Source organism: Candidatus Omnitrophota bacterium (assembly GCA_028712255.1).
GTDB lineage: Bacteria > Omnitrophota > Gorgyraeia > Gygaellales > Profunditerraquicolaceae > UBA6249.
In genome coordinates this window covers 1-44,696 of record JAQTQJ010000013.1, presented here as the reverse complement: position 1 = coordinate 44,696, position 44,696 = coordinate 1, and the positions used below count along the sequence as shown (strand labels likewise).

The window sequence follows — 44,696 nt, the reverse complement described above, 5'->3', positions numbered from 1 at the left end:
ACGTTAATAATTAGTTTTGACCAGATTAGGCTTTTTATGTCGCGCGACATTTTAGTTTCGAAGCCTATTTTGTTAAATATTTCACGAATTGAGCGTATTTCAACCGGTGTTTTTCCGTTAATTGTACCGATTATAGTTTCTCCGCGGCCGCAATGGCGAATTTTACCGATATCAATTAGAGTTGCTCCTTCACTAGTGATTCCTGCGATTACCCTTTCCTCTCCGACTATTTCGGAAATAATTTCGATATTCCCTATTCCATTTTGTAAAGTTAAAATTTTAGTATTTTGGTTCAGGAGAGGCTTGATCTGTTCGGTAGCCTGCTTTGTATTGAATGATTTTACGCAGATAATTATTAGGTCAGCTTGACCGATATTTTCTATGTTAGTTGTAGTTCTAACTTTAGCCTGCCAGGAGCCTGATGAATTTTCCAAAATAATCCCTGTTTCATTTATTTTTGCAGCAGTTTCTTTATTTTTATCTAAAAGCCAAACATCTTCTTTTGTTTTTGTCAAAAATGCTGCAATTAAGCATCCTATTGCACCTGGCCCGACAATAACAATTTTCATATGATCCTCTTTCCTTTATCCTACTGCTAATTCCAATTTGTTAATCAACTTCTGAGATTTTAGTTCTTTACCAAGGTGAAAATTTAAAAATGAATTCAAAATCAAGTCAAGTTCCTTCTTTATCTGAGGATTGATTCCTAGATTAAGGCTGGTGGTAAAACTATTTTTCTCAATATGTAAAACAGTGGCAATTGTGCCACGGAATATCGCACGAGCAGTAGGATCTTTTGTTATACAGGATGGGCAAAGCAGGCCTCCGAGTGAGAGGCTGAATTTAGATTGGCCCATTATTCTATCCATACAGGAAACACAGGAGTCAAAATGAGGTTTAAATCCTGAAAGATTAAGCATTTTAATTTTAAAGATAGTTGCGATTTTTTCAGGATTATAATTTGTCTCAAGTTCTTTGAGACTGGCTAGTGCTAAATTGAAAATTTCCTCATTTTTATCCTCAGGCTGCATTACGGAATTAATCAGCTCCATCATAAAACCCGCAGTAGTTGTCCTTTCTATATTTTTTCTTACCCCGGTGAAATTTTCTATTTTATCTGCCTGACTAACCAGGTGTAGATTAGAGTGAGTTTTTCTGTAGAAGATAATCTCGTTTAATGAAAAAAGTTCTAAGTTTGAGGCGAATTTTTCCGGTTCTGTGCGGATTCCTTTTAGTATTCCGTTAATTTTTCCAAATTCTTTTGTATAAAGATCAACAATTATGGATGTTTCTCGTAAGTCACGTTTACTTAAGACCAAGCCGCAGGCTTTATCTATCGACATATTTACTTTCCTTCTTTCGCATAATTTTTATTTGGCTTTTAGTGTGGTCATCAAATCCAAGTATGTGGAGTATCCCATGGGCGACATAAAGTAATAGTTCATAATCGCAGGTAGTGTTAAAATTATGTGCTTGTTTTATTGCTTTGTCTGTAGAAATCATGATATCAGCTAGGATTACTTTTTTTCTGTCCCCTAGATTAAAGGCCAAAACGTCGGTTGTGGTGTTATTTTTAAGAAATTTTGCGTTAAATTTTTTTATACGCGCATTATTTACAAAACAAATATTTATCCAGCCTGATTCTTTTACTTTTTCCCCTTCAACGATTTTACGGATCAATTTTTTTATCTTTGAGGCATGGATAGGTAGTTTATTTTGGAGATTTTTTATGGTTATTTTCACCCCGCACCTTCTTTCTTATTTAAATTATAAGACCCTACGCCTTCAATATTTTAATAATTAGAAGGTGTAAGGTTCATCCTAGGTTTCTTGGGGATAATTAACTCGGCTGTGATATATGCCGCTTAATATTTTACTAAAAACACCAGATATTTTTTCAATATCTTTAAGGGTGAGTTCACATTCATCAAGTTGCCCGTCTATAAATTTATTATTTATTATTTTGTGTACCATTTCTTCAATTTTGTCCGGAGTAGGGTTTTTTAATGAGCGTGTAGCTGCTTCCACTGAGTCTGCCAGTAGTACGATTGCTGTTTCGCGGGTTGTGGGTTTTGGGCCAGGGTAGCGAAAACCCTCTTCGGTTATTTCTTGGTCCTCTTCTTTACCTTCTAGGGCTTTTCGATAAAAGTAATAAACTAGGCTATTACCATGATGTTGTTGAATAAAATCCCATAGTATCGGGCTTAAACGATATTTTTTAGCAAGCTCCAACCCTTCTTTTACATGGTTCATGATGATTAATTTGCTCATGGTTGGTGAAAGAGTGTCATGAGCGTTTTTTCTTATATCCTGATTCTCGATAAAATATTCCGGTTTATTCAGTTTTCCGATATCATGATAATATGCGCCTATTCTGGCTAGTAGGCCGTTGGCTCCTATAGCAGAACAAGCAGTATCTGAAAGATTGCCTACGATTAGGCTGTGGTGGTAAGTACCAGGCGCCTGAAGAGTCATGCGTTGTAAAATTGGCTGGTTAGAGTCTGCTAGCTCTAGAAGGCTGATATTAGTTACTGTGCGCAATAAATATTCAAATAACGGTAGGATACCCAGGGTGATTACCCCACAAATTAAGCCGTTAAGTAGGATTATTAGGTACCTTTGGGATTGATTGATCCAGAGGTATTCAAGAAGGACTAAACTGATTAATTGTGCGATCCCTGCGATAAATCCAGCTTGGATTACTTTTGTACGTTTGCGCGCTCCATTTACCAATAGTATAGCGCAGGAGGAGGAGGTTATGAAGATGAGCCAAGCTTTAAATGGTTCTGGGCTCAAAATTGCCAGCGACAGAGATGTTCCTAATGATAAAAAATAAGCTACCCCAAGATTATTAAAAAGAAGAACGCTAAGCATCGGGACAATTGTGATCGGGACAAAATAAATCGATATTCCATTTTTGAGTAAAGTATAACCGGCAAAAAATGAGATCAGGTATAGAAAACTTAAATTTGCCAGGCCCGCATTTTTAGTCACAGAAAGTTTTTTGTAAAAACATATATAAAGGATGATTAAAAAAAATGGTATAGCTGGATTTATATGGATAATATAACTAAAAAAGAATATAAATATGCCTATTCCCGCCAGGTTAATGTTGTTTTTATTGAATAATTTCTTCATGGTAAAAAATTACTTATTAAAAATCATATAAAGTTATTGTGGAGCGATTTTTTTGTATGCTTCAATAATTCTTTGTACTAGTGAGTGCCTGACTACGTCAGAACCGCTAAAGTAGATAAATTTGATTCCGTTAATTTCTTTAAGTATATCTTGGGCCTGGAACAGCCCAACGGGCTTGCCTTGGGGCAGGTCACTTTGAGTCATGTCTCCGGTAATCACCGCTTTGGAATCGAAACCTAAGCGGGTTAAAAACATCTTCATCTGTTCGGCAGTACAATTTTGGGCTTCGTCTAGAATGATAAAGGCGTCATTTAATGTCCTGCCTCTCATATAGGCAAGTGGGGCAACTTCAATTATTCCGGTTTCGATATATTTTTCGATACGTGCAGGATCCATCATATCATATAAGGCGTCATAAAGTGGCCGCAGGTATGGCGAGATTTTAGCTTGCATATCTCCAGGGAGAAATCCCAATGATTCTCCTGCTTCTATTGCTGGCCGGGTCAAAATTATCCGGCGCACCTGTTGTTTTTTTAACTCTTCAACTGCACAAGCCATAGCAAGGTAAGTTTTTCCTGTTCCTGCTGGCCCGATACCAAAGACGATGTCATTTTGTTGGATTGCCTCAACGTATTCTCTTTGTCCAGTAGTTTTTGGCCCAATCTGTTTGCCTGCGCAGGAGCGGGTAATCCCTGTGTCTAATTGTTTTATCTGTGAAGTTTTTGAGCCATTTTTCAGATTGGAGATTAAATAAGCCAAATCATTTTGGCTTATCTCCTCATTTCCTGCACGAAGCCCCGCAATTAAAAATTCCAATAATTCGCTTACTTTTTTGACCTTCGCTGCGCTACCGCTTAATTTTAAGTGTTCCCCGCGTAGGATAAGCTTAACTTTAAATTCATCTTCTATGCTTTTAATATTGGCATCATGGGCCCCAATAAGGTCTTGAGCTTCTTTTTGGGATTGCAGTCTTATTATTTTATCCATTAAGGGCTATTTAAGATTTTCTTTTGGTTCTGTAGTTTTTTCAGTTTTAATTTTTAACTCGTCAGTAGAAGGAATCTTTAGGGTTTGACCGGGGTAGAGTTTATCCGGCCCGCGTAGAACGTCTTTGTTTGCCTCGTAAATCTTGGTCCATTTTTTAGTTGTTCCGTAGAATTTTTTAGAAATCTTTTGCAATGTGTCATTTTTACCTACGGTATATTGTTCAAAGTTCTCATTTGTGCCTTCAGTTTGTGTTTCTTGTTCTTGGACAAGTACAGGTTCTTCTGTGCTAGCAGCTGCCAGTGGGGTAGCTGCTGGGCAGCTTTGATTAGTTTTCTTAGCCAAGCCCAGTTCTATCTCGAAGACTCTAGTGGTGCGGGTAGTTGCTCTTTCTTTGGGTTCGGGAGCTTGTCCCATAACATAGCCCCGGTTACCTGATGACGAAGACAAATCCTGATCAACTCTGTCGCGGGTTAAATTGTATGTCCTGGCGATGCATCCGGATAAAGCCAAGGTTGATGTTAATACGCAAATTCCTGCAAGTTTAAACCTTTTCATTTTACATCCCTCCTTTTTTAATAATCAAACTTAATTCTTTTAATTGTTTATCCTCAACATCTGATGGTGCATTAGTTAATGGGCAAAATGCAGCTGAAGTTTTAGGAAAGGTAATAACTTCGCGAATACTTGATTCTGCAGAAAGTATGGATAATAATCTATCTAATCCAAAAGCAACCCCTCCATGCGGAGGAGCACCGAACTGAAAGGCTTCCAGGAGAAAACCAAAACGCGCCAGTGCTTCCTCTTTTTTGATTCCGATAATATCGAAAATTTTTTCTTGGAGTTCCTGACGGTGGATTCTTATTGAGCCTGAGCCCAGTTCCATTCCATTTAAAACCAAATCATATGAACGAGATTTGATACGTTCGGCGGCGCACGCCTCAGTATCAATCTTGAGCGCAGTCGAAGGATTGATTTTATTCAGGAGTTTATCCAGGAGACCCAAATCTTGTGTGTTTGGCGCGGTAAAAGGATGATGCTCGCTAACCCACCGTTTTTCTTCCGCGTTGAATTTAAAGAGCGGGAAATCCACAACCCAACAGAAAGCAAACTCAGTTTTTGTCTCAGCCCGCAGGTCAGGTTTATCCGATTTATATTTTGAGGCAGCCTCTTCGTAGCTTATGCGTGCAAAAGGCGTCGGGATATCGGTATTCTTTAATTCCTTAAAAATTAATTTCATTAATCCTTCGGTTAAAGTAAAAATATCCTCCTCATTTATAAATGACATTTCAATATCCAACTGGGTAAATTCCGGTTGGCGGTCGGCGCGCAGGTCTTCGTCTCGGAAACATTTGGCAATCTGATAATATTTTTCGATTCCGGCAACCATAAGTATCTGTTTGAATAATTGTGGGGATTGAGGCAAAGCATAAAATTGTCCGGGATTTAATCTTGAGGGGACCAAGTAATCACGGGCGCCCTCAGGGGTGGATTTGGTAAGTATCGGTGTTTCGCATTCAATAAAATCTTTATCCGCTAAATAGCTGCGGATAACTTTATAAAGGTTGCTGCGCATAAGCAGATTATTAAAAACTTTATTTCTTCTTAAATCAAGATAACGGTATTTAAGGCGGATTTCTTCGGTTATCTCAATATCATCCTGGATTTCAAATGGCGGGGTAAGGCTTGGATTTAATATCTCCATCTCTTTAGCCAAAATTTCTATTTGGCCGGTTGCCAATTTTGGATTAATTGTTCCGTCAGGACGTTTATTTACTAAGCCCGTTAATTTAATTACAAATTCGCTTCTTAACTCCTGTGCTATTTTATAAGCCTCCCCTGATTCTTTAGGGATAAAAACTACTTGAGTAAGGCCATAGCGGTCGCGGATATCGATAAAGATTAATTTACCATGGTCGCGCCTGTTAGCTACCCACCCGCAAAGTGTAATCTGTTTTCCGGTGTCTTCAGCAGTTAGTTGGCCGCAGGTATGTGTTCTTAGCATTTTAATTCCTTAGTTAGGTCTTCGATTTTTACTTCTTTTTGGGTACTTTTTGACATATCCTTAAGGGTGATAGTATTGTTTTTTAATTCATCGTCTCCTAAAATTAAAACTAAATTTGCTCCTGAATCATTGGCAGTCCGTAGGGCACCTTTTAAGGATTTATTAAGGTAATCCGTATCACATGCAATATCGGATTTACGTAATTGATCCAGTATTTTTATGCCGGCATTTTTTGCAGCTTCTCCTAGCGTAATCAGGTATACTAATTTTTTTTGCGAAGTTTCTTTTAAGGCTCCTTTTGCCAGAAGTAACCTTTCAACACCGAAAGCAAAACCGATTCCCCCAAGTTCAGGGCCACCTAATTCATGAACTAAATTATTGTAACGGCCTCCTGCGCCAATAGCATCTTGGCTACCTAAATCATTGTGCGTGATTTCAAATACTGTGCGGTTGTAGTAATCCAAGCCCCGAACAAGCTGATCCTGGATTTGAAATGGTATGCCTAAAATGTCCAGGCCTTTTTTTACTTCGTTAAAATGCGATAAGCAATCCGGACAAAGATGTGATTGGTTGAGAAAAAGAGTTTTTACAATTTTTTGACAGCTTTGGTTTTTACAGTCCAATATCCTTAACACATTATTTTTTAACCTTTGTTGGCAATCAGCGCAGAGATCCTTTGATTTTTTCTGCAGATCTTCCTTTAGCTTTAAGCTTAAGGTTTGTTTGTCTTTTGAACAGCCCAGGCTATTGATTTTAATTATATAACCTGAGATGCCAAAATCCTTAAGTAGGCAAACGGCTAAAGCAATTGTTTCAACATCAAGCCCTGCATCTTGTGAACCGATTGCTTCGCAGCCAATATGATGGAATTGGCGTAATCTTCCTTTTTGCGGACGTTCAAGGCGAAACATTGGCCCGATATAATATAATTTTAAAAAACCAGATGTTTTATCTAAGTTATTTTCCAGATAGCTGCGTATGATTGAAGCGGTGCCTTCAGGACGCAAGGCATAGACATCTTCTTGGTTATGCATATGGCCCTTCCTAAAAGGTGTAGTAGAGGAAGGCCTATCCTTGTGGATAAGGAACATTTGTTTTTGAACGATTTCAGCGGTTGTACCAAGAGTACGGTTGAAAAGGGAAGCTTCTTCGATTATCGGGGTTCGGATTTCTTGATAGTTATAAAGTGAGAATATTTTACGTGCTTCTGTTTCGATTCTCTGCCAAGAAAATGCTTCCTCAGGCAGGATGTCTTTAGTACCCGGGATTCTTTTAAACATTAGTTATTTTTTGTTTTTAAAAAAGGTTTACTTAATTTTCTGTTTCATTTCCAAGCCAGCTTTGAAGATGACTACTTTTCTGGGCGGGACAGGAATGACCTGGTTGGTTCGTGGATTTCTGCCTGTACGGCTCCTTCTCTGTTTAACTTTAAAAACACCAAAATTGCGCAATTCAATCTTTTCACCCCTAACTAAGGCATCGATAATGCAATCAAAGGTCTTTTGCACCACTTCTTTAACATCTATTTGTTTTAAATTACTATCATCGGATACTTTTAAGACAATATCTTTTTTCGTCATCTTAATTCCTCCTTGTCCTTAGGGACAATTCCAGCACAATTACAATAAGACTTGTTCTATTATAAGCACAGAATGTTATTGCTAAGTATAATAACAGCAAAAAGTTAGGGTGTCAAGGAAAAATTGTAAATCTGGGGGACGGTTCTATTTTCCTTCGTTTTTGAGATGGTTGGAAAAATAGAACCGTCCCCCAGATTCTATAAAGCTAGATTACTAGTGATAAACGTTCCTCACCTAATAATTCATCTAAATCCTGAATAAGTTTTTCACTAGGGCTAACATAGAGTCCTTCTCCTACAACCAGATGAACACGGGATTTTGCAGGCGTATCAAGGCGTAAATATACGGGAGTGTTCCCTCGGTAACCGGTAAGTAAGGTTTTTAAGGATTCAAAAATGTTCTCTCTTATGCCAGATAGATTAATATTCATTGCGGTAATCAATTTATAAATTTCTTCAAATGGCAGCATATCTTCGACGATTATTTTTGGGGTTTCTTCCTTAAGATCTAGTACGCCACGGATATGCACGATACTGTTTGCTTGAATATAAGAATTTATTTTATTAAAGGTGCGAGGAAAAACCAGCGCTTCGACTGAACCTTCCAGGTCTTCTAGTTTTAATATCGCCATTTTTTCTTGTTTTGCACGGGTAACTGTGTGTTTTATCTTAACGATTAGCCCAACCATTTTAATTATATCTTGGTCTTTATGTTCATGTAAACTAGAGGTTGAGCAGGAAACGAAACGTTTGAGTGCTTTGGCATAACGTGCAAGGGGATGGCCGCTTACATAGAAACCCAGCATATCTTTTTCAAAAGCAAGCAATTGTGGTTCGGGCCACTCATTTACATCAGGTAAACTATTTGCAGTCTTTTTAAACCCAGTTTCTTCCATAGCTTGGTCAAAGAATGAAAGTTGGCCGCTTGATTTTTCTTTTTGAACCTTTTGTGCTCCCTCTAGTGTTACATCTAGGTTAGCTAGCATACCGGCTCGGGATTTACCGAAATAATCCAGTGCTCCGCATTTAATAAGGCTTTCTAAGACCTTACGGTTTGCCAATCTTAAATCGAGTCGATGGCAAAGATCATCCAGTGTTTTAAATTTTTCGTCTCCTCTGGCTTTTACAATAGAAACAGAGGCGCCGTGGCCAACATTTTTTATAGCTGAAAAACCAAAGCGTATGGTTTTTTTATCATCTACCTTAAAGAGTATGTCACTTTCATTTATATCCGGAGGCAATACTTTTAAACCCATACGGATTGATTCATTTACATATTCGACGATTTTATCAGTATTATCACGTTCTGAAGTGAGTAAAGCACTCATAAATTCCACGGGATAATTTGCTTTTAAATAGGCGGTGCGGTATGAGATTAATGCGTAGGCTGTGCTGTGGCTCTTGTTGAAACCATAACCCGAAAAGTATTCTATTAGATCGAATATCTTACTGGCAGTGCTCTCTTTAATTGAGTTTTTGATACAGCCATTAAGAAAATTTTTCCGCTCCTTTTCCATAACTTCTGGAATTTTCTTTCCCATTGCTTTTCGTAAAATATCTGCTTGGGCCAGTGAAAATCCCGCAAGGGAAGAGGCAATTTGCATGATTTGTTCCTGATAAACCATAATCCCATAGGTTTCTTTGAGGATAGGTTCTAGTTTTGGATGTTCATATTTGATAGGTGTTAATCCATGTTTGCGTTTCATGAAGTCGTCAAGCATCCCTGACCCAATCGGACCGGGGCGGTAAAGTGCAAGAAGGGCGATTAAATCCTCGAAGCGTTCAGGTATAAGTTTTTTAAGTAAATCGCGCATACCAGAACTTTCAACTTGGAATATCCCAATAGTGTGGCTTGAGGCTAATAATCTGTAGGTATTTTGATCATCAAGAGATAATTTTTCAATATCGATTTCGATACCATAATTTTTTTTAATAAGTTTTAAAGTTTCATCTATGACGGTGAGGGTTCGAAGGCCAAGAAAGTCAACCTTAAGCAGCCCAATTTTTTCTAGGATTCCCATACTGTAACCAGTAGTGATTTGATCATCGCTAGTTTTAAATATAGGCATATAATTGTTTAAAGGTTTGTCAGCAATAATTACTCCTGCAGCATGAACTGAGGCATGACGGTTTAATCCTTCAAGGGATAAAGCAGTATCAACAAGTTTAGTTATTTGAGAATCATTTTTATAAAGGTTATTTAGCTCAGGTGTGCTCTCAAGTGCTTTTTTAAGTGTCATATCAAGTTCTGCCGGGATTAATTTTGCGATACGATCCACATCGGCATAAGTAATTCCCATAACCCGTCCAACATCTCTGATTACGGCGCGGGCCTGCATGGTTCCAAAGGTAATAATTTGTGCTACATTTTCCTGTCCATATTTACTGGTTACATAGTCGATAACTTCTTGCCTGCGTTCATAGCAGAAATCAATATCGATATCCGGCAGGCCTAAACGCTCTGGATTAAGGAAACGTTCAAAAAGTAGGCCGTATTTTAACGGGTTAAGATCTGTAATGCCCAAAAGAAAACTTACCAGGCTTCCAGCAGCGGACCCTCTTCCGGGGCCTACCGGGATCCCTTGACTTTTTGCATGATGGATAAAATCCCAAACAATCAGGAAATAACTGATAAAACCCATATTACGGATAATTCTTAATTCATGATCAAGGCGTTTTTGTACTTCAGGGGAATTTTCTAAGTTTTTATTCGCTAAGCCGTTTTGGCAAAGCTCAAGAAGGAACTCTTCCTTATCTTTTCCCTGTGGTGGAGTATATTTGGGTAGGTGCATTTTTCCAAAATCTAACTCTAGATTGCAACGTTTGGCGATTTCCACAGTATTACTTAAAGCTTGGGGGAAGTCTTTAAATAATTTTTTCATTTCCTCGGGAGAAGTAAAATAAAATTCTTCTGTTTGAAAACGCATATGTTTAGGGTCATCAAGCGTAGTTTGAGTTTGGATGCACAGCAATGCTTCGTGTGCTTGGGCTTTGTTTTTAGTTGGATAGTGTACGTCGTTGGTAGCAACTAATGGGATTCCTAATTCTTTAGAGATTTTGAGCAATCCTTGGTTTGCTATTTGCTGTTCGGGTATGGAGTTACCCTGTATTTCCAGATAGAAATTTCCTTTTCCAAAAATATTTTGGTAAGTATCAGCGGTTTTTAAAGCGTCGTTGAAACGTTTTTGTAAGATAAGCGAAGCAATTTCTCCTTTAAGGCAGGCGCTTGAGGCGATTAATCCCTGAGAGTGTAAGGAAAGAACTTCTTTATCGATACGCGGACGGTAATAAAATCCTTCTAGGTAGCCGATTGATACCAATTTCATTAGGTTGTGGTAGCCTTCTTCATTGCGGGCCAGGAGTATTAGATGGTTGGCAGCATCTTCTATGCCGCCCCCTTTATCCAGCCTACTTTTAGGGGCCACATATACTTCGCAGCCAATAATTGGTTTAATTCCGGCTTTTTGTGCTTCAATATAGAATTCAATTGCGCCGAACATATTTCCGTGGTCAGTAATGGCAAGGGAATCCATTTTGAAACTTTTAGCAATGGTTAATATCTCAGGTATGCGGCAGGCTCCGTCGAGAAGGCTGTATTGCGTATGTAAATGGAGGTGAATAAATTCGGAATGAGACATAATGAAAGCTGTAAGTTGTAAGTTTTAAGCTATAAGCTTATGGCTTACCGCTTAGAGCTTAATCATATTAGTGTTACGGATTTAGGGCTTAATAAATTACTCCCACTCAATAGTTGCCGGAGGTTTTGAACTGATATCGTAAACAACCCGATTGATACCTTTTACTTCGTTGATGATTCGATTGGAGATTCTTTCCATAACTTCATAAGGAAGTTTTACCCAGTCAGCTGTCATGCCATCAAAGCTAGAAACACATCTTAAGGCTGCGACATTCTCATAAGTGCGCTCATCGCCCATTATACCTACGCTCTTAATTGGCAGTAGCACTGCAAATGATTGCCATATTTGTTCATAAAGGCCGGCTTTTGATATTTCTTCGATTACACGTTTATCCGCTTCACGTAAAAGATTAAGCCTCTCTGTGGTTATATCTCCAATAATCCTGACTGCAAGGCCTGGCCCGGGAAAAGGCTGCCGTTGTATGATATTTTCCGGTAATCCAAGCTGCCTTCCAATTTCGCGGGCCTCATCTTTAAATATTTCTCTGAGCGGTTCAATGAGCTTAAGCTTCATCTGGGTAGGCAGGCCTCCTACATTATGATGGCTTTTTATCCTTCTGCTTGGGCCGCCGGTTGGCGAAATGGATTCGATAACATCCGGATAAAGTGTGCCTTGGCCTAAAAATTTGGCGCCTTTTGTTTTTTTTGCCTCTTCTTCAAAGACTTTGATAAACTCATCTCCGATAATTTTTCTTTTTTCTTCAGGGTCGGTTATGCCTTTTAGGCGTTCAAGGAATCTTTTACTTCTATCTACATAGCTCAAATTGAGGTGGTACATGTCTTTAAAAACACTTCTTACCTGTTCTGCTTCGCCTTTCCTTAGCAGACCGTTATCAATAAAGATACAGCGTAAATTTTTATTTATAGCTTTATGAATCAATAAAGCAGCCACGGAAGAATCTACTCCTCCGCTTAAGCCCAAAACTACTTTATCTTTGCCTACATTCTTTTTGATATTCTCGATAGATTCTTTGATAAATGACTGCATAGTCCAACGTCCGGAAGCACCGCAAATTTTAAATAAAAAATTACTCAACATTTGGCTGCCCTTTTCGGTGTGGGTTACTTCAGGATGAAATTGGACGGCGTATATTTTTCTTTTTTGATTTGAAATGGCAGCAATCGGAGTGTTTGTGGTGTGTGCGATAGTGTGAAAACCGACAGGCATCTTCGTTACATAATCTCCGTGGCTTGCCCAGCAGCTAAAATTTCCGGGCAAGTGGTTAAAAATATCTCGGTTATCATCTATGAATAATTCTGTTTTTCCATATTCGCGCTCACGAGTATGTTTAACTTTTCCACCTAATAACTCGCAGATTACCTGCATTCCATAACAAATACCAAGAATTGGTATACCCAATTTAAAGATGCCCATATCCGGGTAAGGGGATTTTTTATTGACTACAGAAGCCGGGCCTCCGGAAAGGATTAGGCCTTTAGGAGCCAATGCGGCGATTTCTTTTGCAGGTGTATTATAAGGGATAATTTTTGAAAAAACTTTATTTTCTCTAATTCGCCGAGCTATTAATTGAGTGTATTGAGAACCGAAATCCAATATTAATATCGTTTGTTTGGTCATTTTCCCATCCCTACTCTTTGGCCAACTTGAAAGATTTTCCCTTCGGTTTGGATCGATGGAGCAATAATAATTTCCACATCGTGCATATCTTTTAAGTTGGAAGCTCCTAGTGAGCCCATAGAAGTTTTTAAAGCCCCAAGTAAATTCTGCGATCCGTCATCTACTTTTGCCGGGCCAAGTAAGATTTCTTTTAATGAGCCGGTTGTGCCAACTTGAATGCGGGTTCCTCGAGGCAGGTTGACATGTGAAGTTGCCATGCCCCAGTGGAATCCACGTCCCGGAGCCTCATGAGCACGGGCAAAACTTGAGCCAATCATTACTGCATCTGCTCCGCAGGCAAAGGCTTTGCAAATATCTCCACCCCTATTCATTCCTCCGTCAGTAATAATGGAGACATATTTCCCTGTTCGTTTATAATAAAAATCACGAGCGCCTGCGGCGTCTACTGTAGCCGTAACCTGGGGTACTCCGATTCCTAATACGCCTCGTGTTGTACATGCTGCTCCCGGGCCAACTCCAATTAGTAAGCCGCTGGCGCCGGTTTCCATTAGATCTAAGGTTGTTTCGTAGGTAACACAATTTCCCAGGATTACAGGAATTTTTATAGATTTACAGAACTTTACTAAATCCAGGGTTTTGTATTGGGTAGAGATATGTTTAATGGTAGTGACTGTAGATTGAATGACAAAAATATCAGCTCCTGCACTAACAGCTAACTTTGAGAATTTTTCTGCGTTGGCCGGAATACAGCTTACAACTGCGATAGCTTTTGCTTTTTTGATTTCGGCAACTCGTTTTGTGATTAGTTTTTCTTTGATGGGTGTGGTATATACTGTTTGGATTAACTCAGTGGCTTTTTGCGGTGTAGCTTTTGAAATTTCTTCCAATACTTCATCCGGATTCTCGTAGCGCGTTTGAATTCCGTCAAGGTTTAATACGGCAATTCCGCCTAAGCGGGACATTTCGATGGCAAACCTTACATTAACCACTCCGTCCATGGCAGCAGCTAGGATAGGTATTTTGAATTTTTTTCCATTAAATTCAAAACTTGTATCAACCTCATTGGGATTTACGGTTTGCGCTCCGGGTACTAGGGCAACCTCATCAAAACCGTAGCATCTTCTTGCGCGCCTATTTATACCTATCCATTCAGCCATCTTAAATTCTCCTTATTATACTATTAACCTGTTGTTTTGTAATAAGTTATGAATATTTCGCCTCATCTTGGGAATTACAGAAAGGATTATAAATTTTATAATATTTAGGAGTGTTTGTCAACAGATATTTTGGGAAAAAAAGACCCTGTTTCCTGGCTAATCGGGAAACAGGGTCTTTTTGATTTGCGTATTTCTTAGGGTTTAATACATTCCTCCACCCATACCACCCATGCCGCCACCCATACCACCTGGCATTGGAGGCATCTTCTCATCTTTATCCGGCTTGTCCGCAATTAGAGTTTCAGTTGTAAGCAATAAAGCGGCAATACTGGAAGCATTCTGTAAAGCAGAGCGGGTTACTTTTGTAGGATCAATGACTCCAGCTTCGATCATATCTACATAAGCATCCTGGCTGACATCATAACCGATGTTAGTTTTCTCTTGTTTAATTCTTTGAACGACCACAGAACCTTCAAGGCCAGCATTTTGAGCTATCTGTCTTAAAGGCTCTTCAATGGCGCGTTTTACAATGTTAGCGCCAATTTTTTCATCACCTTCCAGCTTTAATTTGTCTAAAGCTGCAATTGTGCGGATAAGCGCGACCCCGCCGCCAGGAACAATTCCTTCCTGTGTAGCTGCGCGGGTTGCGTGTAATGCATCTTCTACGCGTGCCTTTTTCTCTTTCATTTCAGTTTCCGTGGCAGCTCCGACGTTAATTACTGCAACTCCACCGGCTAATTTTGCCAGGCGTTCTTGCAGTTTTTCTTTATCATAATCCGAATCAGTATCTTCAATTTGTTTCTTTAACTGGTTGATTCTAGCGTTAATCGCAGTATTTTTACCTGCGCCTTCAACAATTGTAGTGTTTTCTTTATCAATTTTTACCTTTTTGGCACGTCCTAAATCTTCAACATCAATATTTTCAAGTTTAATGCCCAGATCTTCGGTTATTGCTTTGCCGCCGGTTAAAATAGCGATATCTTCAAGCATAGCTTTACGCCTATCACCATAACCTGGGGCTTTTACTGCACAGGCAACAAAGGTACCGCGGATTTTATTAACTACTAGAGTTGCCAGGGCTTCTCCATCAACCTCTTCGGCAATAATCAATAGTGGTTTACCAACGCGGGCAATTTTTTCCAATAAAGGTAAAATGTCTTTAATGGAAGAGATTTTTTTCTCATAAATAAGGATATAAGCATCTTCTAATAATACTTCCATTCTTTCAGCATCAGTTACAAAATATGGAGAAAGATATCCTTGGTCAAACTGCATACCCTCTACAACGTCTAGCGTAGTAGCGGTAGATTTTGCCTCTTCAACCGTGATTACTCCATCTTTTCCTACTTTATCCATTGCTTCAGCAATTAACTCGCCAATATTGGTATCTGAGTTTGCAGCAATGCTGGCTACCTGGGCAATTTCTTTTTTATCTTTGATGGGGGTAGAAAGTTTACCTAATTCTTCTACTATTTTTACTACTGCTTTTTCAATACCGCGTTTTAACTCCATGGGGTTTGATCCTGCAGTGACATTCTTTAAGCCTTCGCGGTAAATTGATTCAGCTAAAACGGTAGCCGTAGTTGTACCATCTCCGGCAATATCAGAAGTTTTTTCCGCCACTTCTTTTACCATTTGAGCGCCCATGTTTTCAAAGGGATCCTCTAGATCAATTTCTTTTGCTACGGTTACCCCGTCTTTAGTTATAGTCGGAGAACCAAATTTTTTATCAATTACGACATTTCTTCCTTTTGGCCCTAGTGTTACTTTTACAGCAGCGGCCAGCTGTTCTACACCGCTTAAAATCTTGCGGCGTGCATCATCGCTATACAGTAATTGCTTTGCCATAAATCCTCCTTGCCCACAAGGGCATACCCGCGCAATACATTATAAGCGCGGGGTCATATTATTTGATAATTGCTAAGATATCTTCTTCACGCAAAATGAGCAGTTCTTCGCCATCTTTGGTGGTAATTTCATTACCGGAATATTTTCCGTAGAGCACCTTATCTCCTGCTTTTACTTCAGGAGCGTGGATTGAGCCATTCTCCAGTATTTTGCCTCTTCCTACCGCTATAACCTTGGCTTCTTGTGGTTTCTCTTTGGCAGTGTCAGGTAAAAGAATTCCACCTTTGCTTTTATTTTCTGCTTCCAAAGGCTTAACGACGATGCGATCACCCAATGGTTTAATTTCCATTTTGTCACCTCCCTATAATTTGGATTTTGTTAATCTAAAACTAGCACTCTTTTTCCCAGAGTGCTAATTATAGATAAAAAAAAATTCTTGTCAAGAGTTTTTTCTTAAAGAGTACGTTTTTTTATCTGATCAGGCGCAGCATTCTCTATGTTAACAATTTTAGTATCAGTATTGGTTAATTCAAGTTTATTTTGTTTATATTCAAAATTTAAATTGTAGGAAGTGGTAACCGTGTAAAAATATGGGCTTGCGTCACTAATATCAGGAGAATGGTTTTTCTCAACGTAAAGCTCCTCCTTTATGCTCAGAGTTGCTTTAAATGGAGAGGTAATAGAATCGGATTTAACTACATCATTTTTAATTACACTGTATTTATACCCTCTTAAATAATATTCATAGTGGCTTGGCGAAATGGGAAAGTATAATGCTAACTTTTCCCAATTTTGCTCAAGGCGGGTCCCCAGAAGTTTTGCCTTGTTTTCTTTTGCCTGAGCAATCCATTCTTCTGTTACCCGGTTCAAATCAATGTTAATTTTTTTTGCTGTTTCATCCTGTTCCTTTTGTTTGAATACTTCATAATTTTTAAGTGCTTGCTCGAAAGTAACTCCTGGATCATTTTTAGCAGTTTCTTTGGGATTATTTTCTCCAGAGGAAAGGCCATAGTTAAAAATAAGAATTGAAACAATTAAACAAATAATTGTAGATTTAAATTGTTTTTTCATAAATAAAGTTAATCCCTTTTAAGGTTAAGTCGGTATCAACTTTTAAATTTATCCCGGAATATTTTTTTATTAAATCAATATTGCCACCTGTACCAATAACCAGTGCATTTTTACCTATGCATTGCTTGATTTTATTTGTCAGCTCTTTGACTGAGCCTGCTGTGCCAAAAACAATACCGTTTAATATGCTGTTTTTCGTATCGCATCCCATAAAGATCATTGGAGTATTTAATGAAACAGGCGGAAGTAACGCTGTTTTTTCACTTAGGGCTTCAAGAGATATTTTCATTCCTGGAATAATCAAACCTCCTAGGTATTTTTTATTTTTATCGATAACGTCAAAGGTAATTGCGGTTCCGGAATCTATTACAATTAGTGGTACTTTGTAAAGGCAAGAGCCGGCATAAGCATTTACCAGGCGGTCCTGGCCTAACTGGTTTGGTTTATGGTAAGGGTTATTTATGGGAACAACCAGATCATTACCTAATATATATGGTTTTTTACCAGTTTCAATCATTAAGTCACGTTGAAGAATCCGGGTGAGTTTAGGTACAACGCTACATATGAGCGTAGCGGATAGTTTTGGTTTTATTCTTAGTTTTCTTAGTAGTTTTGATTTTGAATATTCTTTTGTGGGGATATCAAATTGTTTCTGAAGTTTCTTACCTTTAAATATTCCAAACGTTATATTAGTATTACCGATATCAACTGCCAGTAACATTACGTAACTCCTTGATTTTATCTCTTAAGAGGGCAGCTTTTTCAAATTGCAGGTTGCGCGCTGCTCGTTCCATTTCATATTCTAACTCAGTTATATATTTATGCAACTGGTATTGTTCTGTCGGTTCACCAGTTAAAACTCGTACAAATTCAGAAGCAACTTCCAAATCTTCTATTCCCTCTTTAATTGATCTTTGAATAGAACGAGGAGTAATTTTATTCTTTTGGTTGTATTTTAGCTGGATTTTTCTCCTACGAGTGCTTTCTTCGATCGCTTTTTTCATCGAACCGGTAATCGTATCGGCATACATAATTACTGTGCCGTCAATATTGCGTGCGGCTCGCCCTCCCACTTGTATTAGGCTTGTACTTGAGCGTAAAAATCCTTCTTTGTCAGCATCTAGTATAGCCACTAATGAAACCTCTGGTAAATCCAACCCCTCACGAAGCAGGTTAATTCCTACCAGGCAGTCAAATTTTTTCTGGCGTAGTTCCCTTAATATTACTGATCGTTGAATTGTTTGTATTTCAGAGTGAAGGTATTTGACTTTTATGCCGTTTTCGGCAAGGAAATTAGCAAGGTCTTCTGCCATTCTTTTGGTAAGAGTGGTAATTAGTGTCCTTTGGTTATTTTTAGCGCGGATTTTTACCTGTTGGATTAAATCCTGAATTTGTCCTTTGGAGGGTTTGACGATAATTTCAGGATCGATTAATCCGGTAGGCCGGATAATTTGTTCAATAACTTTATTCTGGCTTAGATTTAGTTCATATTTATCCGGCGTGGCTGAAACGAAGATAAACTGCTTTATCAGCTGATTAAACTCATTAAATTTGAGCGGCCGATTATCCAGGCATGAAGGAAGCCTGAAACCGTAGTTTACTAAGGTTTCTTTTCTGGCCCTATCACCTGCATACATTCCCCCTATCTGAGGAATAGTCGCATGTGATTCATCAATTATGGTTAAAAAATTACCTTGGAAGTAATCAATCATTGAATATGGCCGAAAGCCTAATGGTAGCCCGTTTAGATGGCGTGAATAATTTTCTATGCCATGGCAATATCCGATTTCTTTGAGCATATCCAGGTCATAATTTGTGCGTGATTCCAAGCGTTGGGCTTGAATTAATTTGTTTTTTTCCTTTAATTTTTTTAATTCAACAACCAATTCCTCTTTTATAGATTTTATTGCCGTATCTATTTTATCTTTTGAGGCAATGAAATGTTTGGCCGGATAAATAGCGATTTTATCAACTATACTTATTGTTTTTGCAGATACCGGATGGATTATTGAAATTCTACTTATAAGGTCGCCTGTTAATTCTATGCGCAGTGCTTGTTCGCTGTAGGAAGGGAAGACCTCGATTACATCCCCACGTACTCTGATCTTACCGCGAATGAATTCGTAATCATTGCGCACATATTGAATCTGAATGAGTTTGGAGATTAGCTCATCGCGATTAAGGCTCTCTCCGGTTCTTAGGATTACAAGCATATCTTGGTAATCGGCAGGTGAACCTAGATTATAAATACATGAGACACTGGCTACCACAATTACATCCCGACGGCTCATTAAGGATGTAGTTGTTGAAAGCCTTAAACGGTCCAATCTCTCGTTAATCGATGAATCTTTCTCTATATAAGTGTCAGTAGAAGGAATATATGCTTCTGGTTGGTAATAATCGTAGTAGCTTACAAAATATTCCACCGCATTGTGAGGAAAAAACTCTTTGAATTCTGAATAAAGTTGGGCAGCTAATGTTTTATTGTGCGAAATTATAAGCGTAGGCAGGTTTGTTTTGGCTATAACGTTGGCCAGGGTAAAGGTTTTACCGCTTCCGGTGACTCCCAGTAAAGTAGAATAACGTTTACTGCTAAGGATTTCATGGGTAAGTTCTTTTATAGCTTTGGGTTGGTCACCACATGGTTTAAAACGGGAAACTAATTTGAATTTTTCCATGGGCTTAAATGGATATTTAAATAACCTCTAAGCTGATATCTACGGATTCTATTGAATCAGTTAATTCTCCTATTGAGATTATCTCAACTTCCGTTGCAGCGTATTTTTTTATATTGCTAAGGCAGATGCCCCCACTTATTTCAAGAAGGGTTGGTTGTTTTTTAAATCTGGTATTATTCCTAATTTTTACTGCTTTTTTAATATCTTTGATACTCATATTATCAAGCATAATAACATTGGGTTTAAGGCTTAAGGCATGCCTAAATTCTTCTAGGCTTTGGGCTTCAATTTCAATTTTACAGTTAGAAGGAATATTTGTTAGTTTAGAGTATCCTCCAAGAATCTTTAAGTGGTTATCTTTAATTAAAATCATCTCATCCAGGCTTATTCTGTGGTTATATCCGCCTCCGATTTTAACTGCATATTTCTGTAATTCCCTTAAGCCCGCTATGGTTTTGCGGGTGTCGGTGATCTTGGTTTTAAAAGGTGCAATTTTTCTGACAAATTTTCTTGTTTTTGTAGCTATACCAGAAAGTAAAGATAATAAATTTAGAGCTGTTCTTTCGGCCCCAAGGATACTATGAGCATTTCCTGATATAACGGCGATGATATCTTTTGCGTGCACATCCTTGCCTTCTTTAATCTTTTCATCAAATTTAACTTTTGGATCAGCGGTCTTGAAAACCTCTTTGGCGGCCATGATACCGCAGAGAAGAAAATCTTCTTTAGCGACAATAGAAGCTTTTATTTTTTTATTTTTTGGGATAGTAAACTTAGTAGTAATATCTCCGAAGCCAGTATCTTCAATTAAGGCGCGCCTAATTATTTCCTTAAGCCTGATAGGGTTAATTTTAGGTTTATTTTCGGATAAAAAATATTTAGCGTAAGCCATCTATAATTACCTTTAGTTTAGCAATCTGAGTTTGCATATCAGACAATTTGATTTTCTCAGCCTCGATAATTTCTTTGGGTGCGCGTTCGATAAAATTCTTATTTGAAAGCATAGCTTTTTTATTTTTTATTTCCGATTCCAGTTTTTCGATTTTCGATTGATTTTTCTTAATTTGCTGGGCAACATCGGTTATTCCGCTAAGCGCCATAACTATGTGCATGTCTTTTAACACGACAACATATTCGTTGCTTTGCGTGGTGAAACTTTGAGTTATGCTTAAGGAATCGATTTTAGCCAAATTCTTTATGTAATCAAAAAGCGGCTCTATTGATTTTTGCGTAAGTTTATTTGCAAGACTTAATTTGATATTCACGCGGCTTTGTAAGTTAATTTCTAATTCAGCGCGCATGTTTCTTATGGCATTAATAATATCAAAAGCCTCCTGCATCTGTTTTTCATCTTTTTTGTTAATCAAGCCTTTCTGTAAATGCGGCCAACTTTGTTGCATAATTGAATTCTCTGCACCCGGAAGGCGTTGCCAGATCTCTTCGGTTATAAAAGGCATAAAAGGGTGAAGTATTCTTAATGTCTTCTCTAAGACTTTATACATGACTATTTGGGTTTCTTTTTGAGCTATTTGTGGTTTGATTAACTCCAGGTACCAGTCACAGAATTCATGCCAAAAAAATGAATATAGGGTATTGGCAGCTTCATTAAACTTATAGTTATCTAATTCTTTGGTTACTTTATCTAAAGTTGAATAAAACCTGCTTAATATCCAACGGTTGACAATAACCAGTTGTTCTTTTTTAAAAAAAACGCATAAATCTACATCCACTTCTTCAGGTTTAAGGTTTGTAAGGACAAGGCGTGAAGCGTTCCAAATCTTATTGGCAAAGTTTCTGCCTTGTTCAAATCTTTCTTTGGATAGATACACGTCTTGGCCTTGGGAGGTTATCGAGATAAGGCTAAAACGCAAGGCATCCGTACCATATTCAGCGATAATTTCCAAGGGATCAATGATATTACCCAAAGACTTGGACATTTTTTTACCTTCGATATCGCGCACTGTGCCGTGTATGTAAACATCTTTAAAGGGGAGCTGTTTTCTAAATTCAAATCCTGCCATGATCATACGCGCAACCCAAAAAAAGATGATTTCTGGAGCAGTAACTAAGGACGAGGTGGGGTAAAAATATTTTAAATCCGCGTTTTCCTTGGGCCAGTAGAATGTAGCAAAGGGCCATAGCCAACTTGAGAACCAGGTGTCTAAGACATCCTCCTCTTGAACTAACTCAGTAGATTTACATGTGGGGCATTGTAGAGGTTTTACCGCAGATACAATGATGCCATATTTTGGATTTTTGGCTTGGCAATTTTTACAGTAATAAACCGGAATTCGGTGTCCCCACCAGATCTGCCGGGAGATGCACCAGTCTTGGATATTCTCCATCCAGTTTAGATAGACTTTAGTCCAACGCTCGGGATGAAATTTTATTTTTCCTTTTTTTACCGCCTCAATTGCAGGTTTTGCCAGTGGTTTCATTTTTACAAACCATTGTTTGGATAAATATGGCTCAACAATTGTGTGACAGCGGTAACAATGCCCTGCAGAAAGCGTATGTGGATTAATTTTTTCAAGTAACCCCAATATTTTTAAATCTTCCAATATTGCTTCTCTGGCTTTAAACCGGTCAAAGCCGGAATATTTCCCGGTTGATTCATTCATCCTGGCATCCGGATGCATAACATTAATAAATTCCAAGCTATGTTTTTTGCCTAAAACATAATCATTAGGATCATGAGCTGGGGTGATTTTTACTGCTCCTGTTCCAAACTCCATATCTACGCTATCATCGGTAATAATTTTAATTTCTCTTTTTGTTAACGGTAGGATTAAAATTTTTCCTATGTATTTATTATAGCGTTTATCTTTTGGGTTTACGGCTACAGCTGTATCTCCAAGCATAGTTTCTGGCCGGGTTGTGGCAACGGTAATAAAAATTGATGGGTTTTCTTTTAGCGGATATTTGAGGTAATAAAGGTTTCCCTGTAATTCCGTATGCATTGCTTCTTCATCGCTTAATGCTGTTTGGCATCTTGGGCACCAGTTGATAATGTAATTGCCTTGGTAAATTAATTTTTTCTCATAGAGCCTGACAAATACTTCGGCCACAGCCTTTGAATAATCCTGATCCATAGTAAAGCGCAGGCGATTCCAATCACATGAGCAACCAAGTTTTTTCAGTTGATGAATTATGGTTGAGCCGTATTGTTCTTTCCAGTTCCAGACTCTTTCAATAAATTTTTCCCTGCCTAAATCCTGGCGTTTTAGTCCTTCTTTTGCCAAGGCTTTCTCTACTACGTTTTGAGTAGCGATTCCGGCATGGTCGGTTCCCGGCATCCATAAAGCCTCAAAACCCTGCATTCTCTTATAGCGAATTAAAATATCCTGGATACTGTTGTTTAAGGCATGGCCCATGTGCAGGATGCCGGTAATATTGGGCGGAGGGATAACTATGCAGTAAGGCGGCTTATTCGGAGAAACCTTGGCAGAAAAAAGATTATTCTCTTCCCAGATTTTGTACCATTTATCCTCGGTTTCTTTAGGATTATAGCGGCTAGGTAGTTCATTCATGTATTGTGGGGTATTTTTAAGTTAGGGATTATTTTGAGCCGGGTTAGCAGCTATCTTTTCTATATCTTTTTTGTAACCTAGCCTGTAGCCAATTATTAACAGTAGAATAAGAATAATCGCTAGGCTTATGCCAATAATTTTGAAATTCTTTAGTTTTTTATTTAACATTGTCTTTTAATAGTTTGTACTCAATACTATCTACCAGGGCCTGCCAGCTGGCTTCAATTATGTTTTCATGTACACCGATTGTATTCCAGACATCATCTGTGTCCTGCGATTGAATTAAAACGCGTACAGGGGTAGCAGTGCCGGCTTTTTCATCCAGAACACGCACTTTAAAATCAGATAGATGCATTTTGGCAAGGGTAGGGTAAAAATCTTTAAGCGCTTTACGCAGGGCATTGTCCAATGCGTTTATTGGGCCGTCGCCTTCTGCGGCGGTATGTTCCTTAACCCCGTTTACTTTTAATTTAATGATTGCTTCCGATGTAATCTTCTTATCCTGGATTTTTTCAACCACTACCCTAAAACCTTCAAGCTCAAAGAAATTATCAAATTTCTTTAACGCCCTCTGCATTAATACTTGAAAAGATGCTTCAGCAGCTTCGAATTGAAAACCTTTATGCTCTAAGGTTTGCACTAATTCCAGGATTTTTTTAGTTTGCTTATCCCCTTTGCTTAAATCATAGTTTAAATCCTTAGCTCTTAATAAAATACCGGTTTTGCCTCCTAATTCCGAGACTAAAATTCTGCGCCGATTTCCTACTAAAGACGGGTCGATATGCTCATAAGTTTTTGGATTTTTCATTATCGCGTTAATATGCATCCCGCCCTTATGCGCAAAAGCAGAATCTCCTACAAAAGGCTGTTCATTTTTCAGACGCATGTTACTGATTTCACTGACAAAATGTGAGAGATGTGTTAGTTGTTTTAATTGAGTATCAGGTATGCAATTAATATCTAATTTAGTTTTTAAATTTGCGATGATTGGGATTAAATCGGCATTGCCGCATCTCTCTCCATACCCGTTAATCGTGCCCTGAACAATATTTGCCCCGGCTTCGATAGCCGCCAGGGAATTAGCAATCGCAACTCCTGCGTCATTATGGCAGTGGATTCCTAAGTCAACTTTAATCTTGTGTTTAATTTCTTTTATCGTAGCCGTAATTTGGCTTGGTAGTGAACCGCCATTAGTATCGCAAAGACAGATGGTGCTTGCTTTTGCGTCTTGAGCAGCAATTAAAGTTTTTAAAGCGTAATTTTGGTTAGCTTTGTAGGCGTCAAAAAAATGCTCTGCATCATAAAATACAATAAAACCCTTTTTAACCAGGAAGCTGACAGTATCTTTAATCATTTTCAGATTTTCATCAAGGGTAGTTTTTAAAACTTCAGTTACATGGAAATCCCAGGTTTTGCCTACAATAGTAATTACTTGCGCCCCTGATTTTAAAAGCGCGGCAATATTGGTATCTTGCGAAGTTTTAATATTTGGCCTGCGGGTCATGCTAAAAGCGGCAATTTTTGAGTTTTTAAGCTTGGCTTTACTTATTTTTTCAAAGAATTCCCTGTCTTTGGGGTTAGAGCCTGGCCAGCCGCCTTCAATAAAATGAATACCAAATTTATCCAGTTCTTCGGCAATACGTATTTTATCCATTACTGAATAAGATATTCCTTCTGCCTGAGAACCATCACGCAATGTGGTATCGTATAATTTTATTTTTTTCATAATTACCCCTTATTTGTTTAGGCCAAATTCTTCATGTAATTTTTTTACCGCAATCTCTGCATTTTTCTTCTTGATGATACAGGATATACTGATATCGGAGGTAGAGATCATTTCGATATTAATTTTATTATCTGCTAAAACACCAAACATTTTGGCTGCAACGCCATGGTGCGATTTCATTCCTACACCTACGATAGAAACGCGGGCAATGTCTTCGTCAAGCAAAACTTCTCCTGCGCCAATTTTTTTTGCTACGGCTTTAGTAATGCGGCCGGCTTTACTAGAATCGATTTTTGCAATAGTAAAAGATATATCTGTTTGACGTGTATGGCTTACGTTTTGCACGATCATGTCAACGCTGACTCCGGCAGTTGCCAGATCTTTGAATAATTTGACCGCTACCCCCGGTTTATCAGGAACCTCGCAAAGAGTGATTTTTGCATCATTTTTATTTAAAGTTATGCCGCTAACTACTACATCTTCCATATTTTTTACCTCCTTAATAATCATCGTTCCGCTGTTATTGCTAAATGATGAACGCACATGCAATGGTACATCGAATTTTTTTGCTACTTCAATAGAACGGGCTTGCATTACCTGGGCGCCTAATGAGGCCATCTCAAGCATTTCATCATAAGTAATCTCTTTGATTTTTTTTGCATGAGGCTCAATTCGTGGGTCTGTGGTATAGATACCCTCTACATCCGTATAGATTTCACAGGAATCTGCTCCGAGTTCTTTGGCAAGGGCAACTGCAGTTAAGTCTGATCCGCCGCGGCCTAAAGTAGTAATATCCTGGTTTAGAGTCACTCCCTGAAAGCCCGCTACGATAACAATGTTTCCTTTTTTTAGTTCTTCTTTAATTTTATCGCCGTTTATTTTTTGGATTCTGGCTCGTGTATGACTGGTATCGGTAATAATACCGACCTGAGAACCGGTGAATGAGATTGCTTGAGATTTTAGTTTGTGGATAGCCATGGCTAAGAGAGCAACAGAAATTTGTTCTCCGGTTGACAATAGCATGTCCATTTCTCTCTCTGAGGGCTTAGGGTTAATTTTATCTGCCAGTTCAATTAATTCATCGGTAGTGTCACCTAAGGCTGAAACCACAACTACTAGCTGGTATCCTTTTTTACTGTAGTCAACTACTCTTTGAGCGACTTTTTGAATACGCTCGACATTAGCTACAGATGAACCGCCGTATTTTTGCACAACTAAACCTTTATGCATTGTTTACTCTCCTTGCCCACCAGGGCACACCCGCGCAATACCTTATAAGCGCGGGGTGCTGGAAATAAGATGTTCCATAAGTTGAAATCCATGTTCAAAATAAAGCTGGGATTTCTGCGCTTCCTTTTCACTGTAATTAAGAAAATTTCCTGCGGGAATATCCTTACCGTAGATTTCAAATGGGATTGCATCTGGGGTATGTGTCTTAAGAGAAACCGGAGTGGCATGGTCCGGCAAAACCATGATCCGGAAATCATTTTTATTTTTACAATACTCCAGGAGCGATCCTACTATTATTTGATCAAATCTCTCTATTGCCGTAAGTTTTTCCCTTAAGTCTCCATTATGTCCTGCTTCATCCGGAGCTTCTACATGGACAAAAACAAAGTTATTTTTCTCTAAAGAGGCAACTGCAGCATCAGCTTTCCCTTGGTAGTTGGTATCATAATAACCAGTGGCACCCGGGACATCGATGACTTCGAGCCCTAATATACGCCCTAATCCTTTGATTAAATCTACAGCTGAAATTACGCTTCCCGACAGGCCGAATTTATCAATGAATTTAGGTATAGCCGGTTTCTTACCTTGGCCCCATAACCAGATCATATTTGCCGGGTTCTCTTTTAAATCCAGTCGTACGTGATTGATCTCGTGCTCTTCCAGTATCTGCCGGGAATCCTGCATAAGTTTAATAATTAGCTGTGCATTATCTCCTTTAGGGAAGTTTCTGTTTATGCTTTGTCCTGCGATATCATGTGGAGGCAGGCATTTTAAATCTTGTAGTTTTAAATCGGAACCGCGTTTAACTAAAAGTAAATGCCGATAGCTTATCCCGTTAAAAAAGCGTATTTTGTTAGTACCTAATTTTTGATCGAGAATCTTAATTAGTTTTTCAGCTTCTGTCGATTTAATGTGTCCGGCGCTGTAATCAAGTAAGGTGTCACCGGATGCTGTAATCAAGTTACAGCGGAAAGCAACGTCATCATCTTCTAACTCAATACCCAAATTTGCTGCTTCCAGCGGGCCTCTTCCGGAATAATATTTTTGCGGGTCATATCCTAGAATAGAAAGATTGGCAACATCGGAAGCCGGAGTCATTTTTTCTGGGATAGTTTTAGCAAGCCCCAGTATGCCGTGTTTGGCGATAAAATCCATATTTGGTGTGCGTGCGGCTTCTAAAGGCGTGCGCATACCTAGTTCCTCTATGGGGTAATCTGCCATGCCATCAGCAACTAGCACGATGTATTTTGTCATAGGTTGTCCTATTTTAAAAAATTATTTATGTTTCTCTTTCGCTTTAAAATATTCACCGGCTGTTTTGTAACCGAGTGTTCCTCTAATGAGATTTCCTGGAAAGTTTTTTGCTATAATATTATAAATTTTTGCGATTCGATTATAGCGTGGCCTTTCAATTGCGATATTATTTTCTACATTTGATAGCTTATTCGTAAGGCTAAGAAAAGTTTGATCCGTTTTTAGGTCAGGATAATTTTTAGATGCTAAAAGTAACTTTGCTAATCCACGGTCAATATCAGGTAGTGATCTGATTTTTTCTTCCGCAGAAGTAGCTTTTTCCCATTGCAAGCGCGCATGGTTAATATCTTCAAAAGTAGCCTTTTCTTGTAGCGCGTAACCTTTTACGTTATTTGTCAAGTTAAGGATAATCTCATTTCTCCTCTGTAGCTGGTTCTCTAATTTTGTCCAGTTAGCAGCAACTGCACTATGCATTAAAACAATTGCTAAATAGATAGTGATAAATAATACAACTATAGTTATTGTTACAGTTGCGAAATTAATAGGTATTTTTTTCATTATTGGCTCCCTTTCTTCTAAGGTTGGCGTTGATTCTTAACTAGTAATTTATTCTTTATCAAGTTGGATAAATAAATTGCCATCTTTGTTTTAGTTAAGAAAGGGCCATAATTATCCTGTTTGTCTAAAATGTAAGCTTGGTAACCACTATTTTTGTCAGAATTTGCCACTACCAGGTTTAAATTTGCCTGCTCCTGCAAGATTCTGCCCTTTTCTATTAATTTATTTTTATTTGTATTTGGTTCAAATTTAAAGCCTACCGTAAATAATTGTGGTTGATAAATTTTTAAGTTGTTGATCAGTTTTTCTGTTGGAACTAAATTTAGCTTCCAACTTTTACGAAGCGAGCTGACTTTGCATTGGATTATTTTTTTAGTCCGATAATCTGAAACCGCCGCAGTATGAATAACCGCCGTAAATTTTCCATTCCTTAGCTCTCTATCCATGAGCTGTGCCAATTCAGAAAAATATTTGAATCTTATTACTCTTATGCCGGTTTGACAACCGTAAAAATTTCCTGGGCCCAATAGCAATGTAACTTTAACGCCAAGCTTTTTTAATTTCTCAGCCAAAATAAATCCAGTTTGGCCGGAGGCAATATTACTGATTACTCTGGTTTTGTCTATAGCAACCCATGTTGGTCCGGCTGTGATAAGAATTTTTTTATTAGTAACCAATTTCTTTAATTATAGCTTTTAAATCTGCACGCATAAGCTTAGGAGGTCTAACTGTTTTAATTGCCCTTTCAGGGTCTTTTAGGCCATGTCCTGTTAGAATACAGGCAATACGAATTTTTTGATGCTTAGCTAAGCTGTGTTTAAAATAACCATTTTTTATTAATTTGAAAAGCCCGGCAATTGAAGCGGCAGAAGCCGGTTCAGCAAATACTCCTTCTTTCTCAGCCAATATTTTATAGGCCGCAACTATTTGTTTATCTGAAACCATGTCAATTAATCCGCCGGATTCATCACGGGCTTGCTCTGCATTTTTCCAGCTTGCAGGGTTTCCAATACGGATTGCTGTAGCCAAAGTCTGCGGATTCTTAATCGGTTTTCTTTTGACAATGGGCGCAGCTCCTGCTGCTTGAAAACCTAGCATAACTGGCAGTTTTTTACTTAAGCCTTGATCTTTGTATTCTTTATATCCTTTCCAATAAGCGGTAATATTGCCTGCATTGCCTACTGGTATGATTTGGAAATCTGGAGCATCACCAAGATAGTCGCATATTTCAAAACTGGCAGTTTTTTGCCCTTGGATGCGGTATGGATTTAAGGAATTTACTAATACTATTGGGTATTGTTTAGTAATTTCCCTGGCCAGATCTAATGCCGCATCAAAATTTCCTTTAATTGCTAAAACTTTTGCCCCATGAATTAACGCTTGGCTGAGTTTGCCCAATGCGATTGCGCCGCTTGGGATGAGAACAATGCATTTTATCCCGGCACAAGCGGCATAGGCAGCTGCAGAGGCGGATGTATTCCCAGTAGAAGCGCACATAACCGCAGTAGCATTTTCTTCACAGGCCTTTGAGATAGCCAAAGTCATTCCGCGGTCTTTAAATGATCCTGTAGGGTTGGAACCTTCATATTTTAAGTAGACTTCTACATGATCTCCTACTAGCTTACTTAGATATTTAGCATAAATTAATGGAGTACTGCCTTCGTTTAAGGTTATTACCGGGGTTTTGTTGCTTACCGGTAAAAACTTTTTGTACTTTTGGATTATCCCTCTATAATTTTGCCTGCTCATTTATACACCTTCAATCCTTATTGCAACGGATTTTTCTTTGATATCTGCCAATCGATCAATCATTTTAAGTGCACTACGCAGATTTTTTTCTTTTACTTCATGAGTTACCATAACCACCGGCACAACTTGAGTCCTTAATTTTTCTTTTTGGGTCACTGAAGCAATACTGATACCAAATTTTGCCAGGATGCCCGATATCTTAGCCAAAACTCCCGGCTTATCTATTGCAGTAATGCGGATATAGTATTTATTTTCAAATTCATCTATTTTACGCAAGTTTTTAATTGAAATATCCTGGATTGAATTCAAAGTTGGCCTAAATAAGCCTGCTTTAATATCTTGGGTAAGATCCACGATATCGGAAACTACCGCTGAGGCTGCCGGGAATTGTCCTGCACCGGGGCCATAGAACATAAGATCTCCTGCCAAATCGCTTGAAACATAAATGGCATTGAAAACTCCATTAACGGATGAGAGTAAATGTTTAGCGGGTAAAAATGTTGGATGTACTCTAACTTCTAATTCATCGGCTTCTTTTTTAGCGATGGCCAGCAATTTTATTTCATATCCTAAATCTTTAGCGTAGGCAATATCAGCGGAAGATATTTGAGAAATACCCTCGATAAAGATGTCTTTTATTTTTACGATCCGGCCATAAGCCAGATAAGTAAGTAAAACCAGTTTATGCGCTGAATCAATTCCTTCAATATCCAGCGTAGGGTCTTTTTCGGCAAAACCTTTTGTTTTAGCCTGGTTAATTGCATTGGTAAAAGAACAGCCTTCTTTAGACATCTGAGTGAGTACATAGTTAGATGTGCCATTTACAATGCCAAAAATACAATTGAATTTATTAACCACAAGCCCCTCTTTTATTGATTTTATGATGGGTATACCTGCTCCTACAGAAGCTTCAAAGTAGATATTTTTGCCTCGTTCTGCGGCCTCGCTGAATAGTTCAAAACCATGCTCAGCAAGTAAAGCCTTATTTGCGGTAACTACATGTTTACCTTTTTTTAAAGCAGCTAAAATAAATTCTCTAGCTGGATTAATTCCTCCCATTAATTCAACGATAATATCGATTTGCGGGTCGTCAATTACCTCAAAGGCATTATGGGTAAATAGTTTTTTATCGACCACAACATCCCTTTTTGTTGAGATATCTTTGTCACATATTTTTTTGATTATTATTTCAATTCCTATTTTTTGAGCTAACAGGTTTTTTCTCTGCTGCAGGATTTTTACCACACCAGAGCCAATATTACCGAAACCGATTATACCAATATTGATTTTTCTCATGTTTTTAACCTTTTTTTAGATAATAATTAACAGTTTCTCCAATTATGGAACGGTGTTTTTCATCTACCGCCATAAAAGCAAGACGTGTATCGTAAATTATATTTTTAGTAATTTCTCTTGATTCAAGAACTTTAGCGATAATCATAATCGGATTAGGATCAAAAGGCAGACGGATCTCAAGTGCCAAATTTGTCCCTATAGAAAACTGACAGTTGGTGGTCAGAAGCATTCCGCCAAGGCTCAAGTTTTTAGTCTGGGATATGTCAGTATTAGAGTTATTCGGAATAACCCTGTAAGACACAATAAACCTGCCGTCTGCGCGCGGATATTTTCTTCTTTCTGTTCCATCATATTTTTTTACCATATTCCCTCCACTTATTTATGTCGGGGCGACAGGATTTGTCCGCCACAAATCTTGGCGGATCCGCCTCCGGCGGAAACCTACACCCTTTTAATTCAATTATCGGGGCGACAGGACTTGAACCTGTGACCTCTTGAACCCCATTCAAGCGGGCGCCACTAATACTTTGGCGCCCGTCCGCCAACGCCTTAGTGGCGGACGCTCTATTTTTTAAGTCGGGGGAGAGAGATTTGAACTCTCGACCTCTTGAACCCCATTCAAGCGCGCTAGCCAAACTGCGCTATCCCCCGTTCTTATTTATTCTTCTTTGCTCTTTCTTGTCATTAAATCTTTTACCGCTTGCCGAGGAGATTTATTCTTGTAAAGTAAACGGTATACTTCTGTTGTTATCGGCATCTCTGTTTTATATTTTTTACTTAAAGCATAAGCGGATTTAGCTGTTGGTACTCCTTCGGCAACCATCTGCATATGCTGGCGAATTTCTTTCAAGCTTTTGCCTTTTCCAATCAGTTCACCAACCATGCGGTTACGGCTTTGTTTACTTATACAAGTTGTAACTAAGTCTCCTAAGCCGCTTATCCCGCTAAAAGTTTCTAATTTTGCCCCCATTGCCTTGCCTAATCTGGAAATCTCAGCAAGTCCACGAGTAAGAATTGCTGCTTTAGTATTGGTGCCAAATCCCAAACCATCAGAAACACCACAGGCAATGGCAATTACATTTTTTAAGCTACCTCCAAGCTCTACACCGATAACATCGGAATTTGTATAAACACGAAATTTCTCTGTATTAAAAACAGCTTGAATGGTTTTGCGTATTTCTTTATTGATAGAAGCAGCTACTGCGGTAGTAGGAATTCCTTTTGCTACCTCCTGGGCAATAGTAGGCCCGCTCAATACAGCCAATTTTACCGGGCCAAGTTCTGCATGGATGACCTCTGAAATTCTCTCAGAGGATTTAATTTCAATACCTTTGGTAACACTTAAAAAAATAGTATTTTTGGAGAAGCCACCCCTAATTCTTTTTAATACCGACCTGGTGTATTGTGAAGGAATCGCAAGCACAACAATTTCTTTATCAGTAATAGCTGATTTTATATTACTGGTTATTTTAATCTCTTCCGGTATTTTTATCCCGGGTAAAAATTTTGGATTAAATCTGGTTTTGGCCATTTGTAAAGTGTAATTCTCAAAGGCTCCCCAGAGAGTAACAAGATATCCTTTATTAGCAAGTAGAATTGCTAAAGTACTGCCCCATCCTCCATCTCCTAATATACCAATACGCATTTTATTCATTGCCTAGTTTAAATCCTTAATTTTATTAGTCCTTAGTTTTGCTAAATCCCAGACATAATCATAGAGGTGTAGCCCCTTGCTTACGGCAATGATTTCTCCGTCTTCTACTCCAATTTCCTCAGCCATATATTGTTTTACCAGTTGCAAGCCTCCCAAGTTAGAAGGAAATCCTCCCCAGAGATCCCAGGAACGAAAATAAAGTATGAAATGCAATTTGTTGTAACGCACTCGCGTATCGATTAATCTTAAGCAGGGAGGGTCAATTAATTTAATATCCGAAGGCATACCAATTTCCATAACTGCTTGATTTGTGCCAAATCCTTTCTCTTTGTACATTTTGATTACTTCTTCTATCTGATTGACGTTTAAAGGCAATTCACGGATTAATTCTCTGCCCTCTCGGCTGTCTATAATTTTAACTTTTGGGTCAACAAGCCTTTCTCCGTAAGTATAATCTTCAGTTTCGGTCTTTGCCCCGGTAAGCAAATAGCTTAGGTACCCTTGGATATAATCCATATCTGTTGGCGCAGGAATGCTCATGCCTTCGGGGATTATTGGTATTATCTGATGAGACGGCTTACGTACTCTTATTGAAATAAAATCGAATTCCAAGCGTTTTTGTCCTTCATAGCTTCCGCGGGTTATCGTATAGACGTGGCCTTTGTCTAATATTGTTGATAAGCATTGAAACCAAGCGTCGTCTAGGTCAAAGGCATCTATAAAAACCGGTTTTAAGAATTCTTCAGTCACAGGCACATCCTTTTTCTTTTGCTTTTTTTACAAGGTGTTTAAAAGTGGTAATTATTTGCGCTACAGGCATATTTTTCCCAATATATCCGGAACAGCCGAATTCTTTGGTTTTAGCAATTAAATCTTCATCGAATCCAAAGCCAGTGATCATAACCACAGGCAATTTTTTATGAACTTCTCTTATGTTTCTCAGCACTTCTATCCCGCTTATTCCTGGTAACTTAATATCTAACAATACTACATCAAAAGTACCATTTTTTAGAATCTTTAAAGCCTCTTCGCCGCTACCACAACTAACAGTTTGACAATCTTCTTTTCTGAATAGATCGCTAAATAAATCTCTTACCGGAATTTCGTCATCTACAACCAGAATTTTATAGAGCATGGCACCCTCCTTTTTAAATAAAAGGCAATTTTATGGTAAAAGTTGATCCATGGTTAACTTGGCTGGTTAATTCTATAGAACCATTATGGTTTTTAATAATATTATGGCAAATTGATAAACCCAATCCTATACCTTCATTCTTTGTCGAAAAAAATGGCATAAAGATATTTTTAAGCTGGTGAGCGGGAATACCGACTCCTGTGTCGGTTATTTGAATTTGGGCATAAAGATTATCAAGGTTGCTCGTAATAATTTTAATTACTCCTCCGTTAGGCATAGATTGATAAGCGTTAGTAAGGATATTAAGGAATACCTCTTGTAGCTGATGCTGATCTCCTTTTATTTTGGGCATATCCTTTTGAAAATATTTTTCTATTTCAATTTTAGCGCTGGGCAGCTTGTTGTAATGAATCAAGGGCAATACCCCTTCAATAACTTCGTTTATGTCAATTGGTTCCTGCATGGGAGTTGATTTACGAGAAAACTTTAAGATTCTATCAACAAGCTTGCGGATGCGGTCAGTTTGGTTTGCGATTAAAGCAAGATTATCCTTAACTTTTGGAGAAAGCTGCTCATCTTTTAACATTTCTAATCTACCTGAAATGACAAAAAGTGGATTATTGATCTCATGTGCCATACCGGCAGAAAGCTGCCCTAGAGCCGCTATTTTTTCTGATTGAAAGATTTGGTATTCTAATTTTCTTCTCTCAGTTATATCTTTAGCAATAAATACATAACCTGAAAGTTTTCCTTTAGTATCCAAGAATTGGTTTACGGTTAATATAACCGGGATGGTTTCTTTATTTTTAGTGAGTAACTCCGTCTCTGTTTCAAATTTACCAAACGATCTTACTTGTTTAAGAATAGATTCCAAACTAATAGTTTCACTGGCAGTATTGTGTAGTATACTGGCATGTTTAAAAATAATATCTTTTTTATTCCAGCCAAGCATTGTTTCAGAGCCCATTCCGAAATAAGTGATAAAACCATTCAGATTAATTACATATAAGGCATATTCTTTTATGCCGGAAAAAATATTTTTTAAAGAATCATCGATATTTTTTAGCGATGATTCCCTTTCTTTTGTTTCTGTAATGTCTTGACCAAATAGTGATAGCGCTTCAACTTGATTAGCTTGGTTTAGTATTGGGCTGATACTCCATGAAATAAGCCGTTGGTTGATATGGCAGGTAAAATCTTTTGTTCTTTTATAGGTTACGCAGTCATCCATTACAGCTTTAAACATATTTACTTTTATAGTTTCATGCTTATTTTTGAACAATATTTCAAGCCAGTTTTTTCCAACAATATTAATTTCTTTAAGCCCAAGAACCTCCTGAGTTTTTTTATTACAGAAAAGAATATTTCCTTTATAATCAAAATAAAGCACCATTACTGCGGCATTTTCGATTAATTTAGGGAGGATATCTTTTATCTCGGTGCCCATATTGATTTTTAGTATTTAAGCGGGAGAGGGGAATCGAACCCCCATATATAGCTTGGAAGGCTATTGTTCTACCACTGAACTACTCCCGCGTCGCTCGCTGTAACATATTAGAGGGCTCGCTCCCCATAGGGGCTTCGCCTCTCTGTCACTCCGAAGCGTTGTATGTTGCAAAAAAGTAAAATATCAAATGGGCAGGAGAGGATTCGAACCTCTGAAGCACAGGTGCAGCAGATTTACAGTCTGCCCCCTTTGGCCACTTGGGTACCTGCCCGTTTATTCTTTCCTTATTTCAATAATAAGCCGGCGAGAGGAATTGAACCCCCGACCCGCTACCAAAGGGGCTCTGCCCCTATGGCGCTCCTCACATTCGTTCGTCGCTGTTACCCCGAAGACGTGGGGAAAATTTTTCCCCACACCCCTTTCGGGTCGTGTATTTTCAATATTAAGCCGGCGAGAGGAATTGAACCCCCGACCCGCTGTTTACAAAACAGCCGCTCTGCCAACTGAGCTACGCCGGCACTAGCTAGATTTTTTAATCGCATCCGGAATCCGGTTAATAATATCCGAAGCGATCAATCCCATTTGCGTTTTATCTTTTGCCGCTATATCACCGGCTAAACCGTGAATATATGCCGCATATTTTGCTGCCCTAAAAGTATTCAATCCCTGGGCTAAAAAAGCCCCAACAATACCGCTAAGCACATCTCCGCTTCCTGCGGTTGCCATGCCGGGATTTCCTGTTTTATTTATATAAAGGTGCTTATTGCCATCAGTTACAACACTGCTATGCCCTTTAAGGATAATTATACTATTATAATGTTTTGCGCACTTATTAGCAATCAATTTCCTATTTTTTTTAATCAAATTAACATTGATTGAGAAAAGCTTGGACATCTCCATTTGATGCGGAGTTAAAATAATCTCTCCTTTATGCGCTTTAAGTATTCCCAAGTGGTTATTCAAGGCATTAAGCGCATCGGCATCAATAACCATGGAAAAGCGTGTTTTTTTAATAATTTTCTTTATTAGCGCATAAGTTGATTTATTTTTTCCCAATCCCGGGCCAATTATCAATACATCGGCATTTTTAAGGAAATGATCAATTTTAGCAAAAGCTGCCAGGCTCAATGTGCCTTCCTTAGTCTCCGGTAATGGTAGAATCATTACTTCTTTTGGTTTTTTGCTAATTAAGGCCGGGCAAAGGCCTTTAGGCGTGCCCAAAGTTACCAGACCCGCTCCCGCGCGCAGGGCAGATTCAGCGCAAAGTAAAGCGGCCCCGGAAAATCTGATTGAGCCGGCCAAAATTAAAATATGCCCGTAATCTCCCTTATGAGTTTTAACTTTTCTTCGCAACAATTGCGTTGGCAACCGCATAGGTTTTAACATGTGAAATTGAAATCTGGACATTGATATTTTTTCCGGAGCCATTAAGAAATAAACAGATAGGCTTTCCTTCTTGGTCATTATGAATTTGAATATCCTGCCAGGAGAGTTTTTTATCGCCAGCTGCTTTAAAGATTGCCTCTTTGGCAGCGAATCTTCCGGCTAAGTGTTGATAAAAAGAAGTTTTAGTTTTAGCATTTTTTATTTCGCTTTCCGTAAAAACACGCAGTAAAAAATCGTCTCCCCATTTTTGGACTGCCTGTTTGATTCTGCGTACTTCGGTGATATCTACTCCTGTGCCGATAATCATTATTCTGTCAGCTCCTTCATCTCTTTAACTGCTTTGAATAGGCCAATGTAGAGGGCCTTGCAGATAATGGAGTATCCGATATTGAGCTCTTCTATTCCTTTTATTCTGGCAACATCTTTAGAATTTGAATAATCCAAGCCATGGCCGGCATTAATTACTAGTTCTTTTGATTTTGCGTAGTTAACAGCGATTTTTAATTGATTAAGAAATCTTTCTTTTTCTTTATTATTTTTTGCGTCTGCATACCGGCCGGTATGCAGCTCGATGATTCCGGCTCCGATTTTTTTAGAAGCATCTATTTGTTTTTTATCCGGATCAATAAATAAGCTTACTCGGATACCAGAACTTTCCAATTTCTTTAAAGTCAAAAAGATATTTTTTGAGTTAGCGATTACATCTAAACCACCCTCAGTAGTCAGTTCTTTTCTTTTTTCAGGGACAAGCGTTGCTTGATAGGGTTTAATCTTACAGGCAATTTTAACAATATCCCGAGCAATAGACATCTCAAGATTGAGCTTAGTTTTGATATTTTCCCGTAATAGTTCAATATCTTTATTTTGAATATGCCTGCGGTCTTCCCTTAAGTGCGCCACTATGCTGTCAGCTCCTGCTTTTTCACATAAATAAGCCGCATATACAGGATCAGGAATAATTCCTCCCCGGGCCTGACGTAAAGTCGCTATATGGTCAATATTTACCCCTAGTTTAGGCATGATCGGATTATGTTTTATCCCCTTTAACATAAAACCAAACAATGATTGCCAGCAGTAGAGAAATAAGCTTTAGCCAAGGGTGGGTGGTAAAAAAACAAATGATACGGAAAAAGACACCTGTTTTATTCATTTTTATTTTTCTGAAAGTATCTCCTTAATTTTTAATTCAAGTTCTGCACCGCCTAGATCTCGATAAAATTTCTTGCGATAAATTACAGATATATCGCGCCTTTCTTCGGAGACTACGATTAGTAATGCATCAGTCTCTTCGCTTAAGCCTAATGCTGCGCGGTGGCGTGTCCCAAAAATCCGGCTTATTTCTTGATTTGTAGTCAACGGGAAAATGCAGCCTGCGGAGGCAATCCGAGCACGTTGGATAATTAAGCCTCCATCATGAAGAGGATTGTTGGGGGTAAATATTGCTTCTATTAAATCTGCACAGATGCGGCTATCTATAATTTCACCACTCTGGATATAGCTTGTCAGGCTATCATTTTTTTCTATGGCAATTAAAGCCCCAAGCTTGTTTTGCGCAAGATTTTCACAAGATAAGGAAACTTGCTTAACGATAAAATTTAAATCCTCTTCTTTTAAGTTGTACTTAAAAATTCGCCCTTTACCCAGAGTAGCCAACCCTCGTCTTATCTCTGGTTGGAAAATGATTAATATCGCTATGACGGATATCCCAAAAAGCTCTCTAAATAACCTATCTAGGACAATAAATTCAAATTTCTGAAAAATAAAGAAGGCAAGCAAAAGTATAATTATGCCGCGTAAGGCTTGTATGGCGCGTGTACCCACGAAAAAAAGCAATATGTGGTAAATAAACAGCCATAGGATAATAACTTCAGTTACCGGTTTCCAGTATAATAATAAAATATTTATCAGCATTTTTTTATTGCATCCACCATTTTTAAAGAATGTTTTGTTTCTTTTACATTATGTACCCGTATTATATTTGCTCCATTTTGCGCAGCCATTACGCAAGTGGCCAGGGTACCACTGGATCTATCTTTTATTTTAGCATCTAAAATTTTACCAATAAATGATTTTTGGGATGTGCCAATAAGGATAGGCTTGCCTAACGTCTTAAATTCTCCCAACCTTTTTATGATTTCAAGATTATGTTCGCATTTTTTTCCGAATCCAATCCCTGGATCAATAATAATTTTTTCAGGTTTTATTCCTGCGTTTTGGGCTGCATCGATGGCATTTTTTAAATAGAGGGCTATGTCGTCAATTAGAGAATGATATGTGGTTAATTTCTGCATATTTAGGGGTACTCCTTGCATATGCATAATAACTACAGCAGCCCTATATCGGGCAACTACTTTAATCATACGCTTATCCCTTAGTCCGCAGACATCATTAATTATTTGCGCACCTAAATCTAAACAAGCTTGGGCTACTTGGGGCCTGGTGGTATCGATAGAGATTGGTTTGTTGATTTTTTTAGCCAGTAGTTTTACTACGGGTTTAAGCCGTATAAGCTCTTCTTTGATGCTGATATTTTTTACCCCCGACCGGCTAGATTGACCTCCTAAATCAATAATATCGGCTCCTTCTGATACCATTTTTTGTGCTTTTATAAGAGCTAAAGTAGGGTAATTTTTTGTATTTAGGTTATACAAACCATCACCGCTGAATGAATCTGGAGTTATGTTAATGATGCCCATAATATGGGTCTTTTTGCTTAAGTTCAAAGTAGATGTTTTTAAAGGTAAAATAAACCTATCTTTAAAATAATTTTTTATATTTTCATTAAGTTCTTCACTGAGCTTATGTAGGCCAAACGGTTGGGATTTTATCTTTTGCGAAAGTAATTTAAATTGGGCAAAAGATCCAAACATAAGAACACCTGTCTTTTTTATTTTTCCGGTTAATGCGCCTCTGGTAATTGCCGCTTCGGCACCTAAGGAAAGCATTTCTTGCTTGAGAATGTTGGCGCAAATACTGTTTACGGTATTTAAGCGGATTAAAAAAGTTTGCGCTTTAGGCAACATGATTTTGATCCCGTATGGATCGACACCAATATCACCCATTATTTTTTCAATTTCATCTTTGGAACTAAAAGTAAAAATACGCATTTTCTTTTTTAAACCAGGTCGCTTTTTTCAATCCCCAATATTTTTTTTACTTCCTCTCCGCTTAAAACTTCTTTTTCCAGCAATGAGTTTGAAAGGAGCCTAAGTTTTTCCAGGTTATTTTTTAAAATATCAACTGCTTTGTCGTAGGCATTATCGATTATCTTTTTGACTTCTTCATCGATAATGTGGGCAGTTTGATCGCTATAATTTCTTTCTTCCATAATATCGCGGCCTAAAAATACAAGCCCTTCTCTTTTTCCTAAAGTTAAATTTCCCAGTCTCTCAGACATGCCGAATTGGGTAACCATGCGCCTGGCCATATTTGTAGCTACCTCCAAATCATTCTGTGCCCCTGTAGTTACGCCGCTTAAATTTAACTCTTCTGAAGCCCGGCCTCCAAGCATCATTGTAATTTCTGCGATTAACTCAGTTTTGGTCCAATAATGCCTGTCTTCTAATGGCGGAGTAAAAGTATATCCGCCGGCAAGGCCCCGTGGGATAATCGAAACTTTTTTCAAAGGATTGACTTCGGGTAATAATAAAGAAAGTAGGGCGTGTCCAGATTCATGTAAAGAGGTGATTTCCTTCTCTTTCTTAGACATGATATGGCTTTTCTTTTCCGGGCCCATCAGCACTCTTTCTACTGATTTATCCAAATCAACCTCTTCCACTGCCTCCTTGTTATTACGCGCAGCCATAAGCGCTGCTTCATTACAGAGATTAGCTAAATCAGCTCCGGAAAATCCCGGAGTCTGGCTGGCTACGGATTTTAGGTTAACTGATGGAGCAAGTTTTATTTTACGGGTATGCACTTTGAGTATTTCTTCACGGCCTTTAATATCCGGAAGGTTTACGATAATTGTGCGGTCAAATCTTCCCGGCCGCATAAGCGCAGGGTCTAAGGTATCAGGACGATTAGTTGCTGCTATCAGAATCAGTCCTTGCTGGCTGTCAAAACCATCCATTTCAACCAACAATTGATTGAGTGTTTGTTCGCGTTCATCATTACCTCCCCCAATTCCGGAAAAACGCAGACGCCCTACAGCATCAATTTCATCGATAAAGATTATTGCTCCTTTTCCTGAAACGACTCCGGCTTTACGCCCCTGGTCGAATAAATCTCTTACTCGGCTAGCACCTACTCCGACAAACATCTCTACGAAATCAGATCCGGATATACTAAAAAAAGGTACATTTGCTTCTCCGGCAACTGCCCGCGCAATTAAGGTTTTTCCGCATCCAGGAGGCCCGACTAAAAGTACGCCTTTTGGAATCTTACCACCCAGTTTTTGGAATTTTTTAGGGTCTTTAAGGAATTCGATTACTTCTTTTAACTCTTCTTTTGCTTCATCGACACCGGCTACATCATCAAAGGTAGCTTTTTCATTTTTACTTTGAATTTTAGATTTTACTTTGCCAAAGGTCATAATTCTACTACCCAGTTGTTCTCCTCGGGCAGCCATCATCCACCAGAAAAAAATAAGTAGCAGGATGGGGCCAAGATTAAAAAGTAATGTAATCCAAAAGGTTCGCGCAGGTTTTATTTCAAAATTCTTTAAATTTACACGCATCAGGTTAAGCATTTCAGGGTCATTTTCCGGGATATTTACGAAAAACTTTGAACTGTCTGTGTACTCTCCCTGCAGGATAGTTTCAGTTTTAGCAACCTGTTTTATACGTTCAGGATTATTTTTTAATATTTGATAAAACTGGCTATAAGAAATTTCCTTGGGAACCCCGGTTATGGGGATATTGTTGAAGGCATTCATTAAGAAAATAAGCATTAAAAAAAGTAGTAACCAGCCAAAAGGAAAACGTTTAATTTTATTATTTTTATTGGATTTATTTTTATTTTGGGAAGGCATTTTATTTCTCCGTTTATAATTGTTTTTAAGATTATTTATTATAGCCGTTTAAAGACGTAATATCAAGTATTTTATGGATTTAGCGTTTGTAGAGGCGCAAGCAATTATATGTTTTTTGAACTGAGATTCCTTTAGGCAGGTCGACAATAGAGCCTGTCGGGCGGTTAAAGAGCAAATCTTCAATTTCCTTAATGTGTGTAAAGCTTATTCTACGCGTATCTCCTTGGAGGCAGGTTATTGCCTGCCTTATTTTAAGGCGTAAAATCGCAGGATGTAGCTGTATAATTTTTTTTAGATTAAGACTTGAATTATTCCCTCGTAAACTGCGTTTAGCAGCCTGGTCAAGATATTCGTAGTCGCAAGAGGAACTCTGAGCTAAATTAGAGAGAACTTCCACAATATTTGGATTAAATTTATTCTTAAGGAAAGGGATAAGTTTGTGCCGGATTTTATTACGAAAAAATAAATCCTCTTTATTGGTTTGGTCAAGGCGCGCTTTTATTCCCTCTCTTTTTAAATATTTATTAATCTGGCTACGGGAAGTTTCCAAAAGCGGCCGGATAAAAATTATACCCTTGATCTTGCGTTTAACCGATATCCCGGATAATCCGGATAAACCCGTGCCTCGTAACATGCGCATAAGCACCGTTTCTGCCTGATCATCAAGGTTGTGGCCTAAAGCTATCTTGTCCGCCTTGATTTTTTTGGCGGTTTTAATAAGGAAATCCAGTCTGGCCTCCCTGCATATCTCTTCTAGAGACCCCTTTTTTTGAACAAGTTTCTGGCCTAACTTCTTAATGTTTACCGGGATATTTAATCTTTTGCATAAGTTTTCTACGAAAAGCGCATCAGTACCGGAATTTTTTCGTAAACCGTGGTCTATATGCGCCACTTGAAGAACCAACTCCATTTTAGGTTTTAAGTTAACCAATTGCAAAAGTAGAGTTAATGAATCCGGGCCTCCAGACACACCAACCAGTATTTTTTCACCTTTTTTAATTAGGGTGTATTTTTTAACTGTTTCGCTAAATTTTTTCATTAAACTATCTTAACATAGAAATTAAACTCTACAATAAAGAAAGTGAAGTTATTGTTAATGTAGGGACGCATAATCTTGCGTCTCTACAGGAAAATGAAGAAAAAGTTGACTTTATTTTATCCTAAGTGTAAATTATTCTTAATGGCCCGCAGAAGAATCGTCACACATAAAGAAAGAAAGATTGTTTTAAACAACTTTCTTTCTCTTACTACTCTTCAAGGCATCAGCTATATCCTTCCCTTAGTCGTTATTCCTTATCTTATCAGGATGATTGGGATGGAAAAAATCGGCCTGATTGCTTTTGCTCAAAGTTTCGTCCAGTATTTCATGATTTTGACCGATTATGGTTTTAGCCTTTCTGCGACTAAAACGATCTCTCTTATTGGAGAGCATAAACAAAAGATAAACGAGGTATTTTCTTCGGTAATGACGGTAAAGTTTCTATTTACGACAATAAGCTTGGTGGTTCTTTGTGTTATTTTATATTTTGTGCCCAAATTTAGAAATGATTGGTTGATTTATATTTTAAGTTTCGGCACAGTAATTGGTAGTACCTTGTTTCCCTTATGGTTTTTCCAAGGTAAAGAAAAAATGATTTATATTACTGTGGTAAATGTAATCAGCGCTATAGCCTATGCCGTATCTATTTTTATCTTTGTAAAAAAACCCGCGGATTATCAACTTGTGCCACTATTAACTTCCGTATCTTCTATAGTTAGCGGTATACTTGGCCTCTATATTGCTTTTAGGAAATTTCAGATTAGATTTATCATCCATAAATATGATACTATTAGGCAAGAGTTAAAAACAGGATGGGATATTTTTATTTCTATTCTTTCCGTCAATGCTTATACCACCAGTAGGATTTTTGTGGTAGGCCTCTTGACTAATAACGTGATTACCGGTTATTATTCTATTGCTGAAAGGATTGCCAACATCATTCAGACATTCCCCATGGATTCATTTACCCGCGCGGTATTTCCCAGAATCAGCAATGTTTTTGCCAAAAATAAGCAGCGGGCAATAACTATAATGTATAGAATTCAAGATGGTATAACTTTAGGGTTTGTGGTTAGTCTACCAATTGTCTATATTCTTTCTCCTTTAATCATTAAGATTACCTGCGGATTAGTTTATCCAGAAGTAGTGCTAGCTTTAAGATTACTGCTTGCTGGGGTATTCTTTGTTGGTGCTAATAACTTTAAAGTACAGTTTCTACTTGTTTGCGGAAAGCAGGATTTATATGCCAGGATTCATGTTCGGGCTGCAATCTTAGCATTGCCGCTCCTGTTTCTCCTAGTAAATCAATTTTCTTACATAGGGGCAGCGCTGGCTACGGTATTAACTGAAGCAGGCGTTTTTATCGTTACATCCCTAATCGTTGATAAACTAGCCAAAAGAATCTCAGGAAAATAACTATTTGTTTATCTGATTATCAAAAACAAAGGGGACGGTTCTCTTTTTCAAGATAACCGTCCCCTTTGTTTCAATGACACATCCATCGGAACACTTCCGAATGCTGAACTGTTACAGATAATTTAAAAGCGGTATCAAATAATTTTATTACCAATACACAAGATTTCTTCAATATTACCATCGTTATTAATGATGGCTTTATTTGTCCATAGGACTCTTACGCGTTCACCATTGCTGCGGGTATTTTCATTCTTATTGGTGGAATAGCGCTCAGGATTTTTTACAATATCATCGATCATTTCGACTAAATTATTTCCAGATACATCCTTTTCAGAAACAATGCTACCAATTACACTCTTACCCAATATATCTTCTTGATGAAAACCAAAAAATCTTTGCCCGAATGGATTAAGAAAAGTAATATTGCCTTTGATATCCATCAGTAAGATGATGCTGTTTGCATTATCAACTATCTGCTTATATCTGTCTGGATTACCCATTTTAAACAAAATTGGTGGCGGAGAGTGGATTTAAACCACCGACCAAGCGGGTATGAGCCGCGTGCTCT

40 protein-coding genes and 5 tRNA genes are annotated in these 44,696 nt (G+C 38.2%); 1 reads left to right on the top strand and 44 read right to left on the bottom strand.

Annotated elements, in window-relative coordinates; translation table 11 throughout:
• The 43 genes from PHC29_06765 to tilS all read right to left on the bottom strand — a co-directional run.
• The coding region (locus PHC29_06765) for a 2-dehydropantoate 2-reductase (GenBank protein MDD5109186.1) at positions 1-569 on the bottom strand (569 nt) is incomplete at its 3' end.
• A 15-nt stretch (positions 570-584) separates the two neighbouring features.
• Positions 585-1,343 carry a DNA repair protein RecO gene (gene recO, locus PHC29_06760; GenBank protein ID MDD5109185.1) on the bottom strand — a complete coding sequence of 253 codons (759 nt, stop codon included), beginning with the start codon at positions 1,341-1,343 and terminating at the stop codon, positions 585-587.
• Entirely contained in the window at positions 1,330-1,743 is a 414-nt protein-coding gene (gene ybeY / locus PHC29_06755; protein MDD5109184.1) for an rRNA maturation RNase YbeY, read from the bottom strand. Before ybeY ends, recO begins: the two co-directional genes overlap by 14 nt.
• Positions 1,744-1,821: 78 nt before the next feature.
• Positions 1,822-3,138, bottom strand: coding sequence for an HDIG domain-containing protein (locus PHC29_06750; protein MDD5109183.1), 1,317 nt, complete (start codon positions 3,136-3,138; stop codon positions 1,822-1,824).
• A gap of 33 nt (positions 3,139-3,171) precedes the next feature.
• A complete protein-coding gene (locus PHC29_06745) occupies positions 3,172-4,125 on the bottom strand; it encodes a PhoH family protein (protein MDD5109182.1) in 954 nt (317 codons plus the stop codon).
• Between the two features lie 6 nt (positions 4,126-4,131).
• Complete coding sequence (locus PHC29_06740) at positions 4,132-4,680, bottom strand: LysM peptidoglycan-binding domain-containing protein (GenBank protein MDD5109181.1); 549 nt, start codon at positions 4,678-4,680, stop codon at positions 4,132-4,134.
• A 1-nt stretch (position 4,681) separates the two neighbouring features.
• Complete coding sequence (gene aspS / locus PHC29_06735) at positions 4,682-6,127, bottom strand: aspartate--tRNA ligase (protein MDD5109180.1); 1,446 nt, start codon at positions 6,125-6,127, stop codon at positions 4,682-4,684.
• On the bottom strand, positions 6,121-7,407 hold the full coding sequence (gene hisS / locus PHC29_06730) for a histidine--tRNA ligase (protein MDD5109179.1): 1,287 nt from the start codon (positions 7,405-7,407) through the stop codon (positions 6,121-6,123). The genes aspS and hisS overlap by 7 nt, the downstream gene beginning before the upstream one ends.
• Before the next feature lie 27 nt (positions 7,408-7,434).
• Complete coding sequence (locus PHC29_06725; protein ID MDD5109178.1) at positions 7,435-7,707, bottom strand: integration host factor subunit beta; 273 nt, start codon at positions 7,705-7,707, stop codon at positions 7,435-7,437.
• 205 nt (positions 7,708-7,912) lie between these two features.
• Complete coding sequence (locus PHC29_06720; protein ID MDD5109177.1) at positions 7,913-11,344, bottom strand: DNA polymerase III subunit alpha; 3,432 nt, start codon at positions 11,342-11,344, stop codon at positions 7,913-7,915.
• 96 nt (positions 11,345-11,440) lie between these two features.
• A complete protein-coding gene (gene guaA, locus PHC29_06715) occupies positions 11,441-12,982 on the bottom strand; it encodes a glutamine-hydrolyzing GMP synthase (protein ID MDD5109176.1) in 1,542 nt (513 codons plus the stop codon).
• Entirely contained in the window at positions 12,979-14,139 is a 1,161-nt protein-coding gene (locus PHC29_06710; GenBank protein ID MDD5109175.1) for a GuaB3 family IMP dehydrogenase-related protein, read from the bottom strand. Before PHC29_06710 ends, guaA begins: the two co-directional genes overlap by 4 nt.
• A 201-nt stretch (positions 14,140-14,340) precedes the next feature.
• Entirely contained in the window at positions 14,341-15,987 is a 1,647-nt protein-coding gene (groL, locus tag PHC29_06705; protein ID MDD5109174.1) for a chaperonin GroEL, read from the bottom strand.
• Between the two features lie 58 nt (positions 15,988-16,045).
• On the bottom strand, positions 16,046-16,336 hold the full coding sequence (groES, locus tag PHC29_06700; protein ID MDD5109173.1) for a co-chaperone GroES: 291 nt from the start codon (positions 16,334-16,336) through the stop codon (positions 16,046-16,048).
• A 104-nt stretch (positions 16,337-16,440) separates the two neighbouring features.
• Positions 16,441-17,058 (bottom strand): hypothetical protein, encoded by a 618-nt coding sequence (locus PHC29_06695; GenBank protein MDD5109172.1) that lies wholly within the window; start codon positions 17,056-17,058, stop codon positions 16,441-16,443.
• Positions 17,042-17,779: a type III pantothenate kinase gene (locus PHC29_06690; GenBank protein MDD5109171.1), complete on the bottom strand. Its 738-nt coding sequence runs from the start codon at positions 17,777-17,779 to the stop codon at positions 17,042-17,044. The genes PHC29_06695 and PHC29_06690 overlap by 17 nt, the downstream gene beginning before the upstream one ends.
• Positions 17,763-19,736, bottom strand: a complete 1,974-nt coding sequence (uvrB, locus tag PHC29_06685) for an excinuclease ABC subunit UvrB (GenBank protein ID MDD5109170.1) — start codon at positions 19,734-19,736, stop codon at positions 17,763-17,765. The genes PHC29_06690 and uvrB overlap by 17 nt, the downstream gene beginning before the upstream one ends.
• 16 nt (positions 19,737-19,752) lie before the next feature.
• Positions 19,753-20,628 carry a carboxylating nicotinate-nucleotide diphosphorylase gene (gene nadC / locus PHC29_06680; GenBank protein ID MDD5109169.1) on the bottom strand — a complete coding sequence of 292 codons (876 nt, stop codon included), beginning with the start codon at positions 20,626-20,628 and terminating at the stop codon, positions 19,753-19,755.
• Positions 20,615-23,266: a valine--tRNA ligase gene (locus PHC29_06675; protein MDD5109168.1), complete on the bottom strand. Its 2,652-nt coding sequence runs from the start codon at positions 23,264-23,266 to the stop codon at positions 20,615-20,617. The genes nadC and PHC29_06675 overlap by 14 nt, the downstream gene beginning before the upstream one ends.
• Before the next feature lie 157 nt (positions 23,267-23,423).
• Complete coding sequence (gene cimA / locus PHC29_06670; GenBank protein ID MDD5109167.1) at positions 23,424-24,992, bottom strand: citramalate synthase; 1,569 nt, start codon at positions 24,990-24,992, stop codon at positions 23,424-23,426.
• Between the two features lie 9 nt (positions 24,993-25,001).
• On the bottom strand, positions 25,002-26,222 hold the full coding sequence (locus PHC29_06665) for an aspartate kinase (protein MDD5109166.1): 1,221 nt from the start codon (positions 26,220-26,222) through the stop codon (positions 25,002-25,004).
• 42 nt (positions 26,223-26,264) lie between these two features.
• A complete protein-coding gene (locus PHC29_06660; protein MDD5109165.1) occupies positions 26,265-27,476 on the bottom strand; it encodes a cofactor-independent phosphoglycerate mutase in 1,212 nt (403 codons plus the stop codon).
• Between the two features lie 21 nt (positions 27,477-27,497).
• Positions 27,498-28,034, bottom strand: coding sequence for a LemA family protein (locus PHC29_06655; protein ID MDD5109164.1), 537 nt, complete (start codon positions 28,032-28,034; stop codon positions 27,498-27,500).
• A gap of 17 nt (positions 28,035-28,051) precedes the next feature.
• Entirely contained in the window at positions 28,052-28,711 is a 660-nt protein-coding gene (locus tag PHC29_06650) for a phosphopantothenoylcysteine decarboxylase (GenBank protein ID MDD5109163.1), read from the bottom strand.
• Positions 28,701-29,783, bottom strand: a complete 1,083-nt coding sequence (gene thrC / locus PHC29_06645) for a threonine synthase (GenBank protein MDD5109162.1) — start codon at positions 29,781-29,783, stop codon at positions 28,701-28,703. Before thrC ends, PHC29_06650 begins: the two co-directional genes overlap by 11 nt.
• Positions 29,784-31,079 (bottom strand): homoserine dehydrogenase, encoded by a 1,296-nt coding sequence (locus PHC29_06640; GenBank protein ID MDD5109161.1) that lies wholly within the window; start codon positions 31,077-31,079, stop codon positions 29,784-29,786. It lies immediately after the preceding gene.
• 4 nt (positions 31,080-31,083) lie between these two features.
• On the bottom strand, positions 31,084-31,443 hold the full coding sequence (locus tag PHC29_06635; GenBank protein MDD5109160.1) for a PilZ domain-containing protein: 360 nt from the start codon (positions 31,441-31,443) through the stop codon (positions 31,084-31,086).
• A gap of 99 nt (positions 31,444-31,542) precedes the next feature.
• A tRNA-OTHER gene (locus tag PHC29_06630) sits at positions 31,543-31,616 on the bottom strand.
• A gap of 39 nt (positions 31,617-31,655) precedes the next feature.
• Positions 31,656-31,730: transfer RNA gene (locus tag PHC29_06625), tRNA-Pro, on the bottom strand.
• A gap of 7 nt (positions 31,731-31,737) precedes the next feature.
• The gene (locus tag PHC29_06620; GenBank protein MDD5109159.1) at positions 31,738-32,733 is read right to left on the bottom strand and encodes an NAD(P)-dependent glycerol-3-phosphate dehydrogenase; all 996 of its coding nucleotides are present in this window, start codon (positions 32,731-32,733) and stop codon (positions 31,738-31,740) included.
• A gap of 3 nt (positions 32,734-32,736) precedes the next feature.
• Positions 32,737-33,483: a thymidylate synthase gene (locus tag PHC29_06615; protein ID MDD5109158.1), complete on the bottom strand. Its 747-nt coding sequence runs from the start codon at positions 33,481-33,483 to the stop codon at positions 32,737-32,739.
• Positions 33,476-33,868, bottom strand: a complete 393-nt coding sequence (locus tag PHC29_06610; protein ID MDD5109157.1) for a response regulator — start codon at positions 33,866-33,868, stop codon at positions 33,476-33,478. The genes PHC29_06615 and PHC29_06610 overlap by 8 nt, the downstream gene beginning before the upstream one ends.
• 13 nt (positions 33,869-33,881) lie before the next feature.
• Complete coding sequence (locus tag PHC29_06605) at positions 33,882-35,315, bottom strand: PAS domain S-box protein (GenBank protein ID MDD5109156.1); 1,434 nt, start codon at positions 35,313-35,315, stop codon at positions 33,882-33,884.
• An 18-nt stretch (positions 35,316-35,333) separates the two neighbouring features.
• Positions 35,334-35,404 (bottom strand) — tRNA-Gly (locus tag PHC29_06600).
• Between the two features lie 99 nt (positions 35,405-35,503).
• Positions 35,504-35,586: transfer RNA gene (locus tag PHC29_06595), tRNA-Tyr, on the bottom strand.
• Positions 35,587-35,760: 174 nt separating this feature from the next.
• Positions 35,761-35,833, bottom strand: a tRNA-Thr gene (locus PHC29_06590).
• 1 nt (position 35,834) lies between these two features.
• Positions 35,835-36,668, bottom strand: a complete 834-nt coding sequence (locus PHC29_06585) for an NAD(P)H-hydrate dehydratase (protein MDD5109155.1) — start codon at positions 36,666-36,668, stop codon at positions 35,835-35,837.
• Positions 36,652-37,008 carry a holo-ACP synthase gene (gene acpS, locus PHC29_06580; protein MDD5109154.1) on the bottom strand — a complete coding sequence of 119 codons (357 nt, stop codon included), beginning with the start codon at positions 37,006-37,008 and terminating at the stop codon, positions 36,652-36,654. The genes PHC29_06585 and acpS overlap by 17 nt, the downstream gene beginning before the upstream one ends.
• Positions 37,008-37,721, bottom strand: coding sequence for a pyridoxine 5'-phosphate synthase (locus PHC29_06575; protein ID MDD5109153.1), 714 nt, complete (start codon positions 37,719-37,721; stop codon positions 37,008-37,010). The genes acpS and PHC29_06575 overlap by 1 nt, the downstream gene beginning before the upstream one ends.
• A gap of 132 nt (positions 37,722-37,853) precedes the next feature.
• Positions 37,854-38,612, bottom strand: a complete 759-nt coding sequence (gene cdaA, locus PHC29_06570; GenBank protein ID MDD5109152.1) for a diadenylate cyclase CdaA — start codon at positions 38,610-38,612, stop codon at positions 37,854-37,856.
• Complete coding sequence (gene folP, locus PHC29_06565) at positions 38,606-39,808, bottom strand: dihydropteroate synthase (protein ID MDD5109151.1); 1,203 nt, start codon at positions 39,806-39,808, stop codon at positions 38,606-38,608. The genes cdaA and folP overlap by 7 nt, the downstream gene beginning before the upstream one ends.
• A gap of 8 nt (positions 39,809-39,816) precedes the next feature.
• A complete protein-coding gene (ftsH, locus tag PHC29_06560; protein ID MDD5109150.1) occupies positions 39,817-41,673 on the bottom strand; it encodes an ATP-dependent zinc metalloprotease FtsH in 1,857 nt (618 codons plus the stop codon).
• Between the two features lie 79 nt (positions 41,674-41,752).
• Positions 41,753-42,712 carry a tRNA lysidine(34) synthetase TilS gene (gene tilS, locus PHC29_06555; GenBank protein MDD5109149.1) on the bottom strand — a complete coding sequence of 320 codons (960 nt, stop codon included), beginning with the start codon at positions 42,710-42,712 and terminating at the stop codon, positions 41,753-41,755.
• 93 nt (positions 42,713-42,805) lie between these two features.
• Here tilS and PHC29_06550 point away from each other — a divergent pair, with 93 nt between their 5' ends.
• On the top strand, positions 42,806-44,128 hold the full coding sequence (locus PHC29_06550; GenBank protein ID MDD5109148.1) for a flippase: 1,323 nt from the start codon (positions 42,806-42,808) through the stop codon (positions 44,126-44,128).
• A 134-nt stretch (positions 44,129-44,262) separates the two neighbouring features.
• Here the strand turns inward: PHC29_06550 and PHC29_06545 are convergent, their stop codons facing one another.
• On the bottom strand, positions 44,263-44,628 hold the full coding sequence (locus tag PHC29_06545; GenBank protein ID MDD5109147.1) for a PAS domain-containing protein: 366 nt from the start codon (positions 44,626-44,628) through the stop codon (positions 44,263-44,265).
• Between the last annotated feature and the right edge of the window lie 68 nt (positions 44,629-44,696).

What these genes read in the sequence shown, in the direction of transcription:
- recO (MDD5109185.1), bottom strand. Translation starts at nt 1,343, where the DNA reads ATGTCGATAGATAAAGCCTGCGGCTTGGTCTTAAGTAAACGTGACTTA.
- PHC29_06750 (MDD5109183.1), bottom strand. Translation starts at nt 3,138, where the DNA reads ATGAAGAAATTATTCAATAAAAACAACATTAACCTGGCGGGAATAGGC.
- PHC29_06745 (MDD5109182.1), bottom strand. Translation starts at nt 4,125, where the DNA reads ATGGATAAAATAATAAGACTGCAATCCCAAAAAGAAGCTCAAGACCTT.
- PHC29_06740 (MDD5109181.1), bottom strand. Translation starts at nt 4,680, where the DNA reads ATGAAAAGGTTTAAACTTGCAGGAATTTGCGTATTAACATCAACCTTG.
- aspS (MDD5109180.1), bottom strand. Translation starts at nt 6,127, where the DNA reads ATGCTAAGAACACATACCTGCGGCCAACTAACTGCTGAAGACACCGGA.
- hisS (MDD5109179.1), bottom strand. Translation starts at nt 7,407, where the DNA reads ATGTTTAAAAGAATCCCGGGTACTAAAGACATCCTGCCTGAGGAAGCA.
- PHC29_06725 (MDD5109178.1), bottom strand. Translation starts at nt 7,707, where the DNA reads ATGACGAAAAAAGATATTGTCTTAAAAGTATCCGATGATAGTAATTTA.
- PHC29_06720 (MDD5109177.1), bottom strand. Translation starts at nt 11,344, where the DNA reads ATGTCTCATTCCGAATTTATTCACCTCCATTTACATACGCAATACAGC.
- guaA (MDD5109176.1), bottom strand. Translation starts at nt 12,982, where the DNA reads ATGACCAAACAAACGATATTAATATTGGATTTCGGTTCTCAATACACT.
- PHC29_06710 (MDD5109175.1), bottom strand. Translation starts at nt 14,139, where the DNA reads ATGGCTGAATGGATAGGTATAAATAGGCGCGCAAGAAGATGCTACGGT.
- groL (MDD5109174.1), bottom strand. Translation starts at nt 15,987, where the DNA reads ATGGCAAAGCAATTACTGTATAGCGATGATGCACGCCGCAAGATTTTA.
- groES (MDD5109173.1), bottom strand. Translation starts at nt 16,336, where the DNA reads ATGGAAATTAAACCATTGGGTGATCGCATCGTCGTTAAGCCTTTGGAA.
- PHC29_06695 (MDD5109172.1), bottom strand. Translation starts at nt 17,058, where the DNA reads ATGAAAAAACAATTTAAATCTACAATTATTTGTTTAATTGTTTCAATT.
- PHC29_06690 (MDD5109171.1), bottom strand. Translation starts at nt 17,779, where the DNA reads ATGTTACTGGCAGTTGATATCGGTAATACTAATATAACGTTTGGAATA.
- uvrB (MDD5109170.1), bottom strand. Translation starts at nt 19,736, where the DNA reads ATGGAAAAATTCAAATTAGTTTCCCGTTTTAAACCATGTGGTGACCAA.
- nadC (MDD5109169.1), bottom strand. Translation starts at nt 20,628, where the DNA reads ATGGCTTACGCTAAATATTTTTTATCCGAAAATAAACCTAAAATTAAC.
- PHC29_06675 (MDD5109168.1), bottom strand. Translation starts at nt 23,266, where the DNA reads ATGAATGAACTACCTAGCCGCTATAATCCTAAAGAAACCGAGGATAAA.
- cimA (MDD5109167.1), bottom strand. Translation starts at nt 24,992, where the DNA reads ATGAAAAAAATAAAATTATACGATACCACATTGCGTGATGGTTCTCAG.
- PHC29_06665 (MDD5109166.1), bottom strand. Translation starts at nt 26,222, where the DNA reads ATGCATAAAGGTTTAGTTGTGCAAAAATACGGCGGTTCATCTGTAGCT.
- PHC29_06660 (MDD5109165.1), bottom strand. Translation starts at nt 27,476, where the DNA reads ATGACAAAATACATCGTGCTAGTTGCTGATGGCATGGCAGATTACCCC.
- PHC29_06655 (MDD5109164.1), bottom strand. Translation starts at nt 28,034, where the DNA reads ATGAAAAAAATACCTATTAATTTCGCAACTGTAACAATAACTATAGTT.
- thrC (MDD5109162.1), bottom strand. Translation starts at nt 29,783, where the DNA reads ATGAGCAGGCAAAATTATAGAGGGATAATCCAAAAGTACAAAAAGTTT.
- PHC29_06640 (MDD5109161.1), bottom strand. Translation starts at nt 31,079, where the DNA reads ATGAGAAAAATCAATATTGGTATAATCGGTTTCGGTAATATTGGCTCT.
- PHC29_06635 (MDD5109160.1), bottom strand. Translation starts at nt 31,443, where the DNA reads ATGGTAAAAAAATATGATGGAACAGAAAGAAGAAAATATCCGCGCGCA.
- PHC29_06620 (MDD5109159.1), bottom strand. Translation starts at nt 32,733, where the DNA reads ATGAATAAAATGCGTATTGGTATATTAGGAGATGGAGGATGGGGCAGT.
- PHC29_06610 (MDD5109157.1), bottom strand. Translation starts at nt 33,868, where the DNA reads ATGCTCTATAAAATTCTGGTTGTAGATGACGAAATTCCGGTAAGAGAT.
- PHC29_06605 (MDD5109156.1), bottom strand. Translation starts at nt 35,315, where the DNA reads ATGGGCACCGAGATAAAAGATATCCTCCCTAAATTAATCGAAAATGCC.
- acpS (MDD5109154.1), bottom strand. Translation starts at nt 37,008, where the DNA reads ATGATTATCGGCACAGGAGTAGATATCACCGAAGTACGCAGAATCAAA.
- PHC29_06575 (MDD5109153.1), bottom strand. Translation starts at nt 37,721, where the DNA reads ATGCCTAAACTAGGGGTAAATATTGACCATATAGCGACTTTACGTCAG.
- cdaA (MDD5109152.1), bottom strand. Translation starts at nt 38,612, where the DNA reads ATGCTGATAAATATTTTATTATTATACTGGAAACCGGTAACTGAAGTT.
- folP (MDD5109151.1), bottom strand. Translation starts at nt 39,808, where the DNA reads ATGCGTATTTTTACTTTTAGTTCCAAAGATGAAATTGAAAAAATAATG.
- ftsH (MDD5109150.1), bottom strand. Translation starts at nt 41,673, where the DNA reads ATGCCTTCCCAAAATAAAAATAAATCCAATAAAAATAATAAAATTAAA.
- tilS (MDD5109149.1), bottom strand. Translation starts at nt 42,712, where the DNA reads ATGAAAAAATTTAGCGAAACAGTTAAAAAATACACCCTAATTAAAAAA.
- PHC29_06550 (MDD5109148.1), top strand. Translation starts at nt 42,806, where the DNA reads ATGAAGAAAAAGTTGACTTTATTTTATCCTAAGTGTAAATTATTCTTA.
- PHC29_06545 (MDD5109147.1), bottom strand. Translation starts at nt 44,628, where the DNA reads ATGGGTAATCCAGACAGATATAAGCAGATAGTTGATAATGCAAACAGC.